This window comes from Kitasatospora sp. NPDC096204 (assembly GCF_044763205.1).
Classification (GTDB): domain Bacteria; phylum Actinomycetota; class Actinomycetes; order Streptomycetales; family Streptomycetaceae; genus Kitasatospora.
Genome location: NZ_JBIWFT010000029.1, coordinates 57,672 through 115,342, shown reverse-complemented (window position 1 = coordinate 115,342; position 57,671 = coordinate 57,672). Strand labels below are relative to the sequence as shown.

Genomic DNA, 57,671 nt, shown 5'->3' with positions numbered 1-57,671 from the left:
GTCGACGCGCAGGGCGAGGTGGCGGCGCTCGCCGCGACCCTCAACACCATGGTCGACCAGCTGTCCTCCTTCGCGGTGGAGGTCACCAGGGTGGCCCGCGAGGTCGGCACCGACGGCACCCTGGGCGGCCAGGCGAGCGTGCCGGGCGTGGCCGGGATCTGGAAGGACCTGACCGACAACGTCAACCAGATGGCCAACAACCTCACCGGTCAGGTGCGGAACATCGCGCTGGTGATCACCGCGGTGGCCCGCGGCGACCTCTCGCAGAAGATCGACGTCGACGCGCGCGGCGAGATCCTCCAGCTCAAGACGAACATCAACACCATGGTCGACCAGCTCTCGGCCTTCGCCGACGAGGTCACCCGGGTCGCCCGCGAGGTGGGCACCGACGGACGCCTCGGCGGCCAGGCCCGGGTGCCCGGCGTGGACGGCACCTGGCAGGACCTCACCGAGTCGGTGAACGAGCTGGCCAACAACCTGACCCGGCAGGTGCGCGCGATCGCGCAGGTCGCCACCGCGGTCACCAGGGGTGACCTGAGCCTGCGGATCGACGTGGACGCCGCGGGCGAGCTCGACGAGCTCAAGGACAACATCAACCAGATGATCGCCAACCTGCGCGAGACCACCCGCACCAACCAGGAGCAGGACTGGCTCAAGACCAACCTGGCCAGGATCTCCGGCCTGCTCCAGGGCCGCCGGGACCTGGAGGCGGTCGCCTCGCTGATCATGACCGAGCTGACCCCGGTGGTCTCCGCCCAGCACGGCGCCTTCTTCCTCGCCCAGCCGGCCGGCCGCACCGCCGAGCTGATCACCGAGGACGACGACGAGAACGACACCGTGCTGCGCCTGATCGGCAGCTACGGCTACCAGCGACGGGCGATGCCGACCACCTTCCGGCCCGGCGAGTCGCTGATCGGCCAGGCCGCGGTGGAGAAGCGGGCGATCATCCTCAAGGAGGCGCCGCCCGGGTACCTGAAGATCGCCTCCGGGCTCGGCGAGGCCTCCCCGGCCCACATCGTGGTGCTGCCGGTGCAGTTCGAGGGCCGGCTGCTGGGCGTGATCGAGCTGGCCACCTTCAGCTCCTTCACCACCGTCGCGCTGGACTTCCTGAACCAGATCGCCGACCTGATCGGCGTCACCGTCAACACCATCAGCGTCAACACCAAGACCGAGGGACTGCTGCTGGAGTCCCAGCGACTGACCGCCGAACTCTCGATGCGGTCCGCCGAGTTGGAGGCCCGCCAGGAGGAACTGGAGCGCACCAACGAGGAGTTGCAGGAGAAGGCCGAGCAACTCGCCCAGCAGAACCGCGACATCGAGATCAAGAACGGCGAGATCGAGGAGGCCCGGCAGGTCCTGGAGGAGCGCGCCGAGCAGCTCGCCCTGGCCTCCCGGTACAAGAGCGAGTTCCTCGCCAACATGTCGCACGAGCTGCGCACCCCGCTCAACTCGCTGCTGATCCTGGCCAAGCTGCTCTCCGACAACAACGAGGGCAACCTCTCGCCCAAGCAGGTCGAGTTCGCCGACACCATCCACGGCGCGGGCTCCGACCTGCTCCAACTGATCAACGACATCCTCGACCTGTCCAAGGTCGAGGCCGGCAAGATGGACGTCCGCCCGGCCCGGATCGCCCTGGTCCAGCTGGTCGACTACGTCGAGGCGACCTTCCAGCCGGTCGCGCTGGACAAGAACCTGGACTTCGCCGTCCGGGTCTCGTCGGCCCTGCCGGTCACCCTGCACACCGACGAGCAGCGGCTCCAGCAGGTGCTGCGCAACCTGATCTCCAACGCGGTGAAGTTCACCGACTCCGGAGCCGTCGACTTCTCGATCCGCCCGGCGGGCCGCGAGGTCCCGCAGCACGTGCGCGAGCGGCTGCTGGAGTCCGGCTCGATCAAGGGCCCGGACGACGAGCTGATCGCCTTCTCGGTCTCCGACACCGGCATCGGCATCCCCGGCAACAAGCTGCGGGAGATCTTCGAGGCCTTCAAGCAGGCCGACGGCACCACCAGCCGCAAGTACGGCGGCACCGGCCTCGGGCTGTCCATCAGCCGCGAGATCGCCCGGCTGCTCGGCGGCGAGATCCACGCCGAGAGCGAGCTCGGCAAGGGCTCCACGTTCACGCTCTACCTGCCGCTGCGCACCGAGGCCCCGGAGACCGTCGGCGAGCCGCGCCAGGGCGCGCCGAACGGCCTGACGCCGCGCGCCTCGGTCGGGGTGACCCCGGTGGGCCTGCCGGTGCCGGTCGGCGAGAACCCGGCCGACCACTGGGCCCAGGAGGTCCGCGAACTGGCCGAGGAGCGCCGCCGGGGCGCCCTGGAGCGCCGCCGCAGCGCCGCCCTGGAGAGCGCCGCAGGACCGCGGACGGTCGAGCCCGTACCGCCCCGCCCGGTCGACGGGGGCCGCCGCTTCGACGGCCAGCAGGTGCTGATCGTGGACGACGACGTCCGCAACGTGTTCGCCCTCACCAGCGTGCTGGAGCAGCACGGCCTGACCGTCCTGTACGCGGAGAACGGCCGCGAGGGCATCGAGATGCTGGAGCAGCACGAGAGCGTGGCGCTGGTCCTGATGGACATCATGATGCCGGAGATGGACGGCTACGCGACCACCGAGGCGATCCGCCGGATGCCCCAGTTCGCCGGCCTGCCGATCATCGCGCTGACCGCCAAGGCGATGAAGGGCGACCGGGAGAAGTCGCTGCAGGCGGGCGCCACCGACCACATCACCAAGCCGGTGGAGACCGACCACCTGCTGTCGGTCATGCACGAGTGGCTGAGCGGGAACCGCGCGTGATCGCGAAGGGAGGCGTGAACCCCGGGCCGGGCCCCGGGGTTCACCCCGGCCGGGCGGTCGGTTTGCTGGCGGTCGGGCCCGGGAACCGGGTAGGGTCACCGATCGTTGCGAACAGTGACCGGACGGCGACACGCTGCTGAGCGTGCGCCGGAGCACTGGCAGCGCGCCGCTCCGGATCGGTCACGACGGGGCGATGTGCCGGGCGAGGGGGTGCGGCTAGCATGACCGGGGTAGCGGTGGGCAGTACGCGGGTGCCTGCACCGGGCGGCAGGCAGGCGACAGGAGGGCGAGCCCTGATGCAGAAGGCCAAGATCCTCCTGGTCGACGACCGACCGGAGAACCTGCTGGCGTTGGAGGCGATCCTCTCGGCCCTGGACCAGACACTGGTCCGCGCGGCCTCCGGTGAGGAGGCGCTGAAGGCGCTGCTCACCGACGACTTCGCGGTGATCCTGCTGGACGTCCAGATGCCGGGGATGGACGGCTTCGAGACCGCCGCCCACATCAAGCGCCGGGAGCGCACCCGGGACATCCCGATCATCTTCCTGACCGCGATCAACCACGGCCCGCACCACACCTTCCGCGGCTACGCGGCCGGCGCGGTGGACTACATCTCCAAGCCCTTCGACCCGTGGGTGCTGCGCGCCAAGGTCTCCGTCTTCGTCGACCTGTACGCGAAGAACTGCCAGCTGAAGGAGCAGGCGGCGCTGCTGCGCCTGCAGATGGAGGAAGGCGGCGACGGGCAGGCCCTCGGCGGCGCGCTGCTGGGCGAGCTGTCCGCGCGGCTGGCGGCGGTCGAGGAGCAGGCGGAGGCGCTCGGCAAGCAGCTGGACGGCGGCGAGGACGCCGGGGTGGCCGCCACCGCCGCGCACCTGGAGCGCAAGCTCGCGGGGCTGCGCCGGGCCCTGGACGCGATGCGCCCGGGCAGTTCCTGATCCCTGCCGCCGGTTCACCCGTCCGGGTGGTCGTGATGCGGCGACCGGGTGAATCCCGGTCAGGGTGACGGTGTGTCTGCGACACGTCCGGGCGCCCGGGCTCGAGCACATGTGCACTGGTCGCCCGCCCCGGTAGGCTGCTGACCCATGGCCACTCGCACGCCCGGGAACGCAGCACGTAAGACGAGTCCGGGACCGTCCAAGAAGGCCGCGGCGAAGGCACCGGGCAAGCCGCCCGCGAAGAAGGCGGCGGCGAAGAAGGCGGCTCCCGCGAAGCGGACGGCGGCCAGGTCGGCCCCGCCCGCCCCGAAGCCGTCCAGGTCGGTGCTGATGGGCGCGCTCAACGCGCTGGGCAGCCCGATCGCCGCGATCTTCCGGGGCTTCGGCGACGGTGCCAAGAACCTGCACCCGGACCACCGCAAGGACGGCGTGGGCCTGCTGCTGTTCGCGCTCGCGCTGGTGACCGCGGCCGGCACCTGGTTCACCCCGCAGGGCTGGCTGGGCGAGGGGGCCACCGCCGTGGTGTCCGGGCTGTTCGGCCGGCTCGACGTGCTGGTGCCGTTCCTGCTGGCCGCGATGGCGATCCGGCTCTGGCGCCATCCGGAGCTGCCGGAGGCCAACGGACGGATCATGATCGGGCTGAGCGCGCTGCTGGTCGGCGTCCTCGGCCTGGTCCACATCGGCTGCGGCGCGCCCATGATGGGCAGCGGCGCCTCCCGGATACGGGCGGCCGGCGGGATCATCGGCTGGGCCGCGTCCACCCCGATGATGGCCGCCGCCGGGCCGGCGCTCGCGGTGCCGCTGCTCCTGCTGCTGGCGTTCTTCGGCCTGCTGGTGGTCACCGCCACGCCGATCAACCGGATCGGCGAGCGGGTGCGGGGGATCGGCATACGGCTCGGCGTGGTCGAGCCCAGGCCCGAGGACGAGCTGCACTGGGGGCGCACGCCGGAGCGCGAGCCGTCCACCGACCCGCCGGAGGACGCCGACCCCGACGCGCTGCCGTTCACCGTGGACACGGACGCCGACGACCCCTCGGACGAGGTGGCCGCTCGCCGTCGCCGCCGGCGGCGCAAGCAGACCGAGGAACCGGAGGACGCCGAGCGGATCTCCCTGGACAAGGAGCCGCTGGACCCGTACGCCACCCGCGACCTCGCCGCCGGCGCGGCCGCCGACCTGGACGGCGCGCTGGTCTACGGCGTGCCCGCCTCCTCCGCGGTGGCGGACATGATGCACCAGGTGCAGGACCGCACCGCCCCGCCGGAGGAGCCCGCCGTCCCGGCCGCCCGCAGCGGTGGCCCGGCCGCGCCCGAGGAGCACGGCGCGGCGCCGGTGCGGATGGAGCAGCTCCAGCTCGGCGAGGGCATCACCTACGCCCTGCCCTCGCTGGACCTGCTGGAGCGCGGCGGCCCGGCCAAGGCCCGCAGCGCCCTCAACGACGAGGTGGTCGCCCAGCTCACCGGCACCTTCTCCGAGTTCAAGGTGGACGCCAAGGTCACCGGCTTCACCCGGGGCCCGACGGTCACCCGCTACGAGGTCGAGCTCGGCCCGGCCGTCAAGGTGGAGCGGATCACCGCGCTCGCCAAGAACATCGCGTACGCGGTGGCCAGCCCGGACGTGCGGATCATCAGCCCGATCCCGGGCAAGTCCGCGGTCGGCATCGAGATCCCCAACCGGGACCGCGAGATGGTCAACCTCGGCGACCTGCTGCGCTCGCGCACGGCCGCCGAGGACACCCACCCGATGGTCGTCGGCATGGGCAAGGACGTCGAGGGCCACACGGTGATGGCCAACCTCGCCAAGATGCCGCACATCCTGGTGGCCGGCGCGACCGGTGCGGGCAAGTCGTCCTGCATCAACTGCCTGATCACCTCGATCCTCGCCCGGGCCACCCCGGACGAGGTGCGGATGGTGCTGGTCGACCCCAAGCGGGTCGAGCTGACCGCGTACGAGGGCATCCCGCACCTGATCACGCCGATCATCACCAACCCCAAGAAGGCCGCCGAGGCCCTCCAGTGGGTGGTGCGCGAGATGGACATGCGCTACGACGACCTCGCGGCGTTCGGCTTCCGGCACGTGGACGACTTCAACGCGGCGGTGCGGGCCGGCAAGGTCACTCCGCCGCTGGGCAGCGAGCGCGAGCTGACGCCGTACCCGTACCTGCTGGTGATCGTCGACGAGCTGGCCGACCTGATGATGGTCGCGCCGCGCGACGTCGAGGACTCGGTGGTCCGGATCACCCAGCTGGCCCGCGCGGCCGGCATCCACCTGGTGCTCGCCACCCAGCGGCCCTCGGTGGACGTGGTCACCGGCCTGATCAAGGCCAACGTGCCGTCCCGGCTGGCCTTCGCGACCTCCGCGATGGCCGACTCCCGGGTCATCCTGGACCAGCCCGGTGCGGAGAAGCTGATCGGCAAGGGCGACGCGCTCTTCCTGCCGATGGGCGCGAGCAAGCCGATCCGCATGCAGGGCGCGTTTGTCACCGAGGCGGAGATCGCCAGGGTGGTGCAGCACTGCAAGGACCAGCTGACCGCCGTCTACCGGGACGACGTGACGGTCGGGGGCGGGCCGAAGAAGGAGATCGACGAGGAGATCGGCGACGACCTGGACCTGCTGATCCAGGCGGCCGAGCTGGTGGTCTCCACCCAGTTCGGCTCGACCTCGATGCTCCAGCGCAAGCTCCGGGTCGGCTTCGCCAAGGCCGGCCGGCTGATGGACCTGATGGAGTCGCGCGGCATCGTCGGCCCGAGCGAGGGCTCCAAGGCCCGCGACGTGCTGGTCAAGCCGGACGAGCTGGACGGGGTGCTGATCACCCTTCGGGGTTGACGGGCCGGGCCGTGCGGGGCCAGGCCCGTGTCCTGACCCAGGTGTCACTCGTTCGGAGGAGGGTAGGCGCCGTGAGGGGAACCGAACGTCCGTACGTCGCGTCACACGGCGGAAAGCGGACGCCGGGTTCCCCGCGCGGCTCCGCTGACGGCTCGTCAGCGGGGTGTCGGACCCCGGTCGGATCGGGCGCGCGCATTCGGGCCCGTTCCGCTTGAGCAACGATCCGCCCACGCCCCTAGACTGTTCCCCAGCAGGTGGCCATCCGCTCGAAAGGCGTGCCCCGTGACCATCGGCAAGTCCCCCGACCGCGAGAACGCCACGTCGTCCGTCGAGCCGACCGACGACGCGGTGCAGGCGGCCGATGCCCCGAGCATCGGCCGGGTGCTGTCCACCGCCCGGATCGACGCGGGGCTCACGGTGGACCAGGTGAGTACCGCCACCCGGGTGCGGGTGCCGATCGTCCATGCCATCGAGGGGGACGACTTCGCCCGCTGCGGCGGCGACTTCTACGCCCGCGGGAACATCCGGCTGATCGCCCGGGTGGTCGGCCTGGACGGCGAGGAACTGGTCGCCCGGTACGACGCCGCGCACGGCGGCTCGCCCGCCGCCAAGCGACCGTCGACCCAGCTGATCGACAGCGGCCCGATCAGGGTGCCCCGCCGCGGCCGGCCGAACTGGGCGGCCGCCATGGTCGCCGCGATCGTCGCCGTGGTCGCGCTGATCGGCTTCAACCTGGTCAGCGGCAAGGGCGGGCACGGCACCACCGGCTCGGCCAGCGCGCCGCTGCCCAGCGGCTCCGGGACCGGCTCGCTGGCCCCCGCGACCACGCCCGCCGTCCAGCCGCCGGCGCCCGCGCCGAGCGCCGCCGCGATCGCCGCCGTCCCGGCCGACAAGGTCACCGTGAAGCTGGTCGCCGAGGGCACCAGCTGGGTCTCGGCGATGGACGGCAACGGCAAGTCGCTGTTCCAGAACAACATCAGCAACGGCCAGGACCAGACCTTCACCGACCCCAAGCAGATCAAGCTGGTGCTCGGCAACGGCGGGGCCGTGCACGCGTACGTCAACGGGAAGGACCTCGGCCTCCTCGGCAAGGACGGGCAGGTGGTGCACGTCACGTACACCCCCGGAGACCCGCAGGCGGGCTGACCACAGGGGTCGGAACGCCCACTGATGATCAGCTGATCCGAGGCGCGCGGCCTCCGGGGCGAACGGCACCGGAGCCCGCGCGTTAATCTTGGCCCTATGCCTGAACGCCGTACTGTCGCCCTTGTCACGCTCGGATGCGCCCGCAACGAGGTGGACTCCGAGGAACTCGCCGGGCGACTGGAAGCCGACGGCTGGTTGCTCGTCGACGACGCCGCCGACGCGGACGTCGCCGTGGTCAACACCTGCGGCTTCGTCGAGGCCGCCAAGAAGGACTCCGTGGACGCCCTGCTGGAGGCCAACGACCTCAAGGGGCACGGCCGCACCCAGGCCGTCGTCGCGGTCGGCTGCATGGCCGAGCGGTACGGCAAGGAGCTCGCCGACGCCCTGCCCGAGGCGGACGGCGTCCTCGGCTTCGACGACTACACCAACATCTCCGACCGCCTGCAGACCATCCTCTCCGGCGGCCACCACGCCCCGCACCTGCCGCGCGACCGCCGCAAGCTGCTGCCGATCAGCCCGGCCGAGCGGCAGTCCGCCGCCGAGGCCGTCGCCCTGCCCGGCCACGGCACCGAGGCCGCCGCCGAGCCGATCGCCGACCTGCCCGACGGCCTCGCCCCCGCCTCCGGCCCGCGCACCCTGCGCAAGCGGCTGGACGACAGCCCGGTCGCCTCGGTCAAGCTCGCCTCCGGCTGCGACCGCCGCTGCTCCTTCTGCGCCATCCCGGCCTTCCGCGGCTCCTTCATCTCCCGCCGGCCCTCCGACGTGCTGAACGAGGCCCAGTGGCTGGCCGGGCAGGGCGTGCGCGAGATCGTCCTGGTGAGCGAGAACAACACCTCGTACGGCAAGGACCTCGGCGACATCCGGCTGCTGGAGACGCTGCTCGGCGAGATCGCCGCTCTCGAGGGCGTCGAGCGGGTCCGGGTCTCCTACCTCCAGCCGGCCGAGATGCGTCCCGGCCTGATCGACTCGATGACCGGGACCGCCGACGTGGTGCCCTACTTCGACCTGTCCTTCCAGCACTCGGCGCCCGCCGTGCTGCGCCGGATGCGGCGCTTCGGCTCCACCGACCAGTTCCTGGACCTGCTGGGGACCATCCGCGACAAGGCCCCGCAGGCCGGCGCCCGGTCCAACTTCATCGTCGGCTTCCCCGGCGAGACCGAGGAGGACTTCGCCGAGCTGGAGCGCTTCGTCACGCACGCCGGGCTGGACGCGATCGGCGTCTTCGGCTACTCGGACGAGGACGGCACCGAGGCCGCGACCTACGACGGCAAGCTCGCCGAGGACGTGATCGCCGACCGGCTGGACCGGCTGAGCCGACTGGCCGAGGAGATGACCGCCCAGCGGGCCGAGCAGCGGATCGGCACCGAGGTCGAGGTGCTGATCGAGTCGATCGAGGACGGCGTGGTCGAGGGCCGCTCCGCCCACCAGGCCCCGGAGACCGACGGCCTGACCACCCTCACCGGTGTCGAGGCCCCCGGGATCGGCCAGTTCTGGCGGGCCAGGGTCGTCGCCAGCGAGGGCGTCGACCTGATCGCCGAGGCGCTGGAGCAGGTGCGGTCGCCCAAGACCTCGGGAGTCGGGGAATGACCAAGGGGCCCGGCGCCCCGGCCGCGGCCCACCCGGGCAGACCGGTGGCCGCGGTGCCGTCGACCCCGGGGGTCTGGAACATCGCCAACGTGCTCACGATGGTCCGGGTGCTGCTGGTGCCGGTCTTCGTGGCGCTGCTGTTCGCCGACGGCGGGCACGACCCCAAGTGGCGCTCGGTCGCCTGGGCCTCGTTCGCGATCGCGATGATCACCGACCTGTTCGACGGTGAGCTGGCCCGGCGCAAGGGCCTGGTCACCGACTTCGGGAAGATCGCCGACCCGATCGCCGACAAGGCGATCATGGGCTCGGCGCTGATCGGCCTCTCGCTGCTCGGCGACCTGCCCTGGTGGGTCACCGCGGTGATCCTGGCCCGCGAGCTCGGCATCACACTGATGCGGTTCTGGGTGATCCGCTACGGGGTCATCCCGGCCAGCCGCGGCGGCAAGCTCAAGACGCTGACCCAGGGCACCGCGGTCGGCATGTACGTACTGGCCCTGACCGGCTGGCTGGCCACCGGACGGGCCGTACTGATGGGGCTGGCGGTGCTGCTGACCGTCGGCACCGCGCTGGACTACATCGGGCAGGCGCTGCGACTGCGCCGCGAGGGACTGGCCGCGGCGCAGTCGGGCCGCTGAGCGACGGGGGAGCCGGGTGGCGGAGCGGGACGTGGCGGAGCAGGGCGCGGTGGAGCGGGACTTCCGGCTGGCCGAGCGCGCGCACGCCGCGCTGCGCGCCGAGGGCGGCACGCTGGCCGTCGCCGAGTCGCTGACCGGGGGTCTGCTGGCCGCGGCGCTGGTGGACGTCCCCGGGGCGTCCGCGACCTTCCGGGGCTCGGTCACCGCGTACGCGACCGAGCTGAAGGCCTCGGTGCTCGGGGTGGACGAGGGCCTGCTGGACGTGTACGGGCCGGTCCACCCGGTGGTGGCCCGGCAGATGGCCGAGGGCGTGCGCGGGTTGCTGGGGGCCACGTACGGGCTCGCGACGACCGGAGTGGCCGGGCCCGACCCGCAGGACGGGCAGCCGGTCGGCACCGTACACCTGGCGGTCGCCGGCCCGGGGGGAACTCTGGTCAGTTCGCCCCTGCTGTCGGGCGGTCGTGCCACAATCCGTCACGGGGCGGTGACCGCCGCGCTGGAGCTGCTGGTCGATCGCTTCGCACGCCAGGCGCCCTAGGGGAGGGCTCCACCGGAGCGGGAGCCGCCGGTCGGCGCGCGGGTACGGGACAGCTGGAGGATCGTGTTACATCCAACACCCTGGTTGGGCAGAAACCAGGTGGCGAACGAGTTGCGTCACGGTGGCGGGGCGGGTCGCGACGGGTACCACGACGGACCCGCGAACCCGGGTGCGACACCGGAACAAGGAGGGGGACGGCCTTGCAGCCCAGAGTGAACACGACCAGGGTCCCCGCACGCGAAGCGGGCAAGGCGGTACGGTGGGGTCGTGACATCTCGATCCGCAGTCCGAGGAGGGAGGCACCGATGATCCTGCTCCGTCGCCTACTGGGCGATGTACTGCGTCGGCAGCGCCAGCGCCAGGGCCGCACACTCCGCGAGGTGTCGGCGGCCGCCAGGGTTTCGCTCGGATACCTCTCCGAGGTCGAGCGGGGACAGAAGGAGGCCTCCTCGGAGCTGCTCTCCGCCATCTGCGACGCGCTCGACGTCCGGATGTCCGAGGTCATGCGCGAGGTCAGCGACGAACTGTCGCTCGCCGAACTTGCGGCGATGGCCACCCTCTCCGAAGGTGATCTGCTGAGGCCGGTACTCGAACCGGTTCCGCTGCCCGCCCCCGGCACCGACCGGGCGAACCTCTCGCCCAAGGCCGCCGCGATGGACGTGGTCGCCGCCTGATCCCGGCCTCGACTCCCGGGCGCCCCTGCCCGGGGCGAGCGAAGGGAGGGCGGTCGTGCGAACAGACGCGCAGACGCGCCCGACGGCCCGAATACGGGCCCGGGCGCCGCTGTTCCTCCGGGGACGGCGTCCGGTGCGGTGGGTGCTGGCGGTCTCGGTGGCCGGGCTCGTCTGGTGGCTCCTGGTGGTCCGGGGGCAGCTGGCCGACGGTGCGGTGCTGGGGCTGCTCGCGGCCGGCGGCTGGGGGCTCGGTCTCATCCCGGTCCACGCCGACTGGAACGCGACCGGACCGTCCCGGCGCCCGCGCACGGAGCCGGTGGGACCGGTGGAGGCGCAGCCGCCGCCGATCGGGTGATTCGACGTGGCCGGAGGCCGCGGGGTTCTCGACCCCGCGGCCTCCGGCCTTTTCCGTGCCCCGGCGGTTCGTCGGTTCAGGGGCGCAGCCGCAGGCCGCGCGGGGTCGCGTGGAAGCCGGCCTCCTCCAGGGCGCGGCCGAGGGCCGAACCCAGGGCGGGCTCGCCGTTGGTCCGCTCGACCGTGACGCTGCCCAGGGCGCCCTCCCGGACGGCGGCCGCGAGCGCCCCGGCCGCCAGCGCCCGGGTGGCCTCGTCCTCGGGCCAGGCCAGCAGGGACTTCCCGCCGCGCTCGACGTACAGCGCCAGCTCGCCGTCCACCAGGACCACCAGGGCGCCCGCCTTGCGGCCCGGGCGGTGGGCCGTGGACTCCCTGCCGCCGGGGGCGGTGGGCGGTTCGGGCCAGGGCAGGGCGGCGCCGTAGGCGTTGGCCGGATCGGCGGCGGCCAGCACCAGCGTCTGCGGCGGCTCGCCGGCCGGGGCGGCCGGCCACTCGGCGGCCCGGGCCCGCTCCAGCCGGCCGTTCACCGAGCGCAGCCGGTCGGCCGCGCCCTCCATGGCGAACTGGGCGCCGCCCAGGCCCTCGACGAAGTAGCCCCGGCGGGCCCGGCCGCGCTCCTCCATCGCGGCGAGCACCCGGTAGACCCCGGCGAAGCCGCCGGGCACCCGTTCGGCCGCCACCGTGCCCCGGGTGAGCAGGCCGTGCCGGTCCAGCAGGTTCTGCGCCTGGGCGGTGGCCCGGACCGTCGGGTCGGCGGCGAAGGCGGGCAGCAGCGACCAGCGCCCGGCCACCGTCGGCGGGCCGCTGCGCAGGGCGCCGCCGGCCCGGCCGAAGGCACGGCCGGCACCGCCGTAGCGGCCGCGCGGGGTGGACCGGGGCGCCCGGTGGGCGGTGGCGCCCGCCGTCCGGCCCGAGCCCAGCAGGGCGCGCAGCGGGGCGAGGGTGTCGTTGGTGACGTAGCCCGCCCAGACGAGGTCCCAGAGCGCCTCGACGACCTCCGGCTCGGCGGTCTCCTCCGGGAGCTGCTGGACGAGTTGGCGGAAGAACAGGCCGTAGCCGCCGGCCAGCGCGGACATCAGGGCGCTGTGCACCGGGGTGAGCGTCGGCGGCACGGGCTCGGGGCGCAGCAGATGGGCGTTCTCGGCGAGGTGCAGGCTGAGCCAGCCGTCCTTGCCGGGCAGGGCGCCGGCCCCGCACCAGCCGACCTCGCCGGCCGCCATCAACTCGTCCAGCAGCCCGGGCGCGTAGTCGGTGAGCCGGGCCGGGAGGATCAGCTTCTCCAGCGCGGAGGCGGGCAGGGCGGTGCCCTGGAGCTGTTCGACCACGCGCAGCAGGCCGTCCGGGCCGCGCAGCCGGTGGCCGGCCAGGTGCTGCCACTGCGGCAGGAAGGCGGCCAGGGCGCGCGGCGGGACCGGTTCGACCTCCTGGCGCAGGGCGGCCAGCGAGCGGCGGCGCAGCCGGCGCAGCACCTCGGCGTCGCACCACTCGGGGGCGGTGTGGTCAAGAGGGGCGGCGCGAAGCGCTTCCGGCGATGGGTGGTGGCGGGCAGCGGGTGGGAGGTACTGGCCCTGGACCAGGCGGCCGGCGGCGGTCAGGCGGTGCAGGGTGCCGGTGACCACGGCGGTGCCGAGGCCGTAGCGGGCGGCGGCCTCGGCGGCGGTGAACGGGCCGTGGGTGCGGGCGTGGCGGGCGATCAGATCGCCCAGCGGGTCCTTGACCGGCTCGGTGAAGGCCTCGGGGACGCCGACCGGCAGCGGGGTGCCCAGCGCGTCGCGCAGCCGTCCGGCGTCCTCGATCGCGGCCCAGCGCTGCTCGCCGGCGATCCGGACCTGGATCACCCGGCGGGCCGCCTCCAGCTCCAGGGCCCAGAGCGGCTCCGCGCCGCGGAGGGTCAACTCGGCCTCGGAGAGCGGGCCGAGCAGGCGCAGGGCGTCGGCGACGCCCTCGGCGTCCCTGATCCGGCGCTCGGGGGTGAGGCGCTGGAGCTCGGCCTCCAGCTCGGTGAGCACCTGGGGGTCGAGCAGTTCGCTCAGCTCGGCCTGGCCGAGGAGTTCGGACAGCAGCCGGGAGTCGAGCGAGAGGGCGGCGGCGCGGCGCTCGGCGAGCGGGGAGTCCCCCTCGTAGAGGAACTGGGCGACGTAGCCGAACAGCAGTGAGCGGGCGAAGGGCGAGGGCTCCGGGGTGGTGACCTCGACCAGGCGGACGGCGCGGGACTCCAGATCGCCCATCAGCTCGACCAGGCCGGGGACGTCGAAGACGTCCTGCAGGCACTCCCGGACGGCCTCCAGGACGATCGGGAACGAGCCGTACTCGGAGGCGACTTCGAGCAGCTGGGCGGCGCGCTGGCGCTGCTGCCAGAGCGGGGTGCGGCGGCCGGGGCTGCGGCGGGGGAGCAGCAGGGCGCGGCCGGCGCACTCCCGGAAGCGGGAGGCGAACAGGGCGGAGCCGCCGACCTGCTCGGTGACCAGTTGCTCGATCTCGCCGGGGTCGAACAGGGCGGCGTCGGCGCCGACCGGGGCCTCGTCCCGGCCCGACTCGTCCGAGGGGCCACCGAACCGGCTCGACGGCTCCGCGGGGCCGGCGAAGTCGAAGTCGAGGGCCAGCAGGTCGGCGTCGGGCAGGCGGAGCACGATGCCGTCGTCGGCGTGCATGACCTGGGGGTCCAGGCCGTGCTTCTCGCGCAGCCGGGCGCCGAGGGCGAGCGCCCAGGGGGCGTGCACCTGGGCGCCGAAGGGGGAGTGGATGACGATCCGCCAGTCGCCGAGCTCGTCCCGGAAGCGCTCGACCACGATGGTGCGGTCGTCCGGGAGGTGGCCGCAGGCGGCGCGCTGCTCGGCCAGGTAGTCCAGCAGGTTGGCGGCGGCCCAGTCGTCCAGGCCGGCCTGCCTGAGGCGCTCGGTGGCGGCCTCGGGCCGCAGGGTGCCCAGTTCGCGGGTGAAGGCGCCGAGGGCGCGGCCGAGTTCGAGCGGACGGCCGAGGGCGTCGCCCTTCCAGAACGGGAGCCGGCCGGGGACGCCGGGGGCGGGGGTGACCAGCACCTTGTCGTGGGTGATCTCCTCGATCCGCCAGGAGGTGGTGCCGAGGGTGAACACGTCGCCGACGCGGGACTCGTAGACCATCTCCTCGTCGAGTTCTCCGACGCGGCCGCCGCCCTTCTTGCCCGTCTTCGCGTCGGATGCAGTGGCCCCGGCGATGAAGACGCCGAACAGGCCGCGGTCGGGGATGGTGCCACCGGAGGTGACGGCCAGGCGCTGGGCGCCGGGGCGGCCGGTCACCGTGCCGGCCACCCGGTCCCAGACCAGGCGGGGGCGCAACTCGGCGAAGGCGTCCGAGGGGTAGCGGCCGGCCAGCATGTCGAGCACGGCGTCGAAGGCGGACTGCGGGAGGGACGCGAAGGGGGCGGCCCGGCGGACCACGGCGAGCAGGTCGTCCACCGGCCAGGTGTCCAGGGCCGTCATCGCGACCAGCTGCTGGGCGAGCACGTCCAGCGGGTTGCGCGGGATGCGCAGCGCCTCGATCCGGCCGGCCCGCATCCGCTCGGTGACCACGGCGGACTGCACGAGGTCTCCCCGGTACTTGGGGAAGAAGACGCCGGTGGAGACGGCGCCGACCTGGTGGCCGGCCCGGCCGACCCGCTGCAGGCCGGAGGCGACCGAGGGCGGGGACTCGACCTGGACGACCAGCTCGACGGCGCCCATGTCGATGCCCAGCTCCAGGCTGGAGGTGGCGACCACGGCGGGCAGCCGGCCGGCCTTCAACTCCTCCTCGACGAGCGACCGCTGCTCCTTGGAGACGGAGCCGTGGTGGGCCCGGGCGATGACCGGGGGCGCGCCCTTGGCCGCGCCCGAGCCGCCCATCAGCTCGGCCGGGGCGTGCGCCTCGGGGATCGTGGTGCCGGTGGCGCGCTCGTGGGCGATCTCGTTCAGCCGGTTGCACAGCCGCTCGGCCAGCCGGCGGGAGTTGGCGAAGACGATGGTCGAGCGGTGCGACTCGACCAGGTCGACGATCCGCTCCTCGACGTGCGGCCAGATGGAGGCCTGTCGCTGCCGGTCGCCGTCGGAGGCGGTGCCGCCGGCGGCCGGGGCGGTGGGCAGGTCGTCCAGGTCGGGGACGGGGACGACCACCGAGAGGTCGAACTCCTTGGCGGCGGCGGGCTGGACCACGGTGGCGCCGCGCCCGGGGCTGAGGAAGCGGGCCACCTCCTCGACCGGGCGGACCGTCGCGGACAGGCCGATCCGGCGGGCCGGGTGGTCCAGCAGTTCGTCCAGCCGCTCCAGGCTGAGGGCGAGGTGCGCGCCGCGCTTGGTGCCGGCGACGGCGTGCACCTCGTCCAGGATCACGGTGTCCACGCCGCGCAGGGCCTCCCGGGAGGCGGAGGTGAGCAGCAGGAACAGCGACTCGGGGGTGGTGATCAGGATGTCCGGCGGGTGGGTGGCGAAGCGGCGGCGGTCGGCGGCCGGGGTGTCGCCGGAGCGGATGGCGACCTGGACCTCGGGCTCGGGCAGGCCGAGCCGGACGGCGGCCTGGCGCAGGCCTGCCAGCGGGGCGCGCAGGTTCCGTTCGACGTCCACCGCGAGGGCCTTGAGCGGGGAGACGTAGAGGATCCGGCAGCGGCGCTTGGGCTCGGCGGGGGGAGGGGTGCTGCTGAGGCGGTCGAGGGCGGAGAGGAAGGCGGCCAGCGTCTTGCCGGAGCCGGTGGGGGCGACCACCAGGACGTCCGTCTCCCGCTGGATGGCCTGCCAGGCCTCGGCCTGGGCGCTGGTGGGGGCGGAGAAGGCACCGGTGAACCAGGCCCGGGTGGCCGGGGCGAAGCCGGCCAGGGGGTCGGGGGCGGACGGGGTCGGGTGCTGGGGCGCCATGCCCCCATGGTGCCGGGTGGGACTGACATGCGGGGGTGCGGCGGGACGGGGATCGAGGGGGGTGCAAGCCGGGGAGCGGAAGTGATGATCCGCTCATATGGTGAGAAATCGGATGCTTGATCCATCCGTGACCGACCGGACCGACGAGCGGAGACCGTGCGATGGTGCAGGTGCACTCGTCGGGCGGGACCGCCCGGCGCCGCCGGGTCCGCGGGCCCGCCCGGGCGCTGCTCGCGATGCTGCTCACCGCGCTCGTGGTGGGCGGCGCCGTTCCGTACGCGTCCGGGCCGGGGCGGGCGTACCTCAGCTACCTGGTGCTGGCCGAGGGCGAGGACGCCGCCGGTGCGGCCCGGGCCGGGGCGGAGAGCCGGGCGATGGGCGGGCAGGTGGTCCAGGAGTACCCGCAGATCGGGGCCGTGCTGGTGTACGCGACCGGGCCGTTCGCCGACCGGGTGCGGGCCAGGCCCGGGATCGCCGCCGTCGGGGCGACCAGGACCGCGCCGGTGGTCGCGCCGCCGCGGGCGGTGGCGGGGGCGGGGGGCTTCACGGCGGGGACGGCGGCGGGGGTGCGCGCGGGCGCGGGGCCCGGCGGGAGGCGGGGCGGCGACCGGGCGGACGCGGGGACCGTGACGGTGCCGGACCCGGGGGAGGGGGACCCCTGGAACATCGCGATGGTCGGTGGCGCCGCCGCCCGGACGGGGGACGCCTCGGCGGTGTCCGGCGGTGGGGTGCCGAGCCCCGACGCGCTGCGCGGGGTGCTGGTCGCGGTGCTGGACTCCGGGGTCGACGACACCCACCCGGACCTGCGCGCCGCCGTCGATCCGAAGGCCTCCGCCTCCTGCGCGGACGGCCGGCCCGACGGCCGCACCGGCGCCTGGCGGCCCGAAGCCGGGGTGGTCGAGAGCGGCCACGGCACCCACGTCGCCGGGATCGTCGGGGCCGCCAGGGACGGCCACGGGGCCACCGGGGTCGCTCCGGGGGTGCGGATCGCCGCCGTCCGGCTGCTCGGGCCGCTCGGCCAGTACTACGCGGAGAACATCGTCTGCGGCATGCTCTGGGCCGCCGACCACGGGGCCAGGGCGATCAACAACAGCTACTTCGCCGACCCGTGGAAGTACAACTGCCCCGAGGACCGGGACCAGGCCGCGCTGATCGCGGCCGTCGGGCGGGCCGCGGGGTACGCCCGGCGCAAGGGCGCGGTGGTGGTCGCCTCGGCGGGCAACGACGGGCAGGACCTCGGTGCCTCGCGGACCGACGACCGGAGCCCCAACGACCGGCTGTCGGGGCCGGCGCTCGTCCGTCACCTGGGCACCGAGTGCGTGCGGCTGCCCGGCGAGCTGCCCGGGGTGGTGACCGTCACCGCGGTCAACCGGGACGGGCACCCGGCGGCGTACTCCAACTACGGGCGCGGGCGGGTCTCGCTGGCCGCGCCGGGGGGCGATCCGGACGGCGGGCCGCAGGGGGCGATCGTCTCCGACTGGCCGGAGGGGCAGTACGCGGCGCTGGCGGGGACCTCGATGGCGGCCGCCCATGTGACCGGGGCGGTGGCGGTGGCGGCGGCGTCGCATCCGGAGCTGGGGGCGGACGAGCTGGCGGGGCTGTTGGCGAGGGGAGCGGTCGCGGGGTGTCCGGTGGCGGCTCCGGCGTGCGGGGAGCGGCAGTACTTCGGGGCGGGGCTGGTGGCGCTGCCCCGTTGACCGGGGGCGGGCCGGCGGGGAAAAGCGGGTGACGGGGTGGTGGGGCAGGGGTGAGGATCGGGGCATGGATGATTCGGGTGCGGCCGTGTTCCTGGAGACGGAGCGGCTGCTGTTGCGGCGCTTCACGACGGCGGACGTGGACCGGCTGGTGGAGTTGGACGGCGATCCGGAGGTCATGCGCTTCCTGACCGGGGGGAAGCCGAGCGCGCGGGAGTGGCTCGAGGGGAAGGTGCTGCCGCTGTACCTGGAGCACTACCGGCGGTACGGCGATCTCGGGTGGTGGGCGGCCGAGGAGCGGGTCGGCGGGGCGTTCCTCGGGTGGTTCGAGTTCCGGCCGACGCGCGAGGGGGAGCGGGGCGAGGTCGAGCTCGGCTACCGGTTGCGGCGGGCCGCGTGGGGGCGCGGGTACGCGACGGAGGGCGCGCGGGCACTGGTCCGGCGCGGCTTCGCGGAGCTGGGGGTGGAACGGGTGGTGGCGTACACGATGGCGGTGAACGCGGGCTCCCGGCGGGTGATGGAGAAGAGCGGGCTGACGTTCGTCCGCACGTTCCACGAGGACTATCCGGAGATGATCCCGGGGAGCGAGCACGGTGAGGTCGAGTACGCGCTGACGGCCGAGGAGTGGCGGGCCCGGTCCGGGATACTTGGGGCATGAGGCTGACGGAGTTCTGGCGACGGATGCACGCGCACTTCGGGGAGGCGTACGCGGAGTCGTTCGCGACCGACCACGTGATGAGCGAACTGGGCGGGCGGACGGTGCGGCAGGCGCTGGACGCGGGCTGGGAGGCCAAGGACGTCTGGCGGGTGGTCTGCGACACCCAGGGCGTCTCCGGAGTGCTGCGCTGAGTGCCGGCCTCCGGATGGCATGGGACAGACTGTCCGGGTGACAAATAGCGCGGAACAGAAGAATTCGGACCGGGACGCCGACGGCGCTCCGGCGGGTGGGGGACTGTGGGGCGGCGGGATGCCGCGCTGGCTGCCGCGGGCGATGGTGCTGTTCCTGGTGCTGGTGGGGCTGTTCCAGCTCGCCGACTGGGCGTTCCGGCAGCTGATCGACCTGTTCGTGATGCTGCTGGTGTCGTTCTTCCTGTCCCTGGCGCTGGAGCCGGCCGTGGACCGGATGGCGGCGCGGGGGGTGCGCCGGGGCGTCGGGACCTTCCTGGTGTTCGTGGCGGTCGGGGTGGCGGTGGTGGGGTTCCTCGCCGCGCTCGGCACGCTGCTGGTCGACCAGGTGGCGAAGATTGCCGGGGACCTGCCGCACCTGGTCGACAGTCTGATCGGGTGGATCAACCGGACCTTCCACCAGGAGCTCTCGCTGGGCGAGCTGCAGAATCGATTGCTCAAGGACTCCGGCGCCATCGAGAGCTACGTCCAGCAGGCCGCCGACAACGTCTGGGGCGTCTCCTCCACCCTGATCGGCGGGCTCTTCCAGGCCTTCACGGTCGGGCTGTTCACCTTCTACTTCACCGCCGAGGGCCCGCGGGTGCGCCGGACGGTCTGTTCGATGCTGCCGCCCGCCAAGCAGGGCGAGGTGCTGCGCGCCTGGGAGATCGCGCTCGCCAAGACCGGCGGCTACCTGTACTCGCGGGCGCTGCTCGCGGTGGTGTCCTCCGTCGGGCACTGGGTGATGTTCGAGCTGCTGGAGCTGCCGTACGCGGCGGCGCTGGCGGTCTGGGTCGGCGTCATGTCGCAGTTCGTGCCCACCATCGGGACCTATCTGGCCGGGGCGCTGCCGGTGCTGGTGGCGCTGACGGTGGATCCGGTGGACGCCCTCTGGGTGCTCGGCTTCGTGGTGGTCTACCAGCAGATCGAGAACTACCTGCTGCAGCCGCGGATCACCGCGCGGACGGTGGACGTGCACCCGGCGCTGGCCTTCGGCTCGGTGATCGCGGGGGCGGCGCTGCTCGGTGCGGTGGGCGCGCTGATCGCGATCCCGGCGGCGGCGACGCTCCAGGGCTTCGTGGGGACGTACGTCCGACGGTACGAGGTGGCCACCGATCCGCGGATCGACCGGGGCGAGCAGCGCAGGGCCCGGCGGGAGCTGCGCCGGGAAGCGGCCCGGCGGCTGCGCCGGATGGTCGCCGGCGACGGGACGAGGCGCGGGGAGTGATTCGCGGGCACCGCCCCCGGGGTGTTCCCGGGGGCGGTGTGGGCCGGACGTGCGACGCTTGAATCGAACAGATGTTCTTTGTACTCTCCGGCGTGGAGTTTTCCACAGGCCGGGTCCGATCGGGCTCGTTTGTCAGTGGGACGCGCTAGCGTCGAGGACGATGAAGCGCACAGCACAGAACCCGAGGGAAAAAGCCATGGCAGGTACGGACCGCGAGAAGGCCCTGGAGACCGCTCTCGCCCAGATCGAGCGGCAGTTCGGCAAGGGCTCGGTGATGCGCCTCGGCGAGAAGGCCAACGAGCCGGTCGAGGTGATCTCCACCGGGTCCACCGCCCTGGACGTCGCCCTCGGGGTCGGCGGCATCCCGCGCGGCCGAGTGGTCGAGATCTACGGCCCCGAGTCCTCCGGTAAGACCACCCTGACCCTGCACCTGGCCGCCAACGCCCAGAAGGCCGGCGGCACGGTCGCGTTCGTCGACGCGGAGCACGCGCTCGACCCCGAGTACGCCAAGAAGCTCGGCGTGGACACCGACGCCCTGCTGGTCAGCCAGCCGGACACCGGTGAGCAGGCGCTGGAGATCACCGACATGCTGATCCGCTCCGGCGCGATCGACCTGGTGATCATCGACTCGGTCGCGGCGCTCGTCCCGCGCGCCGAGATCGAGGGCGAGATGGGCGACTCGCACGTCGGTCTGCAGGCCCGACTGATGAGCCAGGCGCTGCGCAAGATCGCCGGTGCGCTGAACCAGTCGAACACCACCGCGATCTTCATCAACCAGCTGCGCGAGAAGATCGGCGTGATGTTCGGTTCGCCGGAGACCACGACCGGTGGCCGCGCGCTGAAGTTCTACGCCTCGGTCCGCCTCGACATCCGCCGGATCGAGACCCTGAAGGACGGCACCGAGGCGGTCGGTAACCGCACCCGCGTCAAGGTGGTCAAGAACAAGGTCGCCGCGCCGTTCAAGCAGGCCGAGTTCGACATCCTCTACGGCGTGGGCATCAGCCGCGAGGGCGGCCTGATCGACATGGGCGTGGAGCACGGCTTCATCCGCAAGTCGGGTGCCTGGTACACCTACGAGGGCGACCAGCTCGGCCAGGGCAAGGAGAACGCCCGCAACTTCCTGCGGGACAACCCGCAGCTCGCCGACGAGATCGAGCGGAAGATCAAGGGCAAGCTCGGCATCGGCCCGAAGGTGGAGGAGCCGGCCGAGGCCGAGGCCGGGGCCGAGGCCGCCGCCGACGGTGCCGCCAAGCCGATCACCGCGACCGCCACCAAGACGGCCGCGGCGAAGAAGACGGCGGCGGCCAAGGCCTGAGCCGTTGACGCAGCACGACAGGGTGGGCGGCGGCCCGGAGGACGACGACTACGGGCCGCCGGACTGGTTCGCCGCAGTCGCGGAGGAGCCCGAGCCGGTGGCCGAGGTGCCCCGGGGAGCGCGCCCCCGGCGCGGCCGGCGGTCCACCACGCAGTGGGCATCCGGCCCCGAGCCCGAGTTCGACCGGGCTCCGGCCCGGGCGGTGCGCGGCGCGGCGTCCGGGCCGGAGCCGGCGGAGGCCTCGGCCGAGGCGCTCGGCCTGGTCTCCGCCTCCGAGCTGCCCACCGGCCGTCGCCGACGGCGCTCGGCCCTCGCGGCCGAGGAATCCGAAGCGGTCGGGGGGGCCGCTTCGACACCGACGGCCGTGGCGAGCGGCCGCGGCGGGGCCGAGGCGGCCGATCACGAGGGTGCGGCCGCCTCGGCCTCCCGTCGTGGCGGGCGCCGGGGCCGTGGCGCCACCGGGCGCGCCGGGGAGGAGGACGCCGGCCGCGTCTCCCGGAAGCAGGCCGAGGAGTCGGCCGATCCGGAGAGCCGCGCCCGGGACATCTGCCTGCGGCTGCTGACCGGCGCCGCCAAGACCCGCAAGCAGCTCGCCGACGCCCTGCGCAAGCGGGAGATCCCGGAGGACGTCGCCGACGAGGTGCTCACCCGGCTCGAAGAGGTCGGGCTGATCGACGACGCGGCCTTCGCCGCGGCCTGGGTGGAGTCCCGGCACGCCGTCCGGGGCTTGTCCCGGCGGGCACTGGCCCAGGAGCTGCGCACCAAGGGCGTCGCCGCCGACCTGGTCGAGCAGGCCGTCGCCCAGCTCGACCACGACGACGAGACGGACGCGGCCAGGGCGCTGGTCGAGCGCAAGCTGCGGTCCACCCGGGGGCTGGACACGCAGGTGCGCACCCGGCGGCTGGTGGGGATGCTGGCCCGCCGCGGCTACTCCGAGGGACTGGCGTTCCGGGTGGTGCGCGGGGCGCTGGAAGAGGAGCAGAGTGAACCGTCGGGTCGGGACTAGTGGCAGTTCTGTAGGCGTCTTGGAGTGAACCAGGTCAACTCTTGACCGTTTCGTGACCCCCACCTAGCCTCGCCTTCAGTGCCAGGGGGGCCTGTGGACGGCACCCCATGCGGCGACGGGGGAGTGGGCGGCAATGGGGATCTCGGCGGGCACCGGCCCGAGTGGCTCGCTGGTGTCGGTCGCCGGATCGGCCGCGCTGCTCCTGCTGGTGCTCGCGGTGGCCGCCGGGCTGGCGGTCAGACGGCTGCGGGCGGCCCGGAGCGGCGCGCTGGCCGAGGCCGAGCGGGCCCGTCGGTGGGCCGAGGAGCAGACCGCCGGGCAGCGGGCCGAAATCGCCCGCCGCGAGGAGGACCTTGCCGAGGAACTGCGCAGGCTGCGCCGCCGGGAGGACGAACTGGCGGAGCGTTCGGCCGAGTTGGAGCGCTCCCGGGGCGAGGCCGAGGCGCTGGTCACCCGGCGGGTGACGGCGCTGGAACGGGCCGCGGGACTCTCCGCCGAGCAGGCCCGCGCCGAACTCCTGCGGGAGGCCACGGAATCGGCCCGGCGGGAGGCCGCCGTCACCGTCCGGGAGATCGAGCGCGAGGCCAGGGAGGAGGGCGAGCGCCGGGCCCGGGACATCGTCGCCGGGGCGGTCCAGCGGCTGGCGACGGAGCAGACCGCGGAGAGCGTCGTCACCGTCCTGCGGCTGCCGAACGAGGACATCAAGGGCCGGATCATCGGGCGCGAGGGCCGCAACATCCGTGCCTTCGAGGCGGTCACCGGCGTGAACCTGATCGTCGACGACACCCCCGCGTCGGTGCAGCTGTCCTGCTTCGACCCGGTCCGCCGGGAGACCGCCCGGCTCACCCTGGAGCAGCTGGTCGAGGACGGCCGGATCCACCCGAGCAGGATCGAGCACCTGCACGAGCGCAGCCGCGAGGAGGTCGGACAGCGCTGCGTCCGGGCCGGCGAGGACGCCCTGCTGGAGGCCAGGGTCGGCGGGATGCACCCCGAACTCGTCCGCACCCTGGGCTCGTTGCGCTACCGGGCGTCGTACGGGCAGAACGTGCTCGGACACCTGCTGGAGTCCGCGCACCTGGCCGGGATGATGGCCGCCGAGCTCGGGGTGGACCCGGAGCCGGTGCGGCGCGCGGCACTGCTGCACGACATCGGCAAGGCGCTCACCCACGAGTCCGAGGGCAGCCACGCCGCGATCGGCGCGGAGCTGGCCCGGCGGTACGACGAGTCCCCCGAGGTGGTGCACGCGATCGCCGCCCACCACAACGAGGTCGACCCGCGCACCGTGACGGCCGTGCTGACCCAGGCCGCGGACGGCTGCTCGGGCGGCCGGCCGGGCGCGCGCAAGGAGTCGCTGGAGCTGTACGTCCGGCGGCTGGCGCGGCTGGAGGAGATCGCGCGCTCGCACGAGGGCGTCGCCGAGGTGTACGCGATGCAGGCCGGCCGGGAGGTGCGGGTGATGGTTCGTCCGGACGCGGTGGACGACCTCGGCGCGGAACTGATCGCCCGCGAGGTCGCCCGCCAGGTCTCCACCGAGCTGACCTACCCGGGCCGGATCCGGGTGACGGTGGTCCGCGAGAGCCGGGCCACGGCGGTGGCCGGCTAGGCAGCCTTACTGGGAGACGCCCTGGCTCGGGGAGTCCACCTGCCGGGCCGCGGGCCGGTCGGACGGGTCGGGGGCCGGGGCGAGGGTGGCCGGGCCGCCGCGGGCGCGGTCGGCGAGGGCGAGGAGGTCCTCGGCGACGGCGCCCTGGGTGACGCCGACCAGGTGGCCGTCCGGGCGGATCAGCAGGACGGTGTGCGGGCCGGCGCCCGGGTAGTCCTCGGTGACCAGCACCTCGGCGGGGACGGGCAGCGCGGCGGCGACCTCGGCGAGGCGGGGCATCAGGCCGGCGCCGAGCCAGTGCTCGGAGGACCAGACGGCGGTGCCGGGGGCGACCAGCAGCAGCAGGAAGGCGGTGCCGAGCCGGGCGTGCAGGTGGTCGGGGGTGCCGTCGTCGGCGAGCACCGGCAGGTCCGGGACGAGCACGCCGGGGGCGGTGGCGGGCAGCAGTTCGCTGAGCGAGGTGGTGCCGCGCGCGCCGCGCTGCGCCGGGACCCGGCCGGGGCCGCCGGAGGGCGCCGCCGGGTAGGCGGGCGCGCCGCCGAACCGGCCGGTGCCGAGCTGGCCGTCGGCGAGCAGCGGGGCGTGCTTGCGGAAGCCGCCGACCAGCAGCGAGCGCCGGGTCTGCTGCCAGCCGCGCAGCGGGCGCAGCAGCGGCATGGACTGGTCGACCGCGCGCAGCCGGGCGCCGACCGCTCCGCGCCGCTCGGCCTCGTAGCCGTCCAGCAGGGCGCCGCCGGGCTGCGGACCGCCGGAGTGGAGGTGCCACGCGAGGGCGAGCCGCCAGGCGAGGTTGTCGGCGTCGCGCAGCCCGTCCACGAGGTTCTGCATGCCGAGCGCACCGTGCAGGTGGGCGGCGTCGCCGGCCAGGAAGCAGCGGCCGACCCGGAAGCGGGCGGCGAGCCGCTGCTGGGCGGTGTGGTCGGCGGCGGCCAGCAGCTCGAAGCGGGGCAGCTCGCCGCACCAGCCGGTGAGGGTGGAGGTGACCCGGTTGAGCAGGGTGTCGCCGGTGACGATGCCGGGCCAGGTGGCGTGCGGGTCCACCGTCTCGGTGGCGGCGGGGCGGCCGGGGGGCAGCCGCCAGTCGAGCCGCCAGACGCCGTCCGGCAGCGGGCGGGCGGAGGCCTCGCGGTCGCCCCGCCACGGGGGCTCGCGGTGCAGCCGGGCGCCGTCGAAGGGCAGGTCGACCCGGACGGTGGCGATGGCGTTGCGGTCGACCGCAGGGCGGCCGGGGAAACGGATCTTCAGGAGCTTGCGGACGGTGGATCTCGCGCCGTCGCAGCCGACCAGGTGGCTGCCGCGCCACCAGGTCGTGGAGCCGTCCTGGGTGCCCGTGGTGCGGATGCTGACGCCGTCCCGGTCCTGTTCGAGCTCGACGACCCGGTTGAGCGGGACCAGCCGGATCAGCGGGGTGCCGGTCAGGGCGTCGCGTAGCCCGCGCTGGAGGCGGTGCTGGGGCAGGTGGAAGGTGGGCGAGTCGGTGAGGTCGATCCGCAGCACCTCCTGGCGGCGGCGCCAGAGGGCGAAGGAGTCCCACAGCGCGGAGTCCGAGACGGCCCGCGGGTAGCCGATCCGGGTCAGGAAGGCGGCGGTGTCGGCGCCGAGCACGAGGCTGCGGGGGCCTTCGGGGCAGAGCCCGGAGCCCTCGTCCAGGACGATGGTGGGTACCTCGTGCCGGGCCAGGGCGAGGGCCAGGGCCAGACCGACCGGTCCGGCCCCGACCACGATCACCGGGTCCATGAGGGAACCTCCGGGCACGAACCGGCCGATCGGCCGGCGTCAGATACCGCTGCCGCATATGCCGCGTGGATGCTCCCGGGAGGTGTCACGAAGAGCAATGCAACAGTTCACCTGCGTGTCCGTCAAGCAGAAGCCGAAGTGCGCCGGTTCGCGCCGCGACGGCCGCGTGCTTCGATCCAGCGTGCGAGCGCGGTCAACAGCAGGCACATCGCGATGTAGATCGGGCCGATCACGAGCACCACCGGGATGTAGGGGAAGCCCGCGGCGTTGATCGGCTGGCTGGCGAGGGCCTTACCGACGAACAGCAGCTCGTGGTACGTGATGATGAAGCCGAGCGAGGTGTCCTTGAGGGTGACGACCAGCTGGCTGATCATCGAGGGCAGCATCGAACGGACGGCCTGCGGCACCAGGATCGACGTCATCACCTGGGTCTTGCGCATGCCGAGCCCGTAGGCCGCCTCGCCCTGGCCGCGCGGGACGGCGTTGACGCCGCTGCGGATGATCTCGGCCTGGACCGCCCCGTTGTAGAGGGTGAGGCCGAGCACCAGCGCCCACATCGGCTGCTGGGCGAAGAAGGCGTAGTAGAGCCCGACGATCAGGATCAGCAGCGGCATCGCCCGGAAGAACTGGGTGAAGGCCGTGCAGACCCAGCGGACCGGCCGGTGGTCGGAGAGCTGACCGGCCGCCAGCAGGGCGCCCAGGGTGAGCGAGAACGCCGCGGCCAGCCCGAAGGCCTCCAGGGTGGACAGCAGGCCGTCCACGAGCTGCTGCTGGACGTAGGTGTACTGGAAGGCGTCCCAGAGGCCGGGGTCGAACTGGCCGTTGTCGTTCAGCGCGCTGAAGACGTACCAGAGGAGTCCCGCGATGGCGAGCACCGCGAGGACGCCGAGCGCGCGGTTGCGGGTGCGGGCCTTCGGGCCGGGGGTGTCGTAGAGGACGCTGGCGGAAGCCTGCCGCTGGAAGATGCTCATGCGCCCACCTCGCTGCGCTCGGCAGGGGCATCCGCCCACACGCGGCGTTTGATCGTTCGCTCGCTGCGCTCGCTCATCGGGCCACCGCCAGTCGGGATTCCAGGAAGCGGAAGAACGTGGCGACCGTCGCGCTGATCAGCAGGTAGGCGCAGGCCACCCAGAAGAAGATGGCGAAGATCGAGTAGCCGCGCTCGGAGAAGGTCTGCTGGGCGCTGTACAGCTCGGGAACGCTGAACGCGCCGGCGATCGCCGAGTTCCTCGGCAGGGCGATGAACACGCTGCTCATCGGGCCCAGGACGGTCCGGGCGGCCTGCGGCAGGACGACCAGGGTGAGGGTCTGGCCGAAGCCCATGCCGAGGCTGCGGGCGGCCTCCGCCTGGCCGAGCGGCACGGTGTTGATGCCGGAGCGGATCACCTCGCAGACGAACGAGGCGGTGTACCCGCCGAGCGCCAGCACCGCGAACGCCAGGTGGCTGAAGTGCACGCCCAGCGGCGGGAGCCCGAAGGTGACGGCGAAGAACAGCAGGGTCAGCGGGGTGTTGCGGAAGAGCGTCACCCAGGTGGTGCCGAAGGCGCGCAGGACCGGCACCGGGGAGACCCGGAAGGCCGCCAGCAGGGTGCCCAGCAGCAGGGCGAGCAGCGCGCTGAGCGCGCTCACCTCGATCGTCTGTAGGAAGCCGTCGCGGAACAACGCGAAGTTGTCGTCCTCGAACAGGAACCCCATCCGGCGGCCCTCCTCTCAACTCATGGTCGGGAAACCGACGTACGGCGGGCGGATCAGTAGCGATCGAGGGCCGGGACCTCGGGCGCCGGGGAGCCGGAGGCGCCCAGGGTGGCGTCGTAGGCCTTCTTCCAGTCGCCGTTGTCCTCGTGGGCCTTGAGGGCGTCGCTGATCGCGTCGCGCAGGGCCTTGTCGTCCTTGTTGAGGCCGACGCCGTAGTTCTCCTTGGTGAACGGCTTGCCGACCACCTTGAGCTTGGGGGCGTACTTGGAGGCGTAGCCCTTGAGGATCGCGTCGTCGGTGGTGACCGCGTCGACCTCGCCGGACATCAGCTTCTCGACGCAGGCCGAGTAGGTGTCGAACTGGGTGACCTTCGGGTTGTACTGCTGGATGTTCTTGATCGAGGTCGACCCGGTGGCGGTGCAGACGTTCTTGCCGCCGGTGCTCTCCGGGCCGGTGATCGAGGTGTTGTCGGCCTTCACCAGCAGGTCCTGGCCGGCGATGTAGTACGGGCCGGCGAAGGAGACGCTCTTCTTGCGCTCGTCGTTGATGCTGTAGGTGCCGACGTAGAAGTCGATCTGGCCCTTGGCGATGGCCGGCTCGCGCTGCGAGGAGACCAGGGTCTGCCACTTGATCTGCTGCGGGGTGAAGCCGAGGTCGGCGGCGATCATCTTGGCGATCTCGATGTCGAAGCCGCTGCGGTCGCCGCTGGCCACGTCCTCCCAGCCGAGGTTCGGCTGGTCGGCCTTGGCGCCGATGATCAGCTGGCCGCGCTTCTTGGCCTCGGCGAGGACCGCGGAGTCGACCTTGACGTCGGTCTTGACGGTGTAGCTCGGCAGCGCCGGGGCGCCGGCTCCGCTGCTCGCGGCGGTGGCGCCGGGCTTGCCGTCCTTGCCGCAGGCGGCGGTGGCGGTGAGCGCGACGGCACAGAGCGCGACGGCGAGGGTGCGGGAAGTCCTCATGAGGTTCTCCTGGGGGTGGGCCGCGGTCTCAACCGGGCTCTGGCGTCTGGAAGGCGGGCACGGGGCAGGGCCTCCGGCGCCGATGCCGGAGGTGGCCCCGCTGGTCTCGAAGCGTCAGTGGTGGAGGATCTTCGAGAGGAAGTCCTTGGCGCGGTCGGAGCGCGGCGCGGTGAAGAAGGCGTCCGGGGTGTTCTGCTCGACGATCCTGCCGTCGGCCATGAACAGCACCCGGTTGGCGGCGGAGCGGGCGAAGCCCATCTCGTGGGTGACCACGACCATCGTCATGCCGTCCGCGGCCAGCTGGCGCATGACCTCCAGCACCTCGTTGACCATCTCCGGGTCCAGTGCCGAGGTGGGCTCGTCGAAGAGCATCACCTTGGGCTTCATCGCCAGTGCCCGGGCGATCGCCACGCGCTGCTGCTGGCCGCCGGAGAGCTGGGCCGGGTACTTGTCCGCCTGCGCGCCGACGCCGACCCGCTGCAGCAGCTCCCGGGCGGTCTTCTCGGCCTGCGGGCGGGGCACCTTGCGCACCTTCACCTGGCCGATGACCACGTTCTCCAGCACGGTCTTGTGCGCGAACAGGTTGAAGCTCTGGAACACCATGCCGACCTCGGCGCGCAGCCGGGCCAGTTCCCTGCCCTCGTCCGGCAGCGGGCGGCCGTCGATGGTGATCGTGCCGGAGTCGATCGTCTCCAGCCGGTTGATCGTCCGGCAGAGCGTCGACTTGCCCGAGCCGGACGGGCCGATCAGCACGACCACCTCGCCCTGGCCGATCCGCAGGTCGATGTCCTGCAGCACGTGCAGCGCGCCGTAGTGCTTGTTGACGTTGCTCAGCACGACCAGTGGGGCGGCTGCGGGGGTGGAGTCCTCGACCGGGCTCTCGGTCATCGCGCCTGCTCCCTCTGTCGTCGAATCACGCCTGCCCGAGAAGTCTCAACTCCCTTGGGAGGCAATGGTGGTACGAAATCCGGGGGCCGCGGCCGGCGGAGCCGCAGCCCCCGGTGGGCCGACCATAGGAGCCGCGGCCGCGTGCCGTCAGCCGATCTGAGCGGAACTTGAGGATCACGAAACGGCCACACGGCGCCCACCCGCTGTTCGCGCGGGCGCCGACGGGGCATGTCACAGCGGGAATCCGTGCCGGTGCTCCCCGTTCCGCACGAGCCCGGTGCGCGGTCGAGCCTGGCGTCGGGCCGTTCACTGGCCCATACTGCGCAGGACCGGGACCCTAACGATCGGCCCGGTGATCACGGGTGATCACGTGGGGGAAGGAGGAGAACAGGATGCGACTGCTGCTCGTCGAGGACGACGAACGCGTGGCCGCCGCGCTGGTCGCGGTGCTGGGCCGGCACGGCTTCCAGGTCCGGCACGCCCGCAGCGGGCACGAGGCGCTGGACGCCCTGGTGCCGGACGGCAACGAGCCGTACCGCGTGGTGCTGCTCGACCTCGGGCTGCCCGACCGCGACGGCTTCGAGGTGTGCAGCCGGATCAGGGCCGGCAGCGGCGTTCCGGTGATCATGGTCACCGCCCGCGCCGACGTCCGCTCCCGGATCCACGGCCTCAACCTGGGCGCCGACGACTACGTCACCAAGCCGTACGACATGGGCGAACTGCTCGCCCGCATCCACGCCGTGGCCCGCCGCGGCGCCGCCCCCGCCGCGGTGCCGGCGCCCGCGCCCGACACCGTGCCCCAGCAGCGCGGCCCGCTGGAGTCCCGCGGCATCCGGATCGACCGGGAGCGCCGCCGGGTCAGCGTGGACGGCCGCGACGTGCCGCTCACCCGCAAGGAGTTCGACCTGCTCTCGCTGCTCGCCCAGAGTCCGGGCGTGGTCTACCGGCGCGAGCAGATCTTCAGCGAGGTCTGGCGCAGCGGCTGGGAGGGCAACGGGCGCACCCTGGAGGTGCACATCGGCTCGCTGCGCAACAAGCTGGCGCTGCCCGGCCTGGTCGAGGCCGTGCGCGGGGTCGGCTACCGGCTGATCCCCGACCGTCCGACGACCCCCGCGACCGAACCCGCCCCGCCCGCACCCGCGGAGCACTGACCGCACGTGCGCACCCGCCTGCTCGGCATCCTGATCGCCCTCATGCTCTGCGTCCTGGCCGCCCTGGGGCTGCCGCTCGCGGCGGCGGTCGCGGCGGCCGAGCAGACCAAGGTGGTCGTCGACCGGCTCGACGACGCCGCCCGCCTCGCCCAGGACCTGCCCACCTCCGGCGCCGCCGACTCCGCCCGCAAGGGCGACCCGGAACCCGCCCCGGGCGACCTCAGCCGCAAGCGCGCCATCGAGGCCGAGGTCCGCCGCTACCACGACCTGTACGGCGTGCGCCTGGGCATCTTCCAGCGCGACGGCCAGCCGATCGCCGCCGCCCCGAACGACTGGCGGGTGCCCGCCGGCGGCTGGGGCGCCCAGGCCTTCCAGGAGGCGCTGGACGGGCGGCGCAGCCACAACCCGCCGCAGGTCTGGCCCTGGACGCCGGACCGGACGATCATCGTCGCCGCCCCGGTGGTGCGCGACGGCGACGTGGTCGCGGTCGTGCTGAGCGAGTCCCCGACCGAGGCGCTGCGCACCCGGGTGCTGCACCAGTGGCTGGTGATCGGCGGCGGCGAGGCCGCCGCGATGATCGTCGCCGTGCTGCTCGCCGTCCGGCTCACCGAGTGGGTGCTGCGTCCGGTGCGCACCCTGGACCGGGCCACCCACGACATCGCCACCGGCCGGATGGCCGCCAGGGTCGCCCCCGGCGGCGGACCGCCCGAACTCCAGCGGCTGGCCCGCTCGTTCAACGAGATGGCGGACCACGTGGTGCTCGCCATGGACCAGCAGAAGGCCTTCGTCGCGGACGCCTCGCACCAGCTGCGCAACCCGCTGTCGGCGCTGCTGCTGCGGGTCGAGCTGCTCGGCCTGGAACTGCCCGAGGGCCACGAGGAGGAGCTCAGCGGCGTACGGGAGGAGGGCACCCGGCTGGCCCGGGTGCTGGACGACCTGCTCGGACTGGCCACCGCCGAGCACGCCCGCCCCGAACCGGAGCGCACCGACCTCGCCGAGCTCACCCTGGCCAGGGTGGACGCCTGGCGGCCGACGGCGGAGCAGTGCGGGATCGGGCTGCGCTGGGAGGGCCCGGCGCGGGCGATCGGCATGGCCGACCCGATCGGCTTCGGCTCGGCCCTGGACGCCGTGCTGGACAACGCGCTCAAGTTCAGCCCGGCCGGCAGCGAGGTGCGGCTACGGGTCGCGGTGCGCCGGGACGAGGTCGCGGTGACCGTCACCGACGCCGGGCCCGGCCTCACCGAGGACGAGCTCTCCCGGGCCGGGGACCGGTTCTGGCGCAGCCCGCGGCACCAGAACGTGGACGGGTCGGGGCTCGGGCTGTCCATCGCCCGCACCCTGCTGGCGGCCGGCGGCGGCTCGCTCGGCTTCGCGCCGGTCACGCCGACCGGGCTGGCGGTGACGCTGGCGGTGCCGCGGCCCGAGTAGTCGCGGCCGGAGCAGCCTGGCCGGAGAGACGCGGGCCGAGCGGCCGTGGCCGGAGGGGTGTGGGCCGGACGGGTGTGGGCCGGAGGGGTGTGGGCCGGAGGCGGTGCGGGCGGGCCCTACGGCTTCACCGAGCGGTAGTAGCGCGCCGCGCCGGTGTGCAGCGGGAGCGGGTCGGTGTAGACGGCGGTGCGCAGGTCGACCAGCTGGGCGGCGTGCACCTGGGCGCCGATCTGGTCCCGGCTGTCGATCACCGCGCGGGTCACGCCCTCGACCAGGCCCGGGTCCGCGTCGTCCCGGGTGATCAGCAGGTTGGGCACGGCCACCGTGGCGACGGCGTCCTTGGGCTCGGCGTTCGGGTAGGTGCCCTTCGGCATGGTGGCCGCCCGGTAGGCGTCGGTGCCGCCGCCCTCGGCGTTGTGCAGGGCCTCGGAGAGGTCGCTCAGCGGCACGACCCGGATCGGGAAGTGGTCGGAGAGGTCGGTGAGCGCGCTGGTGGGCAGGCCGCCGGACCAGAAGAAGGCGTCCAGCCTGCCCGCGCGCAGGTCGTCGGTGGCCTCGCCGATCCCCTTCGGCACCGGGACGATGTCGTGGTCCGGGTCCAGCCCGGCGGTGGCCAGCAGCCGCTTGGTCACCAGGTTCACCCCGGACTGCGGCAGGCCGACGCCGACCCGCAGGCCCTTGAGGTCGGCGGTGCGGCGCACCGGCGAGGAGGCCGGGACGATCAGCTGCAGGTAGTCGTCGTACAGCCGGGCGATCGCCCGCAGCTTCTCCTTGCCGGGGCGCCGGTAGTCGGCGACCGCGTCGGCGGTGGCTATCGCGAAGGTGTCCCGGCCGTCGATGACCCGGGTGAGGTTGTCCACCGAGCCCTCGGAGTTGTCCAGCGCCAGCCGCACGCCCGGCATCGCCCGGGAGACGTGTGCCTGGAGCAGCTGCCCGTACCGGTCGTAGACGCCGCGCTGCACCCCGGTGGCGAAGCGGACCTCGCCGCGCGGGTACCCGGGCGAGCGGCCCGCCGACAGCCACCAGCCGCCGAACCCGGCCACCAGCAGTACCAGCACCAGCACCGTCCGCCACAACGGGCTGCGGGCCGCGGCGCGGACGGCGGCGCCGAGACGGGACGGGGTGATGGGGGCCATGCAGGGATACTGCCAGGCGCTCCGGCCGAACGGGAGGGGAACGGGTGGTGGAAGCTCCGGGAAAAGCGCTTCGCCGCTGCCCGTACCCTGGTCTGGTGAGCGGTGAGAGCGGATTGAAGAGCTACAAGGTCGTCACGCACGGCTGTCAGATGAACGTCCACGACTCCGAGCGGCTGTCCGGCCTGCTGGAGGACGCGGGCTACGTCAAGGCCGGGCCCGAGGGCGACCCTGACCTGGTGGTGTTCAACACCTGCGCGGTGCGTGAGAACGCCGACAACAAGCTGTACGGCAACCTCGGCCAGCTCGCGCCGGTCAAGACCCGCCACAAGGGCATGCAGATCGCCGTCGGCGGCTGCCTGGCGCAGAAGGACCGCGAGACCATCGTCAAGCGCGCCCCCTGGGTCGACGTGGTCTTCGGCACCCACAACATCGGCCACCTGCCGGCGCTGCTGGAGCGGGCCGCGGTCGAGCGCAGGGCCCAGGTCGAGATCCTGGAGTCGCTGGAGACCTTCCCCTCCACCCTGCCGACCCGCCGCGAGTCCGCGTACGCCGCCTGGGTCGCCATCTCGGTCGGCTGCAACAACACCTGCACCTTCTGCATCGTGCCCGCGCTGCGCGGCAAGGAGGAGGACCGTCGCCCCGGTGACGTCCTCGCCGAGATCGAGGCGCTGGTGGACGAGGGCGTCATCGAGGTGACCCTGCTCGGCCAGAACGTCAACGCGTACGGCTCCGACCTGGGCGACCGCGAGGCCTTCTCCAAGCTGCTGCGCGCCGCCGGCCAGATCGAGGGTCTGGAGCGGATCCGCTTCACCTCGCCGCACCCGCGTGACTTCACCGACGACGTGATCGCCGCGATGGCCGAGACCCCGAACGTGATGCACCAGCTGCACATGCCGCTGCAGTCGGGATCGGACCGCGTCCTCAAGGCGATGCGCCGCTCCTACCGGCAGGAGCGTTTCCTCGGGATCATCCGCAAGGTCCGCGAGGCGATGCCGGACGCGGCGATCTCCACCGACATCATCGTGGGCTTCCCCGGCGAGACCGAGGAGGACTTCGAGGAGACGATGCACGTCGTCCGCGAGGCCCGCTTCACCAACGCCTTCACCTTCCAGTACTCCAAGCGCCCCGGCACCCCCGCCGCGGAGATGGCGGACCAGGTGCCGAAGGAGGTCGTGCAGGCCCGCTACGACCGGCTGATCGCCCTCCAGGAGGAGATCTCCTGGGAGGAGAACAAGAAGCAGGTCGGACGCACCCTGGAGATCCTGGTCGCCGAGGGCGAGGGCAAGAAGGACGACCAGACCCGGCGGCTCTCCGGGCGCGCGCCCGACAACCGGCTGGTGCACTTCGGCAGGCCGGAGGAGCCGGTGCGCCCCGGCGACATGGTGACCGTCGAGATCACCTACGCCGCCCCGCACCACCTGCTCGCCGAGGGCCCGGCGCTCGCGGTGCGCCGCACCCGGGCCGGCGACGCATGGGAGAAGCGCCAGGCCGCGGCCGCCGCCAAGCCGGCCGGCGTGATGCTGGGCCTGCCGAAGATCGGCGCCCCGGCCGAGCTGCCGCTCGCCGCGCCGGCGGGCGGGGCCTGCTGCGGCGACTGACGCCACGGTCCTTGACGGCCCGGCCGGAGCTCCCCAGCTCCGGCCGGGCCGTTCGGCTTCCCGGCTAGAGTGATCCGCATGCTGGTAGCCGCCGCCGTGTGCCCCTGTCCGCCGCTGCTCGTCCCCGAGGTCGCCGCCGGGGCCGCGCCCGAGCTGGACGGCCTGCGCGCGGCCTGCGACGAGGCGCTGGCCGCACTGGTCGAGGCCGCCCCGCAGCTGGTCGTGGTGGTCGGCACCGGGCCGGCGGCCGAGGTGTGGACCGAGGGCGGGGCCGGTTCCTTCCACCGCTACGGGGTGCCGCTGGTCGCCAAGCTGCCCGGCGAGCGGGTCGAGGGGCCGGAGCTGGCGCCCTCGCTGACCGTCGGCGCCTGGCTCCTGGAGCGCGCCGGGGTGAGCCTGCCGACGCACGCCTGCGCGGTGCCCGCGGACGCCCCCGCCGACCGGATGCTCGGCCTCGGCCAGGGCCTGGCCGGCCTCGCCGACCGGGTCGCCCTGCTGGTGCTCGGCGACGGCAGCGCCTGCCGCTCGGTGAAGGCGCCCGGCTACCTGGACGAGCGGGCCGAGGACTTCGACAGCGCCCTGGCCACCGCCCTGGGCACCGCCGACCTGCCCGCCCTGGCCGCCCTGGACCCCGGCCTGGCCGCCGAGCTCAAGGCCGACGGTCGGGCGCCCTGGCAGGTGCTCGCCGGCGCCGCGGAGGGCGCCGGCCTCACCGGGCGGCTGGGCTACCAGGACGCGCCGTACGGGGTCGGGTACTTCGTGGCGTCCTGGTTCTAGCCGGCCGGGACGGGCCGGCCGCGCGGCCGGACAGCCGGTCAGGACGGCCGGTCAGGACTGCGGGGGCTGCTCCGCGTCGCCCGGCTTCGGCTTGTGGGCGAAGTCGCCGACCGCGCCCTTGGCCTTGTCCGCGCCGTGCTCGATCTTGTCGCTGTACTTGCCCTTGGTCGCCTTGTCGATCGCCCCGCCGGCCTTGTCCACGGCCTTCTCGATCTGGTCGCTGTGCTTGCCCGCGAACTCGCCGGCCTTGTCCTTGAGCTCCTCGGCCTTGCCCTTGAGGTTGTCCATCAGGCCCATGGCGATCTCCTTCGTCCGCTGTTTCCCGGACAACGTCCGGGCCCGGCAAAGCGTTCGCAAAACCGGCCCAACCGGGGAAACAGCCGGAAAATCTCCGGGAAACAGCCATATCGTCGCGCAGTCGTGGGCGGGTGGCAGCCCGGTCTCCGGTCACCCGGCGGTTTTGGGAGACTGGAGCGGTGAGCAGCTCCAGTACCCCGCATGTCGTCTCGGTTGTCGGCGCGACCGCCGCCGGCAAGTCCGACCTGGCCGTCGCCATCGCCCGCAGTCTCGACGGCGAGGTGATCAACACCGACTCGATGCAGCTGTACCGGGGCATGGACATCGGCACCGCCAAGCTCACCACGGCCGAGCGCGGGGGAGTGCCGCACCACCTGCTGGACATCTGGGACGTCACCGAGGCCGCCAGCGTCGCCGAGTACCAGCGGCTGGCGCGGGCCGAGATCGACCGGCTGCTCGCCGCCGGCCGCACACCCGTCCTGGTCGGCGGCTCCGGGCTGTACGTCCGGGCGGCGATCGACGAGATGGAGTTCCCGGGCACCGACCCGGCCGTGCGGGCCCGGCTGCAGGCCGAGCTGGAGCAGTCCGGGCCGTACGAGCTGCACCGGCGGCTCGCCGAGCTGGACCCGGCGGCCGCCGAGGCGATCCTCACCGGCAACGGCCGGCGGATCGTCCGGGCCCTGGAGGTCATCGAGATCACCGGGCAGCCGTTCACCGCCAACCTGCCGAGCAACACCGCCGTCTACCGGGCGGTGCAGATCGGCGTCGCCGTGCCGCGCCCCGAGCTGGACGAGCGGATCGCCCTGCGGGTCGACCGGATGTGGGAGGCCGGGCTGCTGGACGAGGTGCGGGAGCTGGAGAAGGCCGGGCTGCGGGAGGGACGGACCGCCTCCCGGGCGCTCGGCTACCAGCAGGTGCTCGACCACTTCGCCGGCGAGTGCACCGAGGACGAGGCCCGGGCCGAGACCGTCCGGGCGACCAAGCGCTTCGCCCGCCGTCAGGAGTCCTGGTTCCGCCGCGACGACCGGATCAACTGGCTCTCCCGACCGGCCGGCACCGACCCCGTCGAGCTGCTGGAACAGTCCCTCGAACTGATCGGCCGTCAGGGAGTTCCGGCCGCGTAGGAAGGGTTTTTGGCCAATCCGGCGGTGCACCTGCGCGCGCAGGGGACCGTGCAGGACGAACCGGCGGTCACGGCCCGATCACGTGATGGCCACGGATCACCCGTCGACCCCGGTCAGGCCCGGAACGCCCCTCTGGACATGCCATCATCGATGCCGTAGGGGTCGGCCGAACGGGCCGACCGTGCCCGGCCGCGAGTCCGCTCGTGTCGAACTGTCAGGGGAGGCCGTGTGTCGACGGGTACCGGCCCCGATTCCGGCCAGAGCGGAAGCGTCACCGCACCGGCCGAGGAGTTCGACGAGTCGACGATGGGCGACCTCCCCGTGCTGACCGGCCTGGAGGCGCCGACCTCCTACGCGGCCGCGGTGCCCGCCCTGGACACCCGCACCCCGCCCAACGGCGCGGTGCACGAGCGGGAGATCCGCCCACTGCGCCGGCTGCGCTGGTGGCAGACCCTGCCGATCGCCCTGCTGGGCACCCTCGGCTCGCTGATGTTCGCCTTCCCGCTCGCCTTCGGCTCGGCCGGCGCGCGCGCCACCATGGTCGGGATGCTCGGGCTGCTGCTCACCGCCGCCTCGATGGGCTGGGGCGCGATGGCCGCCCGGCACGCCGGCTACAAGTGGCCGGGGCTGCCGCGCCGGGGCTCCGGGCAGCGGGCCGGCTGGAAGGCCATCGTGGTCTACACCCTGATCGCGGTGGCCGCCTGCGCGCTCGCGGTCTGGCGGGTCGCGTACCTGCGCTGAGCGCCCCCACACCGACGGCGCCGGTCCGGGAGTGCCCGGAGGCGGCGCCGGTCCGGGAGCGCCCGGAGGCGGCGCCGGTCCGGGAGTGCCCGGGGCGAGCGGGTGGTTCGCCGCTCAGTACCATCGGAGGGGTGAGCGCATCCTCTCCCCGGCAGGTCGGCATCCCCTTCTTCAAGGGGCACGGCACCCAGAACGACTTCGTCATCGTCCCGGACCCGGACGGCGCGCTGGAGATCGGTCCCGAGACCGTCGCCGCGCTGTGCGACCGGCGGGCTGGCGTCGGCGGGGACGGGCTGCTGCGCGTGGTGCGCGCCGCCGCCGACCCGGCCGCCGCGGGGATGGCCGACCGGGCCGAGTGGTTCATGGACTACCGCAACTCGGACGGCAGCATCGCCGAGATGTGCGGCAACGGCCTGCGGGTCTTCGCCCGCTTCCTGGTCGAGGCCGGTCTGGCCGAGCCGGGCGAGCTGGCCGTCGCCACCCGCTCCGGGGTGCTCACCGCCAAGGTCGCCGAGGCGGCCGAGGACGGCACGCCCGGCGACGTCACCATCGACATGGGCCGGGCCCGGCTGCCCGGCCCCGACGGCATCGAGGTCGCGGTCGGCGAGCGGCGCTGGCCGGCCCTGAACGTCAACATGGGCAACCCCCACGCGGTGGCCTTCGTGGAGAACCTGGACCACGCCGGAGACCTGTTCGACGCGCCGCTCACCAGCCCCGTCGGCGCCTACCCGGAGGGCGTCAACGTCGAGTTCGTGGTGGACCGCGGGCCGCGGCACGTCGCGATGCGGGTGCACGAGCGCGGCTCGGGCGAGACCCGTTCCTGCGGCACCGGCGCCTGCGCGGTGGCGGTGGCCGCCATCCGCCGGGACGGCGCGGACCCGGCCGTCACCGGCGAGGCGGTCTCGTACACCGTGGACGTGCTGGGCGGCCGACTGGTCATCACCGAGCACCCGGACGGCCGGGTGGAGATGGCCGGGCCGGCGGTGATCGTGGCCGAGGGGCGCCTGGACGGGCGCTGGTGGGAGTCGGTGCGCTGAGGTCTGCCGGGCCCGAGGCCCGGTTTGCCCAATTCGTGCGGTGACGAATCCCCCCGATCGGGTGATACCGGTCGCGGACGGGAATCAGGGCGTCGCGGAACGTGCTCTGCTCGGTAGCATGGACCACCGGGTCGATCACCCCATGGGGAGGGGTGTCAAGATCACCCCCCTCGTACGGGGCGGCGCCCGGCGACCGTTGCCGGAGGTGCCGATGACCATCGAAGCAGCCGGGCAGTCCCTGACGGGGCAGCCGACGACCGTACGGCCGGCCGGGGCCAGGAGGCCCCTCGGAGAGCTGGGCCTGGCCGCCCTCGGCCGGGCCGGGCGGGCGGCACTGCTCGCCACCGGCCGGCCGCCCGTGCCGGACGCCCTGGAACCGCTCGTCCGGGTGCACCGCCGGCACCATCCGCAGGCCGACCTCGGCCTGCTCGCCCGGGCGTACCGGCTCGCCGAGGCCAGCCACCGCGGCCAGAAGCGCAAGAGCGGCGAGCCGTACATCACCCACCCGCTGGCCGTCACCATGATCCTGGCCCAACTCGGCGCCGGGACGACGACCCTGGTCGCCTCGCTGCTCCACGACACGGTCGAGGACACCGAGTTGACGCTGGATCAGGTGGGCGCCGGGTTCGGGCCCGAAGTCGCCTACCTGGTCGACGGGGTGACGAAACTGGAGAAGGTCGACTTCGGCGCCGCCGCCGAGGCCGAGACCTTCCGCAAGATGCTGGTCGCCACCGGGGACGACGTCCGGGTGATGGTGATCAAGCTGGCCGACCGGCTGCACAACATGCGCACCATCCGGCACATGAAGCCGGCCAGCCAGGTCAGGATCGCCAAGGTCACCCGGGACGTGCTGATCCCGCTGGCCGAGCGGCTCGGCATCCAGGTGCTCAAGGCGGAGCTGGAGGACATCGTCTTCGCCACCCTGCACCCCGAGGAGCACGCCCGCACCCGCGCCCTGATGACCGGTCACGAGTCCGAGCCGGACACCCTGCTGGAACCCTTCGCCCGCCGGCTGGCCCGCCAGCTGGCCGAGGCCGGGGTCTCCGCCGAGGTGACCGTACGGCCCCGGCACTGCGTCTCGCTGCACCGGGTGCTGCTCCGGCGGGCCGCCGTGCCCGGCCCGGACGGCCGGCCGCAGGGGCCGCGTCCGGCCGACTTCGGGCGGCTGCTGGTGGTGGTCGAGGAGAACGCCGACTGCTACGCGGTGCTCGGCGAGCTGCACACCTGCTGGACGCCGCTGCCCGGGGAGTTCAAGGACTTCGTGGCCGCGCCCAAGTTCAACCTCTACCAGTCACTGCACACCGCCGTGGCGCTCAGCGGCGGCGCGGTGGTCGAGGTGCTGGTCCGCACCCGGCGGATGCACGAGGTGGCCGAGACCGGGGTAGTCGCGCTCGGGGACCCGTCCCCGGCCGTCGCCGTGCAGGACGCCGACGAGCTGGACCGCACCGACCCGGCCCGCCCGGGCTGGCTCAGCCGGCTGCTGGAGTGGCAGCAGGAGACGCCCGACCCGGACGCCTTCTGGTCCACGCTCACCGCCGACCTGGCCGGCGACCGCGAGATCACCGTGGTGACGGAGGGCGGCGAAACGCTTCAGCTGAGGGCGGGCGCCACCTGCGTGGACGCGGCCTACCTGCTCGGCGAGGAGACCGGCCACCGGTGCATCGGCGCGCGGGTCAACGGGCGGCTCACCGCGCTCTCCACCGTGCTGGAGGACGGCGACCAGATCGCGGTGCTCACCGAGACCCTCCCGGCCGGCGGCGGGCAGCCCTCCGGCCCCGCCCCCGAGTGGCTGGCGCACGCCCGCACCCCGGCCGCCCGGCTGGCCATCGAGCGCTGGCTGGCCGGCCACCCGGCCCGGCAGCCGGTGGTCCGCACCGGCCCGGCCGGCGGCCAGCCCGCCCCGCCCGGGCGCCCCGCCGCCCGGCGGCCGGGCGCCCCGGTCGCGGTGGCCGGCCGGCCCGGGGCGTCGGTCCGGCTGGCCCGCTGCTGCACCCCGGTGCCGCCGGACGAGGTGGCCGGCTACCCGATCCGCGGCGGAGCGGCGGTCGCGGTGCACCGCACCGGCTGTCCGGCGGGGGAGCGGATGCGCGCGGACGGGCGGGCCGAGCTGGAGGTCCGCTGGTGCCCGGAGGGCGCGCCGGCGGCCGGGCACCGGGCGACCCTGCGGGCCGAGGCGCTGAACCGGCCCCGGCTGCTCGCCGACCTCACTGCGGCGATCTCCGGCGCGGGTGTCGGCATCGTCTCGGCCGAGGTCGAGCCGCCGCAGGAGTCCAGGGTCCGGCACACCTACACCGTCGAACTGCCCGAGCCGGCCGTGCTGCCGGGGCTGATGCGGGCGATGCTCAAGGTGTCCGGGGTGTACGACGTGAGCCGCCCGCACGCCCCGGAGGGCGCCAGGGAACCGGGGGAGCGGCCCCCGGGGCGCGCCCCGGGACCGGTGGCGCGGGGGAAATGAGGATGACCGGCCCGTGTCGGGCGTGCGACCATCATGGGGAATTCACGGCCGGTCCACGGCGTTCTCCGGGCACAGGAGCCCGGGTTCGCGTCCGCGGACCTGAGGGGTAGCTCACCCCGCCCGGACGGTAGCCGGGGCGGCAGCTGGGCAGACTCCGTACGGGACCGCCACCGCGGTCCCCGAAGGCCACCCGTACCAGCGAGCCAAAGGACAGAATGACCTCCACGTTCGACACCCGCGACCACGCCGACGCTCCGCGCCGCCTCGACGGTCTGCGGGCGGAAGCCCTCATGGACGAGGACCTCGCGGCCATCGACGAGGACCTCGGCCACCACCACTACGACGGCGACCAGTACGACCGCAGCGAGCGTGCGGCCCTGCGCCGGGTCGTCGGCCTCTCCACCGAACTCGAAGACGTCACCGAGGTCGAGTACCGCCAGCTCCGCCTGGAGCGCGTGGTGCTCGTCGGCGTCTGGACGGACGGCACGCTGGAGGAGGCGGAGAACTCGATGGCCGAGCTCGCCGCGCTCGCCGAGACGGCCGGCTCCCAGGTGCTGGACGGCGTCATCCAGCGCCGTGACAAGCCCGACGCGGCCACCTACATCGGCTCCGGCAAGGCGAAGGAGCTGCGGGACATCGTCGCCGTCAGCGGCGCCGACACCGTGGTCTGCGACGGTGAGCTCACCCCCGGGCAGCTGATCCACCTGGAGGACGTGGTCAAGGTCAAGGTCGTCGACCGGACGGCCCTGATCCTGGACATCTTCGCCCAGCACGCCAAGTCCCGGGAGGGCAAGGCGCAGGTCTCGCTCGCGCAGATGCAGTACATGCTGCCGCGGCTGCGAGGCTGGGGTCAGTCGCTGTCCCGGCAGATGGGTGGCGGTGGCTCCGGCACCTCGGGCGGCGGCATGGCCACCCGTGGCCCCGGTGAGACCAAGATCGAGACCGACCGGCGCCGGATCCGCGAGAAGATGGCGAAGCTCCGCAAGGAGATCGCCGACATGAAGAAGGGCCGCGACACCAAGCGCCAGGAGCGCAAGCGCCACCAGGTGCCGTCCGTGGCCATCGCCGGGTACACCAACGCCGGCAAGTCCTCCCTGCTCAACCGGCTCACCGGCGCGGGCGTGCTGGTGGAGAACGCGCTGTTCGCCACCCTGGACCCGACCGTGCGCCGGGCCGAGACCCCGAGCGGGCGGCTCTACACCCTGGCCGACACCGTCGGCTTCGTCCGGCACCTGCCGCACCACCTGGTCGAGGCCTTCCGCTCGACCATGGAGGAGGTCGCCGACGCGGACCTCATCCTGCACGTGGTGGACGGCTCGCACCCCGAGCCGGAGACGCAGCTGGCCGCCGTCCGCGAGGTCATCGTCTCGGTCGACGCGCAGAACGTGCCGGAGATCGTGGTGATCAACAAGGCGGACGCCGCCGATCCGCACGTGCTCCAGCGGCTGCTGCGCCGCGAGCCGCACGCCATCGTGGTGTCGGCCCGCAGCGGCGCGGGCATCGAGGAACTGCTGCAGCTGATCGACGACGAGCTGCCGCGTCCGGCGGTCGAGGTGCGGGCCCTGGTGCCCTACACCCAGGGCGCGCTGGTCTCCCGGGTGCACGCCGAGGGGGAGCTGCTCTCCACCGAGCACACCGGCGAGGGCACCCTGCTGCACGCCAAGGTGCCGGCCGAGCTGGCCGCCGAGCTGGAGTACTTCGCGGTGGCCCTGCAGGGCTGACGCCGGAGCGTACGCGGGGCCCCGGGACGGTGTTCGTCCCGGGGCCCCGCGCGTGTCCGGGCCGGCCGGGTCACCTGACGTTCTTGGCGAAGTAGTCGAAGGCCTGCTTCGCCTGGTCCTGCAGGGATGGGCCGGCCTGGTAGCCGGCCGGGTTGCGGTTGCCGACCGCGCCGACGCTGATCAGGTTGGGCTTGCCGTCCCGGGTGACGAACCAGCCGCCGCCGGCGGCGCCGGCCGTCATGGTGCAGCCGATCACGTACATCGGCGGCCGGGCCCGGTCGAAGGACAGCCGCCCGGGCGCGACCGGGGAGTCGCAGTGCGCGAGCTCCAGCCCGTCGAACGGCCGCTCGGCCGGATAGCCGTAGGCGGCGGCCGCGGTGATCTGCTCGCGCGGGGCGTTGAACCAGATCGGCACCGCCCCGCCGACCACCTCCTCCAGGGACCTGCCGGAGCCGTCCTCGCCGCTCACCCGCAGGACGCCGTAGTCGTACTGCTCGCGGGCGCCGACGCCGCCCTCCTGGAGCCAGGTCGGCGAGACCAGCGCGCGTACCGCCGTCCACCGGCCGTACGGGGCGGCCCGCTGGTCGGGGTTCGGCTTCCCGCGGACCAGTTGGCCGTCCCGGTTGTAGCCCGGCACGAAGACCAGGTTCCGCAGCCAGCCGCCGCCCCCGCCGTCGTGCAGGCAGTGCGCGGCGGTGTACACGAGGTTGCTGCGGCCGGGGTTGACCGGGTCGGAGACCACGGTGGCGGAACAGGCCGCGTCACCCTGCGGCGTGGTCATGAAGAGCCGGCCGACCACCGAGCCGGCCGGGCCGTACGGGTGCGGCTGCGGCTCGGCCGGGACGGCGGCGGGCGGGGCGTCCCGCTCGACGCCGGGCGCGGCGGGGGCGGTCAGGGAGTACTCCGGGGTGGGCCGGGGCCTGGCGGCGTCCATCCGGGCCGCCGTCCAGGGGCGGGGCGCCGGGTCGTCGGCGAAGGCGCTGCCGGCGACGTAGCGGGCCCAGTCCTCCACCTTCCAGCCGGTCAGGTCGCCGGTGCTGGTGGGCGCGGACCTCGGCAGGGCGAGCGGCGCGGTGGGGGGCCGGGCGGGGCCGTCCGGGCCGCACCCGGCCGCGCCCAGCGCGAGCGCGGCGAGCAGCGCGGCGCCGGCCGTCGCGGTCCGGCGCCGGCGGCTGGTGGTTCTCGGCATGCTGGCTCGCCCCCCGTGCTGTGCTGGTGGTTCCGTCACCGCCCCCGGTGGCGGCTGCTGCCGCCTCCCGGGTGGCCGGTCACTTCTTGGAGATCCAGTCCAGCGCCTGCCGGGCGACCGCCTCCAGGTACGGGCCGCTCAGCGAGGTGTGCTCCTGGGTGCCGATCGAGGTGTTGCTGACCAGGGCGGTCCTGCCGTCCGGCATGGTGGCGAACCAGCCGCCGCCGCTGGCGCCCTGGGTCATGTTGCAGCCGATGGTCAGCATGGTCGGGCGCTTGGCGTCGAAGGAGAGCCGGGTGGGCTTGCCGCCGTCGCACTTGTACAGCTCCTGGCCGTCGAACGGCTTCATCAGCGGGTAGCCGACGGCCGAGAGCCTGAGCTGGTCGCGCGGGGCGTCGAACCAGACCGGGACGGCCGAACCGACCGTCTCCTCCAGGGACTTGCCGGTGTCGTTCTGGTTGCGCACGCGCATGACCGCGAAGTCGTACTGGTTGGCGGCGTCGCCGCTGCCGCCGCCCTCGACCATCCACTGCGGCGAGGTGGTGACCTGGTCGGCCCACCAGGTGCCGAGCGGGGCCAGCTCGGACAGCGGGGCGCGCTTGCCGCCGCTGGAGGCACCCGAGTTGTTGTAGGCGGGTACGAAGACCAGGTCCTTGTAGAAGTTCCCGCCCTTGCCCTCGTGCACGCAGTGGCCGGCCGTCCAGACCAGGTTGCTCTTGCCCGGGTGCTGCGGGTCGGCGATCACCGTCGCCGAGCAGTTGCCGCGGCCGCCCTGGGCGGAGAAGAACACCTTGCCGGAGGGCTGCTTCGTGTACGGGCGGGGCACCGCCAGGGCCTTGACCACCGCGGGCTCGGGGTCGGTCACGCCGTCGTCGGTGGCCGGCGCGGGCGTGGCCGGGGCGGGCTTGGCGGCGGGCGGTGCCGGGTCGGCGGGCTTGGAGTCGCCCATCTTGTCCGGGTCCCAGAAGTCCTTCACCACCGGGTTGTTGAAGACGTGCTTGGACGCCCACTTGTCCCAGTCCTCGTACTTCCACTTCTTCAGGTCGTCCCAGCTCCTGGGCAGCCCCTCCAGCAGGCTGGTCGGGATCCCGGACGGGAGGGTGAGCCCGCCGATCACCCCGCCCGAGCCCGCGGCCGGAGCCGTGGAGGAGGAGGGCGGCGCCGCGGCGACGGTCCCGCCGCCGCCCGCCGGGCCGTCCGGCCCGCAGGCGGTCACGGCGAGCAGGGTGCCCGCGGCCAGGGCGGCGGCCAGGGCTGACCGGTGGATCGTGGGCATCTGTGCGCTTCCCCCTGTGCTCGTTCGATCGGTACCGGGTGCCGGGCGGTGCCGGGCCCCCTGACGGTGCCGGGCCGGCGGCTTCGGACCGGGGCGGTACGGGCCCGGCCGGTTCGCGGTGCGGCGCTCCGCCGTCCTGGAGTCTTCCATCGCAGACGAGGACGGCGGTGCCCGCCCCCCGGGTTGCGGCGCGGGCCGGAGGTCACCGATCCGTGACCCGCGCCCCTCCGGGGTACCGGCCCAGCAGGGCGATCGGCCCCGGAGGTGGACAATCGCCGATTCTCACCCGGACGAGTGAGCCGTCCTTGTGATCACCCGTCATGGATAGGTAACCCTTACCTGACGCGACGGTGCGAGCGCCCGCCGATCCCCTCCACCACAGTGCGCGTCCGCACCCCCACGCGCCCCAAGGAGCAGCCTTGAGCACCGCCGCCCTCACCGGAGCCCCGCCCGTACCCCCGCCCGCCGTGGAACGGGCGGACCTCGAGCACGACCTGCTGCTGCACCCCGACCCGGCCGTCGCCGCCGAACAGGCCGGACTGGAGGCCCTGCTGCGCTGCTGGACGCGCGAGACCGGAGCCCGGCCAGGACCGGACGGCCGGCTGCGGATCGCCGTCCTCGGCGGGGCCGCCCGGCTCACCGCCCCCGTCCGCTACTGGTCGCCCGGCGGCTGGCACCGCTTCGGGCCGGCCACCCTCGCGGTCGGGGAGGCCACCGCGGCGGGCGACGTCTCCGAAGCCCCGGTGGACGCCGTCACCACCGCCGCGCTGCTCGCCGCCGCGGCCGCCGAACGGCCCGACCCCGGGCAGGTCGCCGACCTGGCCGCCAGGGTCGCCGATTCGGTCGTGCGCACCGCCGAGATCCTCGCCCACCGCCGCACCGCCGCCACGCCCGGCGGCCCCGAGCGCTCCCACTTCCTCGCCGCCGAGCAGTCCCTGCTGCTCGGCCACCCGCTGCACCCCACGCCGAAGAGCCGCGACGGCCTCGGCCCCGCCCAGAGCGCCGCCTACTCGCCCGAACTGCACGGCTCCTTCCAACTGCACTGGTACGCCGTGGACCGCGAGCTGCTCGCGGCCGGCTCCGCCGTCGCCGAGAGCGCCGAACAGCTCACCGCCGGCCTCCTCGACGGCGGCACGACGCTGCCGCCCGGCACCGCCGCCGTCCCGCTGCACCCCTGGCAGGCCCGCGAACTCGCCCACCGCCCGGCCGTCGCCGCACTGCTCGCCGACGGGCTGCTGCACGACCTCGGCCCGGCCGGCGAGCCCTGGTACCCCACCTCCTCGGTGCGCACCGTCTACCGGCCCGGCACCCCGTGGATGCTCAAGCTCTCGCTCGGCCTGCGGATCACCAACTCCCGCCGGGAGAACCTGCGCAAGGAACTCCACCGCGGCCTGGAGATGCACCGGCTGCTGGAGAGCGGACTGGCCGCCGAGTGGCGGGCCGCCCACCCCGGCTTCGACATCGTCCGCGACCCGGCCTGGATCGGCGTCGACCACCCCGACCTCGGCGACCCGGGCGGCCTGGACACCGTGCTGCGCGCCCAGCCCTTCGCGCCCACCGAGCGCGCGCTGTGCGTTGCCGGGCTGGTCGCCGAACAGCCGCTGGGCACCGGCGACACCGTGCCCTCCCGGCTCGGCGACACCCTGCGGGCGCTCGCCGCCCGCTGCGCCCGCCCGTTGCAGACCGTCGCCGCCGAATGGTTCCTGCGCTACCTGGACGCGGTCGTGCTGCCCATCCTCTGGCTGGACGGCCGGGGCGGCATCGCCCTGGAGGCGCACCAGCAGAACAGCCTCGTACTGCTGGACGCCGCGGGCTGGCCGTGCGGCGGCCGCTACCGCGACAACCAGGGCTACTACTACCGGGAGAGCGCCACCGGGAGGCTCGCCGCCCGGCTGCCCGGGCTCGGCACGGACAGCGACACCTTCCTGCCGGACGACGTGATCGACCACCACTTCGCCTACTACCTCGGCATCAACCACGTGCTCGGCCTGATCGGCGCCTTCGGCTCCCAGCGGCTCGCCGACGAGACGGTGCTGCTGGCCGCGCTGCGCCGGTTCCTGACCGGCCCGCGGGCCGCCGCCACCGGTTCGGCGCTGCCCGCGCTGTTGCTGGACGCGCCCACCCTGCCCTGCAAGGCCAACCTGCTCACCCGGATCAACGGCATGGACGAGCTGGTCGGCCCGGTCGCCAGCCAGTCCGTGTACGTGGACATCCCCAACCCGGTGGCGGGCGCCTGATGCTCTGCGATCCGCCCGGGTGGGGCTCCGTCCCCACCCCGGCCGGCGAGTTCCGGCTCGGCCCGGTCCGGCTGCCCGCCGACCTCGCGCTGCTCGCCGGGTGGATGAACGACCCCGAGGTCGACGCTTTCTGGGAACTCGCCGGGCCGCCGGAGGTCACCGAACGGCACGTCCGGGCCCAGCTGGACGGCGACGGCCGCAGTACCCCGTGCCTCGGCCTGCTCGACGGCGAGGCGCTGAGCTACTGGGAGGTCTACCGTGCCGACCTCGACCCGCTCGCCGCGCACTACCCGGCCCGGCCGCACGACACCGGCGTGCACCTGCTGCTCGGCCCCGCCGCCAGCCGCGGCCGCGGGCTCGGTGCCGTCCTCCTGGCCGCCCTCGCAGAATTGATTCTGCTCCGGAACCCGCGCTGCGAACGGGTGGTGGCCGAACCGGACGTCCGCAACCGGCGGTCCGTCCGGGCCTTCGAACGAGCCGGATTCCGGGCCGTCGCCGAACTCGACCTGCCCGACAAGCGCGCCGCCCTGATGGTCCGCGACCGGGCCGACGGGCCCGTCGCGCAGGCCCAACTCCCCGCCTAGGACAACCCTGTGGACACCACGACACCCCCTCCGTACGACCTGCTCGGCGTCGGCATCGGTCCGTTCAACCTCTCGCTCGCCGCACTCGCCGAGCCCGTCCCCGGCCTGCGCACGCTCTTCTGCGACCAGCGCCCGGAGTTCCGCTGGCACCACGGGATGCTGGTGGACGGAGCCCGGATGCAGGTGCCGTTCCTCGCCGACCTGGTCTCCCTGGTCGATCCGACCAGCCCGTGGTCCTTCCTCAACTACCTGCGCGACCAGGACCGGCTGTTCCCGTTCTACTTCGCCGAGCGCTTCCAGCTGCCGCGCCGCGAGTACGACCACTACTGCCGCTGGGCCGCCGAGCGGCTCGCCAACTGCCGCTTCGGCACCGAGGTCACCGCCCTGCGCTGGGACGCCCCCTGGTACCGCGTCGAACTGACCGACACCGCCACCGGCCGGCGCTCCGAGGCCAGGGCCCGCAACCTCGCCCTCGGCGTCGGCACCCGGCCGGTCCTGCCCGAGGCCTTCGCCGCGCTGGCCGGCCACCCGCGGGCCTTCCACTCCGCCGAGTACCTGGACCGCCGCGCCGACCTGGCCGGCACCCGGGACATCACCGTGGTCGGCAGCGGACAGTCCGGCGCCGAGGTCTTCCTCGACCTGCTCCGCCACCACGAGGGCGACGGCGTCCGGCTGCGCTGGCTCACCCGCACCAGGGCGCTCGCCCCCATGGAGTACTCCAAGCTCGGCCTGGAGCACTTCACCCCCGACTACACCCGCTACTTCCACGGCCTGCCCGCACCCGTTCGGGACGCGCTGGTCGCCGCCCAGTGGCAGCTGCACAAGGCCGCCAGCGCCGAGACCCTCGCCGAGATCCACGACCACCTCTACGAGCGCACCATCGGCCGCCCGATCGACACCGCGCCGGTCGAGATCACCCCCGGCACCGCCGTCACCGCCGCCCGCCCCGGCCCCTGCGGCGGCCTCGAACTGCACTGCCGGCACACCGACTCCGGCGCCGAACACCTGCTGCGCACCGACGCCGTGGTGCTCGCCACCGGCTACCGGGCGGCCCGCCCGGCCGCCCTCGAACCGCTCGCCGAACTGATCGACTGGGACGAGGCCGGGCGCTACCGGGTCGACCTGGACCACCGGGTCGCCACCCGGCCCGAGCTCACCGGCGGGCTGTACGTCCAGAACGCCGAACTGCACACCCACGGCGTCGGCACCCCCGACCTCGGACTCGGCGCCCACCGGGCCGCCGTGATCCTCAACGCCGTCACCGGGCGAACCGTCCACCGGCTGCCCGGCCGCACCGCCTGGACCGGCTTCGCGCCGCCCGTCACGGCCGCCGCGTCCGCGACCTTCGACCAGACCACCGTCGTCCCCCGCCCCCAGGAGTTGACCCGTGCCGCAACCGTCGGCCGCTGAACCGCCGCTCCACCTGCCCCCGCACCTCACCGCCGGGCACTGGCAGCGGGCCGGCCGCGCCCTGCTGGCCAAGATGCTGGGCGAGTTCGCCTACGAGGAGCTGCTCCGGCCCGTCCCCGGGGACGCGCCCGGCGAGTACCGGCTGGAGCTGCCCGAGGCCGAGTACCGCTTCACCGCCCGGCGGGGCGCCTACGACAGCTGGCAGGTCGACCCCGAGTCCGTCCGCTGCTCCCGCCCGGACGGCCTCGACCCGCTGCGCTTCCTCCCGTACGCCCGGCAGACCCTCGGCATGCGCGGCGAGACCACCGGCCACCTGATCCGCGAGCTCTCCGCCACCCTGACCGCCGACGCCCGCCAGCTCGCCACCGCGCTGACCGCCGCCGAACTCGCCGACCTCGACCACACCGCCCTGGAGGGCCGGCAGACCGGCCACCCCTGGATCGTCCCCAACAAGGGCCGGATCGGCTTCTCCTCCGCCGACGCCGCCCGCTGGGCCCCCGAGGCCCGCAGCCCCCGCCCACTGCCCTGGATCGCCGTCCACCGCCGGCTCGCCGAGTACCGCGGCGTGCCCGGACTCGAGCGGCCCGAGCAGCTGTACGCCCGCGAGCTGGACGACGTGGACGCGCTGCGCGCCGCGCTCGGCCCGGACGCCGAGGACTACCTGCTGCTGCCCGTCCACCCCTGGCAGTGGGACGAGACGATCCTGCCGCTGTTCGCGCCCTGGATCGCCTCCGGCGAGATCGTCCCGCTGCCCTCGGACGGCGACCCACGGCTGCCCCAGCAGTCCATCCGCTCCTTCTTCAACACCGCCCACCCCGAGCGCTGCACGGTCAAGCTGCCGCTGTCCATCCTCAACACCCTGGTCTGGCGCGGCCTGCCGGTCGAGCGCACGCTGGCCGCGCCCACCGTCACCGCCTGGCTGCTCGGAGTGCGCGACGCCGACCCGTACCTGCGCGACGAGTGCCGGGTGATCCTGCTCGGCGAGATCGCCTCCGTCACCGTCGACCACCCGCTCTACCGCGAGCTGCCCGAGGCGCCGTACCAGTACAAGGAACTGCTCGGAGCGATCTGGCGCCAGCCGCTCGGGCCCTTCCTGGCCGAGGGGGAGCGGGCCCGCACCCTGGCCGCGCTGCTGCAGACCGGTTCCGACGGGCGGGCGCTCGCCGCCGAGCTGGTCGACCGCTCCGGCCTCGCCCCCGCCGAGTGGACCGCCCGGCTGTTCGCCTCGATGATGCCGCCGCTGCTGCACTTCCTCTACCGCTACGGGCTGGTCTTCTCCCCGCACGGCGAGAACGCCATCGTGGTCTTCGACTCCTCCGAGGCGCCCGCCCGGCTCGCGGTCAAGGACTTCGTGGACGACGTCAACCTCAGCGCCCAGGGCCTGCCCGAGCTCCACGGCCTGCCCGCCGAGGTGGCCGAGGTCCTGCTGCGGGAGAGCCCGCAGGGGCTCTGCCAGTTCATCCACTCCGGACTGTTCATCGGCGTCTTCCGCTACCTCGCCCCGCTGCTGGAGGCGCAGACCGGACTGCCCGAGACCGAGTTCTGGGCGCTGCTGCGCGCCGAGGTGCTGCGCTACCAGGACCGCTTCCCCGAGCTGCGCGAGCGCTTCGAGCTGTTCGACCTGTTCCGCCCCCGGATCGACCGGCTCTGCCTCAACCGCAACCGGCTGCTGCTGGACGGTTACCAGGACCGCCCGCACCGCCCGCACGCCGCCCGGTACGGGACCGTGCCCAACGCGCTGGTCGCCGTGGACGTGCGACTGCCCGCGCAACGGGACCGGATTGTCACCCCCGCCCCGTAGGGTGGGAGGGTCATGACGAACGACTCCGAATCCCACGACTCCGAATCCCAGCGGGCGGCGGACCTCGGCGACGAGGCCGAGGAAGCCGTAGCCGTCCCGCGCTCGCGGATCCCCGAACTGCTGCACGCCGCGGTGGCGGCCGTCGGCGGTGTGGAGCGCCCCGGTCAGGTCCGGATGGCCGAGGCCGTCGCCGACGCCGTCGACCACGGCGAGCACCTGCTCGTCCAGGCCGGCACCGGCACCGGGAAGTCCCTGGCCTACCTGGTGCCCGCGCTCGCCCACGGCGACCGCGTGGTGGTCGCCACCGCCACCCTGGCGCTGCAACGCCAGCTGGTGGAGCGGGACTTGCCGCGCACCGTCGAGGCACTGCACCCGGTGCTGCGCCGCCGCCCGCTGTTCGCGATGCTCAAGGGCCGCTCCAACTACCTGTGCCTGCACCGGGCCAACGAGGGCACGCCGAGCGACGAGGGCGAGGGCCTGTTCGACCCGGTGGACGCGCTCGGCGGGCCCACCGGGAAGCTCGGGCAGGACGTGCTGCGGCTGCGCGACTGGGCCGACGAGACCGACACCGGGGACCGCGACGACCTCAGCCCCGGCGTCTCCGACAAGGCCTGGGCCCAGCTGTCGGTCACCTCCAAGGAGTGCCTGGGCGCCACCCGCTGCCCGTACGGGCAGGAATGCTTCGCGGAGAAGGCGCGGGAGCGGGCCAAGCTGGCGGACGTCGTGGTCACCAACCACGCGATGCTCGCCATCGACGCGATCGAGGGCGCGCCGGTGCTGCCCGAGCACGGGCTGCTGATCGTGGACGAGGCGCACGAGCTGGTCAACCGGGTCACCGGCGCGGCCACCGCCGAGCTCACCGTCGGCGCGGTCAACCGGGCGGTGAAGCGGGCCGCGCGACTGGCCAACGAGAAGGCCGTCGACGCGCTCCAGGCCGCCGCCGAGAACTACCACGGCTTGATGGAGACCGCCCAGCCCGGCCGGGTCGAGGAACTGCCCGAGTACCTGGCGTACGCGGTCACCGCGATCCGGGACGCCTCCCGCCAGGTGATCACCTCGCTCGGCGAGACCAGGGACAAGGGGCTCAGCGACGAGGACGCCGTCCGCAAGCAGGCGATGGCCTCGGCCGAGGCGCTGCACGAGACGGCCGAGCGGCTGCTGGAGGGCTCCGAGTACGACGTGGTCTGGATCGAGCGCAGCGACCGCTACGGGCTGGGCACCGCCTCGCTGCGGGTCGCCCCGCTGAGCGTCTCCGGGCTGCTGCGCGAGGGCCTGTACAAGGAGCGCTCGGTCGTCCTCACCTCGGCCACGCTCAAGCTCGGCGGGGACTTCAACGGCGTCGCCGCCTCGGTCGGCCTGCCGTCCGAGACGCGGCTGCCGGACGTCCGCACCGACGGGGACAACCCCGACCCCGGCTTCGGGGAGGACGCCGTCCCGCACTGGCGCGGGATCGACGTCGGCTCGCCGTTCAAGTACCCCAAGCAGGGCATCCTGTACGTCGCCAAGCACCTGGCCGACCCCGGGCGGGACCCGGAACGGCCGGACATGCTGGACGAGTTGGCCGAACTGATCGGCGCGGCCGGCGGGCGGACACTGGGCCTGTTCTCCTCGATGCGCGGCGCCCAGACGGCCGCCGAGGCGATGCGCGAGCGGCTGGACAACCGTGTCCTGCTCCAGGGCGAGGACACCCTGGGCGAGTTGATCCGGGAGTTCGCCTCGGACGCGACCACCTGCCTGTTCGGCACGCTCTCGCTCTGGCAGGGCGTGGACGTGCCCGGTTCGGCCTGCCAGCTGGTGGTGATGGACCGGATCCCGTTCCCCCGGCCGGACGACCCGCTGATGAGCGCCCGCCAGAAGGACGTCGAACAGCGCGGCGGGAACGGCTTCATGGCCGTCGCGGCGACGCACGCGGCGCTGCTGATGGCGCAGGGCGCGGGCCGGCTGGTGCGCGCGGCCGACGACCGGGGCGTGGTCGCGGTGCTGGACCCGCGGGTGGAGACCAAGCGGTACGGGGGCTTCTTCCGGTCCTCGATGCCGGAGTTCTGGTACACCACGGACCGCAACCAGGTGCGCCGCTCGCTGGCGGCGATCGACGCCTCGGCGGCGCCGGTGCGGCCGGTGGTGAAGCGGGGCTGAGGGCCCCGCCGCGGTACACAATGCCGGAGGGGCTCCCCGTGGTCGCGGTGGAGCCCCTCTCCCGTGTGTGGCGGCCCCGGGTGCGGCAGCCCCGGGTACGGCGGTCCGTGGCGCTGTGCGCCGTACGTCAGAGGCGGCGCAGCACCGCGACGACCTTGCCCAGGATGGTCGCGTTGTCGCCGTTGATCGGCTCGTACGCGGAGTTGTGCGGCATGAGCCAGATCCGGCCGTCCTCGCGCTTGAGCCGCTTGACGGTGGCCTCGCCGTCGATCATCGCGGCGACGATGTCGCCGTTCTCGGCGACCGGCTGACGGCGCACGGTGACCCAGTCGCCGTCGCAGATGGCCGCCTCGATCATCGAGTCGCCACGCACGGTGAGCGCGAACAGTTCGCCCTCGCCGACCAGCTGGCGGGGCAGCGGGAAGACGTCCTCGACCGTCTGCTCGGCCAGGATCGGCCCGCCGGCGGCGATCCGGCCGACCAGCGGGACGTAGGAGGTGGACGGGCGGCCGGCCGTCTCGGCGGTGTTCGGGCGGGCCACCTCGACGCCGCGGACCTCGTAGGCGCGCGGGCGGTGCGGGTCCCGGCGGAGGAAGCCCTTGCGCTCCAGGGCCATCAGCTGGTGGGCGACCGAGGAGGTGCTGGACAGCCCGACGGCCTGGCCGATCTCGCGCATGGACGGCGGGTAGCCGCGGCGCTGCACGGAATCCCGGATGACCTCGATCACCCGGCGCTGGCGCTCGGTGAGACCGGCCTCGTCGGTGCGGATACCGGGCGGGCGGCCGGGCATGGCGCGGGCGGGGGAGGGGTGGTTGTCGTCCATGGCGGCGGAGTGTTCGATCGGCTGGTCGGGGACGCGGGGCGCCCCGGAAAGGGCCGCGCCGGAGAGACGGTGGTCTTCGCTACGGTCCATGTTGATGTCCACACTCTGCTGATTCGTGGTGCGCTGCCCCACCTTGAACTGGGAGTGTTCCTGCACCGGGATGGTGTTGCTTTCGATCGTGTTCACGGCGGCCCCTCTCGACGGCTGTCCTCTCCCTTTTCCAGCCCAACGCGCCTCCTATCGAAAGGTTGCGCCAAACACACGTTCGAGTGAATTATTCGGGAGTTGACTGACTCGATCAAGGCTTTGTTGTACATCGAGTAAATGTTCGAGCGAAACTCGACCTCGGCAGTCTAATCGGCGCCGACACGCCAGGGCGTCCACCTCCCCCTGAGACCTAGATGTAGTGGCTACAGTCCTCTCCGTGCCCAGTACTAGTGGTCACCCCGCATGATCAGCTTGCCGAGGCCGGGGGCACATCGCATAGACTCGACTGGTCCGAACGTTCTGCCAGGGAGGGATCCCGAGGTGCACTGCCCCTTCTGCCGGCACTCCGACAGCCGTGTTGTCGACAGCCGGACCACCGAGGACGGCAGCTGCATTCGCCGCCGTCGGCAGTGCCCGGACTGCGGTCGCCGCTTCACCACGGTGGAGACGGCCGCACTGATGGTCATCAAGCGCAGCGGCGTCACCGAGCCGTTCTCCCGGCAGAAGGTCATCACCGGCGTCCGCAAGGCCTGCCAGGGCCGTCCCGTCACCGAGGACGCGCTGGCCCAGCTCGGCCAGCGGGTCGAGGAGTGCGTGAGAGCCAGCGGCAACGCCGAGCTGACCACCCACGACGTGGGGCTGGCCATACTCGGCCCGCTCAAGGAACTCGACGTGGTCGCCTACCTGCGCTTCGCCTCCGTGTACCAGGCGTACGACGGACTGGAAGACTTCGAGGCCGCCATCGCGGAACTCCGCGCCGAGCGGCCCCACACCCCGGAGACGGACGACACCTGTGTGTCCGTCTCCGCCGCGCCCTAGCGGGCGCCGGGCCCCTGGCGGGCCCTGATCCGCACCACCACGGCCCCGCGGGGCCCACGCGTGCCCGAAATCTGGGCACGAAACACTACAAACCGTGCGCAAGCAGGCTGGGTCTCCGCCTGCCCGCACACCGGAAGAACGAACCAGCAGTGCCCGGACTTTTAGGGGCACTTCGGGCGTTTGCCCAGGAGGAGGAAAAGTGACAGACACCACGAGCGGTTCCGCACGCGGGTCGAAGTCCGAGAAGGCCGCGGCCAAGGGCGCCAAGGCCTCGAAGGGCGGTCTCCGGATGGAGCGCATCTACACCACTCCTGGCGTGCACCCGTACGACGAGGTCCGCTGGGAGCGGCGCGACGTCGTCATGACCAACTGGCGCGACGGCTCGATCAACTTCGAGCAGCGCGGCGTCGAGTTCCCCGACACCTGGTCGGTCAACGCCGTCAACATCGTCACGTCCAAGTACTTCCGCGGCGCCGTCGGCACCCCGCAGCGCGAGTGGAGCCTGAAGCAGATCATCGACCGCGTGGTGCTCACCTACCGCGCCGCCGGCGAGAAGCACGGCTACTTCGCCTCCAAGGACGACGCCGAGATCTTCGAGCACGAGCTGACCCACGCCCTCCTCCACCAGGTGTTCAGCTTCAACTCGCCGGTCTGGTTCAACGTCGGAACCAAGCAGCCCCAGCAGGTCAGCGCCTGCTTCATCCTGTCCGTCGACGACTCCATGGAGTCGATCCTCGACTGGTACAAGGAAGAGGGCATGATCTTCAAGGGCGGCTCCGGCGCCGGCCTCAACCTCTCCCGGATCCGCTCCTCCAAGGAGCTGCTCTCCTCCGGCGGCAACGCCTCCGGCCCGGTCTCCTTCATGCGCGGCGCCGACGCCTCGGCCGGCACCATCAAGTCCGGTGGCGCCACCCGCCGCGCGGCCAAGATGGTCGTCCTCGACGTCGACCACCCGGACGTCGAGGCCTTCATCGAGACCAAGGTGAAGGAGGAGGAGAAGATCCGCGCCCTGCGCGACGCGGGCTTCGACATGGACCTCGGCGGGGACGACATCGCCTCCGTCCAGTACCAGAACGCCAACAACTCGGTCCGCGTCAACGACGAATTCATGACCGCCGTCGAGAACGGCACCGAATTCGGCCTGCGCGCCCGGATGACCGGCGAGGTCATCGAGACCGTCGACGCGAAGAAGCTGTTCCGCAAGATGGCCGAGGCCGCCTGGGCCTGCGCCGACCCCGGAATCCAGTACGACACCACGATCAACCACTGGCACACCTGCCCGGAGTCCGGCCGCATCAACGCGTCCAACCCCTGCTCCGAGTACATGCACCTGGACAACTCCAGCTGCAACCTCGCCTCGCTCAACCTGATGAAGTTCCTGCGCGACGACGACTCCTTCGACGCGGAGGCCTTCGCCAAGGTCGTCGAGCTGGTCATCACCGCGATGGACATCTCCATCTGCTTCGCCGACTTCCCCACCGAGAAGATCGGCGAGACCACCCGCGCCTTCCGCCAGCTCGGCATCGGCTACGCCAACCTCGGCGCCCTGCTGATGGCCACCGGCCACGCCTACGACAGCGAGGGCGGCCGCGCCCTGGCCGGCGCCATCACCTCGCTGATGACCGGCACCGCCTACCGCCGCGGCGCCGAACTCGCCGGTGTGGTCGGCCCGTACGACGGCTACGCCCGCAACGCGACCGCCCACCGGCAGGTCATGAAGCAGCACGCGGACGCCTCGCTGGACGCCGTCTCGGTGGACGACCTGGACTCCCCGGTCTGGCTCGCCGCCAACAAGACCTGGCAGGACGTGCTGCGCATCGGCGCGCAGAACGGCTTCCGCAACGCCCAGGCCTCGGTGCTCGCCCCGACCGGCACCATCGGCCTGATGATGGACTGCGACACCACCGGCGTCGAGCCCGACCTGGCCCTGGTCAAGTTCAAGAAGCTGGTCGGCGGCGGCTCGATGCAGATCGTCAACGGCACCGTCCCGCGCGCCCTCAAGCGCCTCGGCTACCAGGACGAGCAGATCGAGGCGGTCGTCGCCCACATCGCCGAGCACGGCAACGTGGTGGACGCGCCGGGCCTGAAGCCCGAGCACTACGAGGTGTTCGACTGCGCGATGGGCGAGCGCGTCATCTCGGCCATGGGCCACGTGCGGATGATGGCGGCGATCCAGCCGTGGATCTCGGGTGCCATCTCCAAGACCGTGAACATGCCCGAGAGCGCCACGGTGGAAGAGGTCGAGGAGATCTACTTCCAGGCCTGGAAGCTCGGGGTGAAGGCCCTGGCCATCTATCGCGACAACTGCAAGGTCGGCCAGCCGCTCTCGGCCAAGACCAAGTCCTCCGAGGCCGCCGAGGCCAAGGTCGAGGAGGC

The 57,671-nt window shown here is 73.5% G+C and carries 43 protein-coding genes (2 of these 43 cut by a window edge); 32 read left to right on the top strand and 11 right to left on the bottom strand.

The features are described from left to right. The 9 genes from ACIQ87_RS28045 to ACIQ87_RS28005 form a co-directional block, all read left to right on the top strand. Nucleotides 1-2,790, top strand: partial view of a HAMP domain-containing protein gene (locus ACIQ87_RS28045; protein WP_402411610.1) — the 3' portion only. Its footprint begins 1,809 nt before the window's first position; the window shows 2,790 of its 4,599 coding nt (coding positions 1,810-4,599); the start codon falls outside the window, past its left edge; the stop codon is at nt 2,788-2,790. 293 nt (nt 2,791-3,083) lie between these two features. Beyond that, complete coding sequence (locus tag ACIQ87_RS28040; RefSeq protein ID WP_402411607.1) at nt 3,084-3,722, top strand: two-component system response regulator; 639 nt, start codon at nt 3,084-3,086, stop codon at nt 3,720-3,722. 147 nt (nt 3,723-3,869) lie between these two features. Further along, on the top strand, nt 3,870-6,545 hold the full coding sequence (locus tag ACIQ87_RS28035) for a DNA translocase FtsK (RefSeq protein WP_402411587.1): 2,676 nt from the start codon (nt 3,870-3,872) through the stop codon (nt 6,543-6,545). 282 nt (nt 6,546-6,827) lie between these two features. Next, a complete protein-coding gene (locus tag ACIQ87_RS28030) occupies nt 6,828-7,691 on the top strand; it encodes a helix-turn-helix domain-containing protein (RefSeq protein ID WP_402411584.1) in 864 nt (287 codons plus the stop codon). Between the two features lie 96 nt (nt 7,692-7,787). Beyond that, complete coding sequence (gene rimO, locus ACIQ87_RS28025) at nt 7,788-9,278, top strand: 30S ribosomal protein S12 methylthiotransferase RimO (RefSeq protein WP_402411581.1); 1,491 nt, start codon at nt 7,788-7,790, stop codon at nt 9,276-9,278. Then, the gene (gene pgsA, locus ACIQ87_RS28020; RefSeq protein ID WP_392883608.1) at nt 9,275-9,913 is read left to right on the top strand and encodes a CDP-diacylglycerol--glycerol-3-phosphate 3-phosphatidyltransferase; all 639 of its coding nucleotides are present in this window, start codon (nt 9,275-9,277) and stop codon (nt 9,911-9,913) included. Before rimO ends, pgsA begins: the two co-directional genes overlap by 4 nt. A gap of 16 nt (nt 9,914-9,929) precedes the next feature. Continuing rightward, nucleotides 9,930-10,451, top strand: coding sequence for a CinA family protein (locus tag ACIQ87_RS28015; RefSeq protein WP_402411579.1), 522 nt, complete (start codon nt 9,930-9,932; stop codon nt 10,449-10,451). A 305-nt stretch (nt 10,452-10,756) separates the two neighbouring features. After that, nucleotides 10,757-11,125: a helix-turn-helix transcriptional regulator gene (locus ACIQ87_RS28010; protein ID WP_350739875.1), complete on the top strand. Its 369-nt coding sequence runs from the start codon at nt 10,757-10,759 to the stop codon at nt 11,123-11,125. Nucleotides 11,126-11,180: 55 nt separating this feature from the next. Beyond that, a complete protein-coding gene (locus tag ACIQ87_RS28005; protein ID WP_402411575.1) occupies nt 11,181-11,480 on the top strand; it encodes a hypothetical protein in 300 nt (99 codons plus the stop codon). A 76-nt stretch (nt 11,481-11,556) separates the two neighbouring features. Here the strand turns inward: ACIQ87_RS28005 and ACIQ87_RS28000 are convergent, their stop codons facing one another. After that, the gene (locus ACIQ87_RS28000; RefSeq protein ID WP_402411572.1) at nt 11,557-16,338 is read right to left on the bottom strand and encodes a DEAD/DEAH box helicase; all 4,782 of its coding nucleotides are present in this window, start codon (nt 16,336-16,338) and stop codon (nt 11,557-11,559) included. Nucleotides 16,339-16,499: 161 nt separating this feature from the next. Between ACIQ87_RS28000 and ACIQ87_RS27995 the strand changes: the two genes are divergently transcribed. The 7 genes from ACIQ87_RS27995 (at nt 16,500) to rny (ending at nt 24,069) form a co-directional block, all read left to right on the top strand. Next, nucleotides 16,500-18,035, top strand: coding sequence for a S8 family serine peptidase (locus ACIQ87_RS27995; RefSeq protein ID WP_402411569.1), 1,536 nt, complete (start codon nt 16,500-16,502; stop codon nt 18,033-18,035). Between the two features lie 64 nt (nt 18,036-18,099). Further along, nucleotides 18,100-18,690, top strand: a complete 591-nt coding sequence (locus ACIQ87_RS27990) for a GNAT family N-acetyltransferase (protein ID WP_402411566.1) — start codon at nt 18,100-18,102, stop codon at nt 18,688-18,690. Further along, on the top strand, nt 18,687-18,881 hold the full coding sequence (locus ACIQ87_RS27985) for a DUF3046 domain-containing protein (RefSeq protein ID WP_402411563.1): 195 nt from the start codon (nt 18,687-18,689) through the stop codon (nt 18,879-18,881). The genes ACIQ87_RS27990 and ACIQ87_RS27985 overlap by 4 nt, the downstream gene beginning before the upstream one ends. A gap of 19 nt (nt 18,882-18,900) precedes the next feature. Then, nucleotides 18,901-20,145 (top strand): AI-2E family transporter, encoded by a 1,245-nt coding sequence (locus tag ACIQ87_RS27980; RefSeq protein ID WP_402411561.1) that lies wholly within the window; start codon nt 18,901-18,903, stop codon nt 20,143-20,145. Between the two features lie 196 nt (nt 20,146-20,341). After that, a complete protein-coding gene (gene recA / locus ACIQ87_RS27975; RefSeq protein ID WP_402411559.1) occupies nt 20,342-21,460 on the top strand; it encodes a recombinase RecA in 1,119 nt (372 codons plus the stop codon). 4 nt (nt 21,461-21,464) lie between these two features. Then, the gene (gene recX, locus ACIQ87_RS27970) at nt 21,465-22,466 is read left to right on the top strand and encodes a recombination regulator RecX (RefSeq protein ID WP_402411556.1); all 1,002 of its coding nucleotides are present in this window, start codon (nt 21,465-21,467) and stop codon (nt 22,464-22,466) included. 133 nt (nt 22,467-22,599) lie between these two features. Next, nucleotides 22,600-24,069, top strand: coding sequence for a ribonuclease Y (gene rny, locus ACIQ87_RS27965; RefSeq protein ID WP_402411553.1), 1,470 nt, complete (start codon nt 22,600-22,602; stop codon nt 24,067-24,069). A gap of 6 nt (nt 24,070-24,075) precedes the next feature. On the opposite strand, the gene ACIQ87_RS27960 is transcribed toward rny, so the two are convergent. From ACIQ87_RS27960 to ACIQ87_RS27940, 5 genes are all read right to left on the bottom strand, one after another. Further along, nucleotides 24,076-25,806, bottom strand: a complete 1,731-nt coding sequence (locus ACIQ87_RS27960) for an FAD-dependent monooxygenase (protein WP_402411550.1) — start codon at nt 25,804-25,806, stop codon at nt 24,076-24,078. 122 nt (nt 25,807-25,928) lie between these two features. Further along, entirely contained in the window at nt 25,929-26,777 is an 849-nt protein-coding gene (locus tag ACIQ87_RS27955; RefSeq protein ID WP_402411547.1) for an amino acid ABC transporter permease, read from the bottom strand. Between the two features lie 73 nt (nt 26,778-26,850). Continuing rightward, complete coding sequence (locus ACIQ87_RS27950; RefSeq protein WP_402411544.1) at nt 26,851-27,501, bottom strand: amino acid ABC transporter permease; 651 nt, start codon at nt 27,499-27,501, stop codon at nt 26,851-26,853. Between the two features lie 53 nt (nt 27,502-27,554). Next, on the bottom strand, nt 27,555-28,460 hold the full coding sequence (locus ACIQ87_RS27945) for a glutamate ABC transporter substrate-binding protein (RefSeq protein WP_402411543.1): 906 nt from the start codon (nt 28,458-28,460) through the stop codon (nt 27,555-27,557). A gap of 114 nt (nt 28,461-28,574) precedes the next feature. Beyond that, a complete protein-coding gene (locus ACIQ87_RS27940) occupies nt 28,575-29,348 on the bottom strand; it encodes an amino acid ABC transporter ATP-binding protein (RefSeq protein WP_402411541.1) in 774 nt (257 codons plus the stop codon). A gap of 392 nt (nt 29,349-29,740) precedes the next feature. Between ACIQ87_RS27940 and ACIQ87_RS27935 the strand changes: the two genes are divergently transcribed. Beyond that, complete coding sequence (locus tag ACIQ87_RS27935) at nt 29,741-30,499, top strand: response regulator transcription factor (protein WP_402411539.1); 759 nt, start codon at nt 29,741-29,743, stop codon at nt 30,497-30,499. A 6-nt stretch (nt 30,500-30,505) separates the two neighbouring features. Beyond that, nucleotides 30,506-31,927: a sensor histidine kinase gene (locus ACIQ87_RS27930; protein ID WP_402411536.1), complete on the top strand. Its 1,422-nt coding sequence runs from the start codon at nt 30,506-30,508 to the stop codon at nt 31,925-31,927. A gap of 116 nt (nt 31,928-32,043) precedes the next feature. Here the strand turns inward: ACIQ87_RS27930 and ACIQ87_RS27925 are convergent, their stop codons facing one another. Then, nucleotides 32,044-33,063: a TAXI family TRAP transporter solute-binding subunit gene (locus ACIQ87_RS27925; protein ID WP_402411533.1), complete on the bottom strand. Its 1,020-nt coding sequence runs from the start codon at nt 33,061-33,063 to the stop codon at nt 32,044-32,046. 95 nt (nt 33,064-33,158) lie between these two features. Between ACIQ87_RS27925 and miaB the strand changes: the two genes are divergently transcribed. Then, a complete protein-coding gene (gene miaB / locus ACIQ87_RS27920; protein ID WP_402411530.1) occupies nt 33,159-34,661 on the top strand; it encodes a tRNA (N6-isopentenyl adenosine(37)-C2)-methylthiotransferase MiaB in 1,503 nt (500 codons plus the stop codon). A 78-nt stretch (nt 34,662-34,739) separates the two neighbouring features. Next, nucleotides 34,740-35,438, top strand: coding sequence for a class III extradiol dioxygenase subunit B-like domain-containing protein (locus ACIQ87_RS27915; protein ID WP_402411528.1), 699 nt, complete (start codon nt 34,740-34,742; stop codon nt 35,436-35,438). A 51-nt stretch (nt 35,439-35,489) separates the two neighbouring features. On the opposite strand, the gene ACIQ87_RS27910 is transcribed toward ACIQ87_RS27915, so the two are convergent. Continuing rightward, entirely contained in the window at nt 35,490-35,735 is a 246-nt protein-coding gene (locus ACIQ87_RS27910; protein ID WP_402411525.1) for an antitoxin, read from the bottom strand. 179 nt (nt 35,736-35,914) lie between these two features. Between ACIQ87_RS27910 and miaA the strand changes: the two genes are divergently transcribed. The 5 genes from miaA to hflX all read left to right on the top strand — a co-directional run bounded on the left by miaA (nt 35,915) and on the right by hflX (nt 42,813). Then, entirely contained in the window at nt 35,915-36,859 is a 945-nt protein-coding gene (miaA, locus tag ACIQ87_RS27905) for a tRNA (adenosine(37)-N6)-dimethylallyltransferase MiaA (protein WP_402411523.1), read from the top strand. A 228-nt stretch (nt 36,860-37,087) separates the two neighbouring features. Beyond that, nucleotides 37,088-37,600 carry a hypothetical protein gene (locus tag ACIQ87_RS27900; protein WP_402411520.1) on the top strand — a complete coding sequence of 171 codons (513 nt, stop codon included), beginning with the start codon at nt 37,088-37,090 and terminating at the stop codon, nt 37,598-37,600. 131 nt (nt 37,601-37,731) lie between these two features. Next, nucleotides 37,732-38,637, top strand: a complete 906-nt coding sequence (gene dapF, locus ACIQ87_RS27895) for a diaminopimelate epimerase (protein WP_402411518.1) — start codon at nt 37,732-37,734, stop codon at nt 38,635-38,637. Nucleotides 38,638-38,848: 211 nt separating this feature from the next. After that, a complete protein-coding gene (locus ACIQ87_RS27890) occupies nt 38,849-41,092 on the top strand; it encodes a RelA/SpoT family protein (RefSeq protein WP_402411515.1) in 2,244 nt (747 codons plus the stop codon). Nucleotides 41,093-41,307: 215 nt separating this feature from the next. Then, entirely contained in the window at nt 41,308-42,813 is a 1,506-nt protein-coding gene (gene hflX / locus ACIQ87_RS27885; protein ID WP_402411512.1) for a GTPase HflX, read from the top strand. 70 nt (nt 42,814-42,883) lie between these two features. Here hflX and ACIQ87_RS27880 read toward each other — a convergent pair whose 3' ends face one another. Both ACIQ87_RS27880 and ACIQ87_RS27875 read right to left on the bottom strand, forming a co-directional pair. Then, nucleotides 42,884-44,002 (bottom strand): trypsin-like serine peptidase, encoded by a 1,119-nt coding sequence (locus ACIQ87_RS27880; RefSeq protein WP_402411509.1) that lies wholly within the window; start codon nt 44,000-44,002, stop codon nt 42,884-42,886. 79 nt (nt 44,003-44,081) lie between these two features. Next, nucleotides 44,082-45,278 (bottom strand): trypsin-like serine peptidase, encoded by a 1,197-nt coding sequence (locus tag ACIQ87_RS27875; RefSeq protein WP_402411507.1) that lies wholly within the window; start codon nt 45,276-45,278, stop codon nt 44,082-44,084. Between the two features lie 419 nt (nt 45,279-45,697). Here ACIQ87_RS27875 and ACIQ87_RS27870 point away from each other — a divergent pair, with 419 nt between their 5' ends. The 5 genes from ACIQ87_RS27870 to ACIQ87_RS27850 are packed head-to-tail and all read left to right on the top strand — an operon-like array spanning nt 45,698 to nt 53,446. Continuing rightward, entirely contained in the window at nt 45,698-47,515 is a 1,818-nt protein-coding gene (locus tag ACIQ87_RS27870; protein ID WP_402411505.1) for an IucA/IucC family protein, read from the top strand. Next, the gene (locus tag ACIQ87_RS27865) at nt 47,407-48,099 is read left to right on the top strand and encodes a GNAT family N-acetyltransferase (RefSeq protein WP_402411605.1); all 693 of its coding nucleotides are present in this window, start codon (nt 47,407-47,409) and stop codon (nt 48,097-48,099) included. The genes ACIQ87_RS27870 and ACIQ87_RS27865 overlap by 109 nt, the downstream gene beginning before the upstream one ends. Before the next feature lie 9 nt (nt 48,100-48,108). Next, nucleotides 48,109-49,509 carry a lysine N(6)-hydroxylase/L-ornithine N(5)-oxygenase family protein gene (locus ACIQ87_RS27860; protein ID WP_402411503.1) on the top strand — a complete coding sequence of 467 codons (1,401 nt, stop codon included), beginning with the start codon at nt 48,109-48,111 and terminating at the stop codon, nt 49,507-49,509. Beyond that, nucleotides 49,487-51,310, top strand: a complete 1,824-nt coding sequence (locus ACIQ87_RS27855) for an IucA/IucC family protein (protein ID WP_402411501.1) — start codon at nt 49,487-49,489, stop codon at nt 51,308-51,310. The genes ACIQ87_RS27860 and ACIQ87_RS27855 overlap by 23 nt, the downstream gene beginning before the upstream one ends. Nucleotides 51,311-51,322: 12 nt before the next feature. After that, nucleotides 51,323-53,446, top strand: a complete 2,124-nt coding sequence (locus ACIQ87_RS27850) for an ATP-dependent DNA helicase (protein WP_402411498.1) — start codon at nt 51,323-51,325, stop codon at nt 53,444-53,446. Nucleotides 53,447-53,573: 127 nt separating this feature from the next. Here ACIQ87_RS27850 and lexA read toward each other — a convergent pair whose 3' ends face one another. Then, a complete protein-coding gene (gene lexA, locus ACIQ87_RS27845; RefSeq protein WP_392883748.1) occupies nt 53,574-54,269 on the bottom strand; it encodes a transcriptional repressor LexA in 696 nt (231 codons plus the stop codon). A gap of 528 nt (nt 54,270-54,797) precedes the next feature. On the opposite strand from lexA, the gene nrdR reads away from it, so the two are divergent. Together nrdR and ACIQ87_RS27835 are read left to right on the top strand one after the other, a co-directional pair. Then, on the top strand, nt 54,798-55,295 hold the full coding sequence (nrdR, locus tag ACIQ87_RS27840) for a transcriptional regulator NrdR (protein WP_402411494.1): 498 nt from the start codon (nt 54,798-54,800) through the stop codon (nt 55,293-55,295). A gap of 199 nt (nt 55,296-55,494) precedes the next feature. Continuing rightward, nucleotides 55,495-57,671 carry the 5' portion of a vitamin B12-dependent ribonucleotide reductase gene (locus ACIQ87_RS27835; RefSeq protein ID WP_402411491.1) on the top strand. 715 nt of this gene lie beyond the right edge of the window, so only the first 2,177 of its 2,892 coding nucleotides appear in the window; the start codon lies at nt 55,495-55,497; the stop codon falls past the right edge of the window.

Coding starts and splice junctions, on each gene's coding strand:
- ACIQ87_RS28035 (WP_402411587.1), top strand. CDS start 3,870: ATGGCCACTCGCACGCCCGGGAACGCAGCACGTAAGACGAGTCCGGGA.
- rimO (WP_402411581.1), top strand. CDS start 7,788: ATGCCTGAACGCCGTACTGTCGCCCTTGTCACGCTCGGATGCGCCCGC.
- pgsA (WP_392883608.1), top strand. CDS start 9,275: ATGACCAAGGGGCCCGGCGCCCCGGCCGCGGCCCACCCGGGCAGACCG.
- ACIQ87_RS28010 (WP_350739875.1), top strand. CDS start 10,757: ATGATCCTGCTCCGTCGCCTACTGGGCGATGTACTGCGTCGGCAGCGC.
- ACIQ87_RS28000 (WP_402411572.1), bottom strand. CDS start 16,338: ATGGCGCCCCAGCACCCGACCCCGTCCGCCCCCGACCCCCTGGCCGGC.
- ACIQ87_RS27995 (WP_402411569.1), top strand. CDS start 16,500: ATGGTGCAGGTGCACTCGTCGGGCGGGACCGCCCGGCGCCGCCGGGTC.
- ACIQ87_RS27990 (WP_402411566.1), top strand. CDS start 18,100: ATGGATGATTCGGGTGCGGCCGTGTTCCTGGAGACGGAGCGGCTGCTG.
- ACIQ87_RS27985 (WP_402411563.1), top strand. CDS start 18,687: ATGAGGCTGACGGAGTTCTGGCGACGGATGCACGCGCACTTCGGGGAG.
- ACIQ87_RS27980 (WP_402411561.1), top strand. CDS start 18,901: ATGGGACAGACTGTCCGGGTGACAAATAGCGCGGAACAGAAGAATTCG.
- recA (WP_402411559.1), top strand. CDS start 20,342: ATGGCAGGTACGGACCGCGAGAAGGCCCTGGAGACCGCTCTCGCCCAG.
- rny (WP_402411553.1), top strand. CDS start 22,600: ATGGGGATCTCGGCGGGCACCGGCCCGAGTGGCTCGCTGGTGTCGGTC.
- ACIQ87_RS27960 (WP_402411550.1), bottom strand. CDS start 25,806: ATGGACCCGGTGATCGTGGTCGGGGCCGGACCGGTCGGTCTGGCCCTG.
- ACIQ87_RS27955 (WP_402411547.1), bottom strand. CDS start 26,777: ATGAGCATCTTCCAGCGGCAGGCTTCCGCCAGCGTCCTCTACGACACC.
- ACIQ87_RS27950 (WP_402411544.1), bottom strand. CDS start 27,501: ATGGGGTTCCTGTTCGAGGACGACAACTTCGCGTTGTTCCGCGACGGC.
- ACIQ87_RS27945 (WP_402411543.1), bottom strand. CDS start 28,460: ATGAGGACTTCCCGCACCCTCGCCGTCGCGCTCTGTGCCGTCGCGCTC.
- ACIQ87_RS27940 (WP_402411541.1), bottom strand. CDS start 29,348: ATGACCGAGAGCCCGGTCGAGGACTCCACCCCCGCAGCCGCCCCACTG.
- ACIQ87_RS27935 (WP_402411539.1), top strand. CDS start 29,741: ATGCGACTGCTGCTCGTCGAGGACGACGAACGCGTGGCCGCCGCGCTG.
- ACIQ87_RS27925 (WP_402411533.1), bottom strand. CDS start 33,063: ATGGCCCCCATCACCCCGTCCCGTCTCGGCGCCGCCGTCCGCGCCGCG.
- ACIQ87_RS27915 (WP_402411528.1), top strand. CDS start 34,740: ATGCTGGTAGCCGCCGCCGTGTGCCCCTGTCCGCCGCTGCTCGTCCCC.
- ACIQ87_RS27910 (WP_402411525.1), bottom strand. CDS start 35,735: ATGGGCCTGATGGACAACCTCAAGGGCAAGGCCGAGGAGCTCAAGGAC.
- ACIQ87_RS27890 (WP_402411515.1), top strand. CDS start 38,849: ATGACCATCGAAGCAGCCGGGCAGTCCCTGACGGGGCAGCCGACGACC.
- hflX (WP_402411512.1), top strand. CDS start 41,308: ATGACCTCCACGTTCGACACCCGCGACCACGCCGACGCTCCGCGCCGC.
- ACIQ87_RS27880 (WP_402411509.1), bottom strand. CDS start 44,002: ATGCCGAGAACCACCAGCCGCCGGCGCCGGACCGCGACGGCCGGCGCC.
- ACIQ87_RS27875 (WP_402411507.1), bottom strand. CDS start 45,278: ATGCCCACGATCCACCGGTCAGCCCTGGCCGCCGCCCTGGCCGCGGGC.
- ACIQ87_RS27850 (WP_402411498.1), top strand. CDS start 51,323: ATGACGAACGACTCCGAATCCCACGACTCCGAATCCCAGCGGGCGGCG.
- lexA (WP_392883748.1), bottom strand. CDS start 54,269: ATGGACGACAACCACCCCTCCCCCGCCCGCGCCATGCCCGGCCGCCCG.